Origin of the sequence: Amycolatopsis orientalis DSM 40040 = KCTC 9412, assembly GCF_000478275.1 — a bacterium.
GTDB classification, from domain to species: domain Bacteria; phylum Actinomycetota; class Actinomycetes; order Mycobacteriales; family Pseudonocardiaceae; genus Amycolatopsis; species Amycolatopsis orientalis.
The window spans coordinates 114,353-172,023 of record NZ_ASJB01000069.1; the positions used below are offsets into that span (position 1 = coordinate 114,353).

General features: G+C 68.8%; 52 protein-coding genes (2 of these 52 running past the window's edge). 20 read left to right on the top strand and 32 right to left on the bottom strand.

Annotation, left to right across the window (positions count from 1 at the left end; translation table 11 throughout):
* The 4 genes from L324_RS24815 to L324_RS24830 form a co-directional block, all read left to right on the top strand.
* Window positions 1–418, top strand: the final stretch of a protein-coding gene (locus L324_RS24815; protein ID WP_037313294.1) for a GNAT family N-acetyltransferase. The gene continues 512 nt to the left of window position 1, outside the view; only the last 418 of its 930 coding nucleotides appear in the window; the start codon falls outside the window, past its left edge; the stop codon is at window positions 416–418.
* 156 nt (window positions 419–574) lie between these two features.
* The gene (locus tag L324_RS24820; protein ID WP_037313297.1) at window positions 575–1,282 is read left to right on the top strand and encodes an ABC transporter ATP-binding protein; all 708 of its coding nucleotides are present in this window, start codon (window positions 575–577) and stop codon (window positions 1,280–1,282) included.
* Window positions 1,279–3,174 carry a YhgE/Pip domain-containing protein gene (locus tag L324_RS24825; protein WP_037313300.1) on the top strand — a complete coding sequence of 632 codons (1,896 nt, stop codon included), beginning with the start codon at window positions 1,279–1,281 and terminating at the stop codon, window positions 3,172–3,174. The genes L324_RS24820 and L324_RS24825 overlap by 4 nt, the downstream gene beginning before the upstream one ends.
* A complete protein-coding gene (locus L324_RS24830; protein WP_037313303.1) occupies window positions 3,171–3,749 on the top strand; it encodes a TetR/AcrR family transcriptional regulator in 579 nt (192 codons plus the stop codon). Before L324_RS24825 ends, L324_RS24830 begins: the two co-directional genes overlap by 4 nt.
* A 44-nt stretch (window positions 3,750–3,793) precedes the next feature.
* On the opposite strand, the gene L324_RS24835 is transcribed toward L324_RS24830, so the two are convergent.
* The 7 genes from L324_RS24835 to polA form a co-directional block, all read right to left on the bottom strand.
* Window positions 3,794–4,120: a CU044_2847 family protein gene (locus L324_RS24835; RefSeq protein WP_037313307.1), complete on the bottom strand. Its 327-nt coding sequence runs from the start codon at window positions 4,118–4,120 to the stop codon at window positions 3,794–3,796.
* A 10-nt stretch (window positions 4,121–4,130) separates the two neighbouring features.
* Window positions 4,131–5,420, bottom strand: a complete 1,290-nt coding sequence (locus tag L324_RS24840) for an ABC transporter substrate-binding protein (RefSeq protein ID WP_152546987.1) — start codon at window positions 5,418–5,420, stop codon at window positions 4,131–4,133.
* Window positions 5,417–6,505 carry a GlnX family signal transduction membrane protein gene (locus L324_RS24845; protein ID WP_037313310.1) on the bottom strand — a complete coding sequence of 363 codons (1,089 nt, stop codon included), beginning with the start codon at window positions 6,503–6,505 and terminating at the stop codon, window positions 5,417–5,419. The genes L324_RS24840 and L324_RS24845 overlap by 4 nt, the downstream gene beginning before the upstream one ends.
* The gene (locus tag L324_RS24850; RefSeq protein ID WP_037313312.1) at window positions 6,502–7,926 is read right to left on the bottom strand and encodes a vWA domain-containing protein; all 1,425 of its coding nucleotides are present in this window, start codon (window positions 7,924–7,926) and stop codon (window positions 6,502–6,504) included. Before L324_RS24850 ends, L324_RS24845 begins: the two co-directional genes overlap by 4 nt.
* 12 nt (window positions 7,927–7,938) lie before the next feature.
* Window positions 7,939–10,182 (bottom strand): serine/threonine-protein kinase, encoded by a 2,244-nt coding sequence (locus L324_RS24855; protein WP_037313315.1) that lies wholly within the window; start codon window positions 10,180–10,182, stop codon window positions 7,939–7,941.
* Complete coding sequence (locus L324_RS24860) at window positions 10,179–11,783, bottom strand: S1 family peptidase (RefSeq protein ID WP_037313318.1); 1,605 nt, start codon at window positions 11,781–11,783, stop codon at window positions 10,179–10,181. Before L324_RS24860 ends, L324_RS24855 begins: the two co-directional genes overlap by 4 nt.
* Window positions 11,784–11,847: 64 nt before the next feature.
* Window positions 11,848–14,589: a DNA polymerase I gene (gene polA / locus L324_RS24865; RefSeq protein WP_037313321.1), complete on the bottom strand. Its 2,742-nt coding sequence runs from the start codon at window positions 14,587–14,589 to the stop codon at window positions 11,848–11,850.
* 212 nt (window positions 14,590–14,801) lie between these two features.
* On the opposite strand from polA, the gene L324_RS24870 reads away from it, so the two are divergent.
* Both L324_RS24870 and L324_RS24875 read left to right on the top strand, forming a co-directional pair.
* On the top strand, window positions 14,802–15,230 hold the full coding sequence (locus L324_RS24870; protein WP_037313324.1) for a PaaI family thioesterase: 429 nt from the start codon (window positions 14,802–14,804) through the stop codon (window positions 15,228–15,230).
* 91 nt (window positions 15,231–15,321) lie between these two features.
* A complete protein-coding gene (locus tag L324_RS24875; RefSeq protein ID WP_037313327.1) occupies window positions 15,322–16,290 on the top strand; it encodes a LysR family transcriptional regulator in 969 nt (322 codons plus the stop codon).
* Here the strand turns inward: L324_RS24875 and L324_RS24880 are convergent.
* Window positions 16,256–17,071 (bottom strand): alpha/beta hydrolase family protein, encoded by an 816-nt coding sequence (locus L324_RS24880; RefSeq protein ID WP_037313330.1) that lies wholly within the window; start codon window positions 17,069–17,071, stop codon window positions 16,256–16,258. The two genes, L324_RS24875 and L324_RS24880, sit on opposite strands and share 35 nt — an antisense overlap.
* A gap of 485 nt (window positions 17,072–17,556) precedes the next feature.
* On the opposite strand from L324_RS24880, the gene L324_RS24885 reads away from it, so the two are divergent.
* The 5 genes from L324_RS24885 to L324_RS24905 all read left to right on the top strand — a co-directional run bounded on the left by L324_RS24885 (window position 17,557) and on the right by L324_RS24905 (window position 22,405).
* On the top strand, window positions 17,557–18,711 hold the full coding sequence (locus L324_RS24885; protein WP_037313333.1) for a branched-chain amino acid ABC transporter substrate-binding protein: 1,155 nt from the start codon (window positions 17,557–17,559) through the stop codon (window positions 18,709–18,711).
* 113 nt (window positions 18,712–18,824) lie between these two features.
* Window positions 18,825–19,796: a branched-chain amino acid ABC transporter permease gene (locus tag L324_RS24890; RefSeq protein ID WP_034315979.1), complete on the top strand. Its 972-nt coding sequence runs from the start codon at window positions 18,825–18,827 to the stop codon at window positions 19,794–19,796.
* A complete protein-coding gene (locus L324_RS24895; RefSeq protein WP_037313339.1) occupies window positions 19,793–20,932 on the top strand; it encodes a branched-chain amino acid ABC transporter permease in 1,140 nt (379 codons plus the stop codon). Before L324_RS24890 ends, L324_RS24895 begins: the two co-directional genes overlap by 4 nt.
* Complete coding sequence (locus L324_RS24900; protein WP_037313341.1) at window positions 20,929–21,702, top strand: ABC transporter ATP-binding protein; 774 nt, start codon at window positions 20,929–20,931, stop codon at window positions 21,700–21,702. The genes L324_RS24895 and L324_RS24900 overlap by 4 nt, the downstream gene beginning before the upstream one ends.
* On the top strand, window positions 21,692–22,405 hold the full coding sequence (locus L324_RS24905; RefSeq protein ID WP_037313346.1) for an ABC transporter ATP-binding protein: 714 nt from the start codon (window positions 21,692–21,694) through the stop codon (window positions 22,403–22,405). The genes L324_RS24900 and L324_RS24905 overlap by 11 nt, the downstream gene beginning before the upstream one ends.
* Window positions 22,406–22,449: 44 nt before the next feature.
* Here the strand turns inward: L324_RS24905 and L324_RS24910 are convergent, their stop codons facing one another.
* Both L324_RS24910 and L324_RS24915 read right to left on the bottom strand, forming a co-directional pair.
* Complete coding sequence (locus L324_RS24910) at window positions 22,450–22,983, bottom strand: hypothetical protein (RefSeq protein WP_037313349.1); 534 nt, start codon at window positions 22,981–22,983, stop codon at window positions 22,450–22,452.
* On the bottom strand, window positions 22,980–23,573 hold the full coding sequence (locus tag L324_RS24915) for a hypothetical protein (RefSeq protein ID WP_037313352.1): 594 nt from the start codon (window positions 23,571–23,573) through the stop codon (window positions 22,980–22,982). The genes L324_RS24910 and L324_RS24915 overlap by 4 nt, the downstream gene beginning before the upstream one ends.
* Window positions 23,574–23,605: 32 nt before the next feature.
* Here L324_RS24915 and L324_RS24920 point away from each other — a divergent pair, with 32 nt between their 5' ends.
* The gene (locus L324_RS24920; RefSeq protein WP_081736458.1) at window positions 23,606–24,430 is read left to right on the top strand and encodes a LysR family transcriptional regulator; all 825 of its coding nucleotides are present in this window, start codon (window positions 23,606–23,608) and stop codon (window positions 24,428–24,430) included.
* A 141-nt stretch (window positions 24,431–24,571) separates the two neighbouring features.
* Complete coding sequence (locus L324_RS24925) at window positions 24,572–24,868, top strand: DUF6506 family protein (RefSeq protein WP_037313359.1); 297 nt, start codon at window positions 24,572–24,574, stop codon at window positions 24,866–24,868.
* On the opposite strand, the gene L324_RS24930 is transcribed toward L324_RS24925, so the two are convergent.
* Window positions 24,865–25,344, bottom strand: a complete 480-nt coding sequence (locus tag L324_RS24930) for a MarR family winged helix-turn-helix transcriptional regulator (RefSeq protein ID WP_152546989.1) — start codon at window positions 25,342–25,344, stop codon at window positions 24,865–24,867. The genes L324_RS24925 and L324_RS24930 overlap by 4 nt on opposite strands.
* An 82-nt stretch (window positions 25,345–25,426) precedes the next feature.
* On the opposite strand from L324_RS24930, the gene L324_RS24935 reads away from it, so the two are divergent.
* Entirely contained in the window at window positions 25,427–26,068 is a 642-nt protein-coding gene (locus L324_RS24935; RefSeq protein WP_037313362.1) for an FMN-dependent NADH-azoreductase, read from the top strand.
* A 49-nt stretch (window positions 26,069–26,117) separates the two neighbouring features.
* Here the strand turns inward: L324_RS24935 and L324_RS24940 are convergent, their stop codons facing one another.
* The 10 genes from L324_RS24940 to L324_RS24985 all read right to left on the bottom strand — a co-directional run bounded on the left by L324_RS24940 (window position 26,118) and on the right by L324_RS24985 (window position 39,576).
* The gene (locus tag L324_RS24940; RefSeq protein WP_037313365.1) at window positions 26,118–29,213 is read right to left on the bottom strand and encodes a TIM-barrel domain-containing protein; all 3,096 of its coding nucleotides are present in this window, start codon (window positions 29,211–29,213) and stop codon (window positions 26,118–26,120) included.
* Window positions 29,214–29,693: 480 nt separating this feature from the next.
* Window positions 29,694–30,479: a DeoR/GlpR family DNA-binding transcription regulator gene (locus L324_RS24945; RefSeq protein WP_037313680.1), complete on the bottom strand. Its 786-nt coding sequence runs from the start codon at window positions 30,477–30,479 to the stop codon at window positions 29,694–29,696.
* Between the two features lie 126 nt (window positions 30,480–30,605).
* Window positions 30,606–32,462, bottom strand: coding sequence for a DUF5107 domain-containing protein (locus L324_RS24950; protein ID WP_037313369.1), 1,857 nt, complete (start codon window positions 32,460–32,462; stop codon window positions 30,606–30,608).
* Entirely contained in the window at window positions 32,459–33,526 is a 1,068-nt protein-coding gene (locus L324_RS24955) for an ABC transporter ATP-binding protein (protein ID WP_037313373.1), read from the bottom strand. The genes L324_RS24950 and L324_RS24955 overlap by 4 nt, the downstream gene beginning before the upstream one ends.
* Window positions 33,527–33,532: 6 nt before the next feature.
* The gene (locus L324_RS24960) at window positions 33,533–34,462 is read right to left on the bottom strand and encodes a carbohydrate ABC transporter permease (protein WP_037313376.1); all 930 of its coding nucleotides are present in this window, start codon (window positions 34,460–34,462) and stop codon (window positions 33,533–33,535) included.
* A gap of 19 nt (window positions 34,463–34,481) precedes the next feature.
* A complete protein-coding gene (locus L324_RS24965; RefSeq protein ID WP_037313378.1) occupies window positions 34,482–35,432 on the bottom strand; it encodes a carbohydrate ABC transporter permease in 951 nt (316 codons plus the stop codon).
* Window positions 35,432–36,823, bottom strand: a complete 1,392-nt coding sequence (locus L324_RS24970) for an ABC transporter substrate-binding protein (protein WP_037313380.1) — start codon at window positions 36,821–36,823, stop codon at window positions 35,432–35,434. The genes L324_RS24965 and L324_RS24970 overlap by 1 nt, the downstream gene beginning before the upstream one ends.
* A gap of 81 nt (window positions 36,824–36,904) precedes the next feature.
* Window positions 36,905–37,786: a class II fructose-bisphosphate aldolase gene (locus L324_RS24975; RefSeq protein WP_037313382.1), complete on the bottom strand. Its 882-nt coding sequence runs from the start codon at window positions 37,784–37,786 to the stop codon at window positions 36,905–36,907.
* 10 nt (window positions 37,787–37,796) lie between these two features.
* Window positions 37,797–38,687 (bottom strand): 1-phosphofructokinase family hexose kinase, encoded by an 891-nt coding sequence (locus L324_RS24980; RefSeq protein WP_037313384.1) that lies wholly within the window; start codon window positions 38,685–38,687, stop codon window positions 37,797–37,799.
* A 7-nt stretch (window positions 38,688–38,694) separates the two neighbouring features.
* The gene (locus tag L324_RS24985) at window positions 38,695–39,576 is read right to left on the bottom strand and encodes an SIS domain-containing protein (RefSeq protein WP_037313386.1); all 882 of its coding nucleotides are present in this window, start codon (window positions 39,574–39,576) and stop codon (window positions 38,695–38,697) included.
* A gap of 228 nt (window positions 39,577–39,804) precedes the next feature.
* Here L324_RS24985 and L324_RS24990 point away from each other — a divergent pair, with 228 nt between their 5' ends.
* The 3 genes from L324_RS24990 to L324_RS25000 all read left to right on the top strand — a co-directional run bounded on the left by L324_RS24990 (window position 39,805) and on the right by L324_RS25000 (window position 42,185).
* Entirely contained in the window at window positions 39,805–40,278 is a 474-nt protein-coding gene (locus tag L324_RS24990) for a carboxymuconolactone decarboxylase family protein (protein WP_037313391.1), read from the top strand.
* Between the two features lie 99 nt (window positions 40,279–40,377).
* Window positions 40,378–40,827, top strand: coding sequence for a MoaF C-terminal domain-containing protein (locus tag L324_RS24995; protein ID WP_037313393.1), 450 nt, complete (start codon window positions 40,378–40,380; stop codon window positions 40,825–40,827).
* Window positions 40,828–40,886: 59 nt separating this feature from the next.
* The gene (locus tag L324_RS25000) at window positions 40,887–42,185 is read left to right on the top strand and encodes an APC family permease (protein WP_037313398.1); all 1,299 of its coding nucleotides are present in this window, start codon (window positions 40,887–40,889) and stop codon (window positions 42,183–42,185) included.
* Window positions 42,186–42,417: 232 nt separating this feature from the next.
* Here L324_RS25000 and L324_RS25005 read toward each other — a convergent pair whose 3' ends face one another.
* From L324_RS25005 to L324_RS25045, 9 genes are all read right to left on the bottom strand, one after another.
* Complete coding sequence (locus L324_RS25005) at window positions 42,418–42,714, bottom strand: GYD domain-containing protein (protein WP_037313401.1); 297 nt, start codon at window positions 42,712–42,714, stop codon at window positions 42,418–42,420.
* 12 nt (window positions 42,715–42,726) lie between these two features.
* Window positions 42,727–43,392 (bottom strand): thioesterase II family protein, encoded by a 666-nt coding sequence (locus L324_RS25010; protein WP_051174083.1) that lies wholly within the window; start codon window positions 43,390–43,392, stop codon window positions 42,727–42,729.
* A complete protein-coding gene (locus L324_RS25015) occupies window positions 43,389–45,977 on the bottom strand; it encodes an amino acid adenylation domain-containing protein (RefSeq protein ID WP_051174084.1) in 2,589 nt (862 codons plus the stop codon). Before L324_RS25015 ends, L324_RS25010 begins: the two co-directional genes overlap by 4 nt.
* Window positions 45,977–47,158: an acyl-CoA dehydrogenase family protein gene (locus L324_RS25020; protein WP_081736460.1), complete on the bottom strand. Its 1,182-nt coding sequence runs from the start codon at window positions 47,156–47,158 to the stop codon at window positions 45,977–45,979. The genes L324_RS25015 and L324_RS25020 overlap by 1 nt, the downstream gene beginning before the upstream one ends.
* 9 nt (window positions 47,159–47,167) lie before the next feature.
* Entirely contained in the window at window positions 47,168–47,962 is a 795-nt protein-coding gene (locus tag L324_RS25025; protein WP_037313404.1) for a tryptophan synthase subunit alpha, read from the bottom strand.
* Window positions 47,959–48,792, bottom strand: a complete 834-nt coding sequence (locus L324_RS42855; protein ID WP_037313407.1) for a prenyltransferase/squalene oxidase repeat-containing protein — start codon at window positions 48,790–48,792, stop codon at window positions 47,959–47,961. The genes L324_RS25025 and L324_RS42855 overlap by 4 nt, the downstream gene beginning before the upstream one ends.
* A 21-nt stretch (window positions 48,793–48,813) precedes the next feature.
* Window positions 48,814–49,992 (bottom strand): hypothetical protein, encoded by a 1,179-nt coding sequence (locus tag L324_RS25035; protein WP_152546991.1) that lies wholly within the window; start codon window positions 49,990–49,992, stop codon window positions 48,814–48,816.
* Between the two features lie 443 nt (window positions 49,993–50,435).
* Window positions 50,436–51,269: an EamA family transporter gene (locus L324_RS25040; protein ID WP_037313413.1), complete on the bottom strand. Its 834-nt coding sequence runs from the start codon at window positions 51,267–51,269 to the stop codon at window positions 50,436–50,438.
* Window positions 51,270–51,316: 47 nt separating this feature from the next.
* Window positions 51,317–52,306: an AraC family transcriptional regulator gene (locus L324_RS25045; RefSeq protein ID WP_037313415.1), complete on the bottom strand. Its 990-nt coding sequence runs from the start codon at window positions 52,304–52,306 to the stop codon at window positions 51,317–51,319.
* 359 nt (window positions 52,307–52,665) lie between these two features.
* On the opposite strand from L324_RS25045, the gene L324_RS25050 reads away from it, so the two are divergent.
* A complete protein-coding gene (locus L324_RS25050; RefSeq protein ID WP_037313419.1) occupies window positions 52,666–54,123 on the top strand; it encodes an APC family permease in 1,458 nt (485 codons plus the stop codon).
* Here the strand turns inward: L324_RS25050 and L324_RS25055 are convergent.
* The gene (locus tag L324_RS25055; RefSeq protein ID WP_037313423.1) at window positions 54,103–54,852 is read right to left on the bottom strand and encodes a GntR family transcriptional regulator; all 750 of its coding nucleotides are present in this window, start codon (window positions 54,850–54,852) and stop codon (window positions 54,103–54,105) included. The two genes, L324_RS25050 and L324_RS25055, sit on opposite strands and share 21 nt — an antisense overlap.
* Before the next feature lie 116 nt (window positions 54,853–54,968).
* On the opposite strand from L324_RS25055, the gene L324_RS25060 reads away from it, so the two are divergent.
* Together L324_RS25060 and L324_RS25065 are read left to right on the top strand one after the other, a co-directional pair.
* Entirely contained in the window at window positions 54,969–55,838 is an 870-nt protein-coding gene (locus L324_RS25060; protein ID WP_037313427.1) for a Cgl0159 family (beta/alpha)8-fold protein, read from the top strand.
* 26 nt (window positions 55,839–55,864) lie between these two features.
* Complete coding sequence (locus L324_RS25065) at window positions 55,865–57,349, top strand: CoA-acylating methylmalonate-semialdehyde dehydrogenase (RefSeq protein WP_037313430.1); 1,485 nt, start codon at window positions 55,865–55,867, stop codon at window positions 57,347–57,349.
* Window positions 57,350–57,414: 65 nt separating this feature from the next.
* On the opposite strand, the gene L324_RS25070 is transcribed toward L324_RS25065, so the two are convergent.
* On the bottom strand, window positions 57,415–57,671 hold the final stretch of the coding sequence (locus L324_RS25070; RefSeq protein ID WP_037313433.1) for an amino acid permease. The gene runs 1,141 nt beyond the window's last position; the window shows 257 of its 1,398 coding nt (coding positions 1,142–1,398); its start codon lies beyond the right edge, outside the window — the gene reads right to left on this strand; its stop codon occupies window positions 57,415–57,417.

Here is a 57,671-nt window from a genome sequence, read left to right on the forward strand (position 1 = left end):
CGGGCAGGTCGCCACGCGGCACCGCCCGAACGCCGGTGCCCTGCTCGCCCCGGGGCTGGAACGCGCCCTCGACAAGGACGTCCCACTGCTGTGGCTCGCGGAGCGGGACGGCGAGATCGCCGCGTTCGCGCACGCCGCCTGGATCGCCTCGACGCCGGGGTCCGCCGAGGCCGAACTGCTCCCCCACGGCCGCTGGGGTTATGTCAACAACGTCGTCACCGTGCCCGGGCTGCGCGGGAGCGGCCTTGGGCGGGCCCTGATGTCCGTGGTGCACAAGGAGTTCGACGCCGACGGCGCGGACGGCACCTATCTCTACTACAACCCGACCAACCCGCTCTCCTCGGTGTTCTGGCACCGGCAGGGTTATCGTCCACTGTGGACGTCCTGGGAGGTCCATCCGGCTTCGGCACTCCGCTAGCCAAAAGCGGCGGTGTTCCGTCCGGTTTGCGGCGGTTTCGTCACCCGTGGGTGTGACGTAGGCCCCGCGCGGTTGCTCACCTCCCAGGTCAACGTTAACTTTTGAACTGACCAGTCAGTTTAAAAGTTCCGCGAGTCATCGACCTGGGAGTTCTTCGTGCGGGTTCAAGCCGACAGGGTGTCCGTCACCGGGCCCCACGGCACGTTGCTGTCGCCCACCTCGCTCACCGTCTCGGGCGGTGAGCTGGCGATCGTGCACGGCGAGCCCGGAGTCGGTGTCACGGCCTTCGGGCTGGCGCTGGCCGGGCGGCTGAAGCCCGCGACGGGGACCGTGACCGTCGAGGGCGGCGACGCGCGGAAGGTCGTGGCCGTCGTCGACTCCCCCGGCGTCAGCGAGCCGGACGGCGCGCTCACGCTGCAGGTCGTCGTCGGGGAGGAACTGGAACTGGCCAAGCGCCCGGCAGGCAAGGCCGCCGTCGCGAGCTGGCTGGCCGAGCACGACGCCGCCGCGTTCGCCACCACCCGCTTCGAGAACATCGAACCGGTGACGCGCACCCGCCTGCTGACCGCGCTCGCCGCGAGCCGCGAGGGCGTCGGCGTCCTCGTGCTGGACACCCCGGACAGACACACCAGCGACGTCGAAGGCTGGGCGCGGGTCGCCCGTGAGCACGCCGGACGCGGCCTCGCCGTCGTCGTGCTGACCGCGACGACACCCGTTTCGGCCCTGCCGTCGAAACCGGCCCTCCTCGGCGGCCTCGACCAGCCGGACCCCGTGCGCTGCGCGCCGGCCGCGATCCCGGCGGAGACAACGCTGGAAGAGACCGTGCCGGACGAAACCCCAGAGACCTCAGGAGACCAGGAATGAACCCCGTCCGGATCGCCGCCAACGAGCTGCGCCGGCTGAGCAGCGGCGTCCTGCCGAAGCTCGCCATGGTCGCGCTCGTCCTGGTGCCGCTGCTGTACGCGTCCTTCTACCTCTACGCGAACTACGACCCGTACTCGCGGCTGGACAAGCTCCCGGCGGCCGTCTACACCTCCGACGCCGGCGCGAAGGACTCGGCGGGCGCGGAGCGCAACGTCGGCCGCGAAGTGACCGACGAACTGGTCAAGTCCGGCACCTTCCAGTGGCACGACGTCTCCCCCGAGGAGGCGGCCAAGGGCGTCCGCGACGCCACCTACTCGTTCGCCATCGGGATCCCGCGTGACTTCTCCGCGGCGTTGCTGTCGTCCGGCAACTTCCAGCCCCAGCAGGCGACGATCACGCTGACGACCAACGACGCCAACAACTATCTGTCGGGGACCATCGCGAAACAGGTGGCCGAGCAGGTCCGCAAGACGATCGCCGAGAAGGTCGGCAGCGAGGCCGCGGACAAGTTCCTGGTCGGTTTCTCGACGATCTACGGCAAGATCCAGGAAGCCTCGACAGGGGCTTCGCAGCTCGCCGACGGCGCGGGCAAGCTGAAAACCGGTCAGCAGCAACTCGCCGACGGCGCTTCCCAGCTCGCCTCCGGCAGCTCTCAGCTGGCGACCGGGCTCAGCACCCTGAAATCGGGAACCGCCCAGCTGCCGGCCCAGACGCAGAAGCTCGCCGACGGCGCCGGTCAGGTCGCCGACGGGAACCAGAAGGTCGCCGACGCGGCCTCGCTCGCGGCGACGGCGTCCGGGGACATCCAGGCCAAGCTCGACAACTACCGCACCCAGCTCGCCCAGGACCTGCGGAACGCCGGTCTCCCGGAGACCCAGGTGCAGGAGATCCTGAGCCGCCTCGACACGCTCCGCTCGCCGGTGGACCAGGCGAACACGAAGATCCAGACCGCGAACAGCCAGGTCAGCCAGCTCGCCTCCGGCGCGCGCCAGGTGTCCGACGGCGCGCACCAGCTGGCCTCGGCGACCCCGCAGCTCACCAGCGGGATCGCGCAGGCCTCGGACGGGGCGAATCAGCTCCGTGACGGCGCGGCGAAACTGAACGAGGGCGAGCAATCCGCGGTCACCGGCACGAATCAGCTCGCCGACGGCGCGGTGAAGCTGCGTGACGGGCTCGCCGCCGGGCTCAAGGAGATCCCGAACCCCGACGACCCCACCCGCGCGGCCACCGCCAACACCATCGCCGACCCGGTCGCGGTCAACTCCTCCGGTGTCGCGTCGGCGGGGACCTACGGCGCGGGCCTCGCCCCGTTCTTCATCTCACTGGCGACCTGGATCGGCGCTTTCGTGCTGTTCCTGCTGCTCCGCCCGCTCTCGACCCGCGCGCTGACCGCCGGCGCGTCGCCGTTCAAGGTCGCGCTCGGCGGCTGGCTCCCCTCGGCTCTGCTGGGGATCGCGCAGGTGATCGTGCTGTTCGGCGCGGTGACCTGGCTGGTCGGCATCAAGGTCGCGCATCCGCTCGGCGCGATCGGGTTCGCCGTGCTGGTGTCGCTCACCTTCACCGCGGTGGTGCACGCGCTCAACGCCTTCTTCGGCGCCGTCGGGAAGTTCCTCGGCCTGGTGCTCCTGGTGCTGCAGCTGGTCAGCGCGGGCGGCACGTTCCCGTGGCAGACCATCCCGGACGCGCTGTACCCCCTGCACATCGCGCTGCCGATGGGGTACGCGATCGACGGGTTCCGGCACCTGCTCTACAGCGGAGCGTCCATGGAGATCCTCGGCGACATCGGTGTCCTGCTGGGCTACCTCGTCGGCGCGATCCTGGTCTCGACGCTGGCCGCGCGGAAACGCCGTACGTGGACGGTGTCGGCGCTGAAACCCGAGCTGGCGTTGTGACCACCCGGGGTGAGGCGACGAAGCAGAAGTTGTTCGAGGCGACGCTGAGGCTGTCGGCCAGCCGCGGCCTCGTCGGGCTGACGGTGGACGACATCGCGGCCGAGGCGAGGGTCGCCAAGGGCACCGTCTACTACAACTTCGGCAGCAAGGACGGTCTCGTCGACGCGCTGTTGCGCTACGGCGTCGGCGTGCTCGCGGACCGGCTGCGCGCGGCCACCGGCGACGGCGACCCGATGGACGTGATCTCCTCGCAAGTGGACGCCGCGCTGGAGTTCATCGCCGAATACCCCGGTTTCTCCCAGATCCTGGTCAGCGAGATGTGGCGCACGCCCGGCACGTGGCACGAGACGCTGACGTTGCTGCGCGAGGAGATCATCTCGATCGTGCGGGAACAACTGCACCGGCTGGACGCCGCCGGGCGGCTGCCCGACGGCGTCCAGATCCCGACGGCCGCGGCCGGGTTGTTCGGCACGATGCTGGTGGTCGCCCTGGACTGGCAGGTGTTCCAGCCGAAGCGGACGAGGGCCGACGTGCGGGAGTCGGTGATGGTGCTGATCCGGGGTCTCGGACGCTGACCCCGCTCGTGAGTGGTAATGACGGTTCTAACCGTCATTACCACTCACGAGCCCTCCGGCTCCCGGACCCATTTCAGCTTCACCTCGAAGTTGCCTTCCAGGCCGGTCTTCGCGATCACGGCGCCCGCCTGCGCGGTCAGCTTGACGCCGAACTTGATCTCGACCTCGTCCGGTCCCTTGGTCATGGACCGGAAGGTGGCCAGCGCCGACGCGGCAGCGTCCCGCACGTTCGCCATCGCCGCCTCGAACGATTCCTTGGCGTCCTCGATCAGGTCGTCGCGCCGGGAGACCCGGGCGGTGCCGGGCGAGGGATCGATCTCGACGACCACCGAACCGCCGTCTTCGAGCGGGAACCGCGTCAGATCGTGCACCGGTACTCCTTCACTGTCCACATTGGATCTTCAGCCATTCGCCGGGCTGGATGCTCTTCTGGACGTCGTCGAGCTGCTTGAGCAGGGTGTCCAGCCGGTCCCGGTTGCTCAGGTACTCCAGGACGGCGCGGTGGAACGCGCCGGTCATCGCCGCGGGCATCAGGTCGGAGGCGTCGAAGCACAGGGCGGGCGCGGAGGTGAGCGTGTCCACGACCTTCCGGCTCACCTGGTCGGTGTAGACGTCGAGACCGAGTTTCCGGTTCGCGGAGAACGCTCTCGCGTTCGGGATCGACGGCCAGATGCGCTGCGCCTTTTCCGAAGCCAGGTAGTGGATGAGCTTCCGCGCCCGCGGGTTGTCCTGGAACAGGCCGGCGAGGTCGGCGGCGACCTCGGAGACCTCGCGCCCGGGGAAGGGAAGGAAGTCGAAATCGGCCCCGGGCTTCGGAGAAGTCCCGTCAGCGCGCTTCACCGCCTGGTAGCGGCTCATGATGAAGGACGCCTGGTGTTCGAGCACGCAGCCCGGCGGGTCGGTGAACATCGGCTTGCCCGCGTCGCCGAAGTCGGTCAGCAGCGCGGCCGCGGTACCGCCGCGGATCCCGGCGGGGTCGACCAGGGCACCCCAGTCCAGCCATGCCTGTTTGATCTCCGGTGACGTCCACCGCAATCCGCCGGACGCCCATTGCCAGTACTTCTCGGGGCCCGCCGAATGCAGCAGGATGTCCTCGATCCAGTCGGTGCCCGGCCAGCCCGAGGTGGGCGGCGCGCCCATCCCGACACACCACGGGGTGGCGCCCGCGGCCGTCAGCCCGGCGGAGAACGTGCGTAGACCGTCGAACGTCGTCGGGCGAATCCCGGTCAACCGGGCCGGGTTGTACCAGATCGCGCTCTTGAGCTCGGCCTTCACCGCGACCGTGTACAGCTGCTGGGTGCCGATCTTCTGCAGGCTGACCCACTGCGGGCTGAACGCGCCTGCCATTCTCGCGGCGAGCTCGTCGTCGAGGGGCAGCAAATCGCCCGTCTTCTGATATTTCGCCAGCACCCCGGCGCTGGACAGGACCGCGACGTCCGGCGGCGTGCCGCGCTGGACGTCGGCGGCGAGCACCTGGTCTGCCGCGCGGGTGCCCTGATAGAAGTGCTTGATCCCGGTGTCCGCCGTGAAAGCGTCCAGCACCTGCCCGAACGCGTTCGCCTCGTCGCCGGTCCACGGCCCGAGCACCACGACGGACCCGCCGTCGGGCGACGCCGAGCAGCCGCCCGCGACCAGCGAGAGCGCCATCAGCAAAGCCAGCAACCGTTTCACGGGCGATACCGGTATTCGTCGATGCGGGCGTGGAGCCCGAGCAGGACCAGTCCGCCCGCGAGCAGCGTGCCCACCGGGATCAGGAACTCCCGTCCGCCGGATTCGGCCGCTCCCGCCGCGTCGGCCGCCACGGCCTTCACGCCCGCGGTGGCCACCCGCGTGTTGTCCGTGGACACCGTAGTGGCCTGCCGTGCCTTCGCCCGGAATTCGTCGGCGGTCACGCCGCATCCTTGCTCTTGGTCGCAGTACTCGCTCACCAGATCGGCGAGCCGTCGCTGGCCTTCGTCGTCGGCGGCCTGGATCTGCGCGTCCCGTGCGGTGGCGACGTCGTCGAGCCGCTCCCCGACCGAGTCGAGCCTGTCGCGGCTGACCAGGGTGAACACCAGCGCCACTCCGATGGCGGCGATCAGCGCGGTCGCCCCGAGCAGCGGGAGGTTCGCCACGCGGCGGAAGCGTTTCTTCAGGTACAGCTGGGTGAGCACCAGCAGGACCAGCAGCGCCAGTACCGGCAGGAGCCACAGCGGGAGCATCGCGAGGCTCACGCCGGTCGACGACAGTTGCGCGTCCAATGCCGCGCGTTGCTTGCCCTGTAAGGATTTCAGCTCGTCGAGGACACCGCCGGGAGCGTGCAGCAACCGGGAGGCGTGCCAGAGGTCGACCGCGCCGAGCACCGCGGCGTCCGGCTGCCGCAGATGCACGTCGGCCTGCCCGATCGAGCCCGAGTAGGCCGCGACCTGGCTTTCCACCACCTGCAGCGCGTTGCCGCCCGCTTCGCCTGCCTGGTTGAACTCCGCGACCCGCGCGAGACTCTGGCTCGCCAGCGCCAGCTGATTCGAGTATTCCTGGCCCGGCCCGGCCAGTTTCGCCTGCCCGGAGGCGAAACTGGCGATCGCGGCGGCGTCGGCGGCCACCAGCGCCGACCGCGCGGCGGTCACTTCGAGGACCGCCTGGGAGGTCCGGTCGCGGACGTTCTCCGCCGTGTCCTGGACGTTGTTGAACGCCCACAAGGAGACCACGAGGACCGCGAGGGTGAGCGCCAGCAGGCCGGTGCGGAGCCGCACCAGCCGCACCCGGGTCGCCGTCACGAAACCGCCTCGTCGAACGGCCTGCCGCAGCCGACGCAGAAGTTCGCCCCGGCCGGGGACAGCCCGGAGCAGACGGCGCAGACGACCGGTGGCGCCTCGGCGGGTTCGGACACCGGACGATCTTCCTGCGCGGGCGCGATTTCCGAAACCCTCGAAGGGATAACGACATGCAGGGCGTGGCTGCGCGTCGCGTCCGCGCGCAGGCGCACGACACCCTTCTCCGCGTCGAGGATCTCGACGACACCCGTGAGACGGCCGAGAGTGTCCTCGTCCTCGGCTTTGGCTGCCAGGACGGCCGCCCGGCCCCAGTGCCGTTCGGCCCCGGCCTGGTCACCGGCCGCGTAGGCGTCTCCTCCGGCGGTCAGCGCCTCGGCGAGATCGGCCTGAGCCGCGTACTTCGAGATCATCGGGTGGATCAGCGTCGGCGGGACCGGATCGCGGGTCCACCGCCCCTCGATGGCCAGCGCGTCCCCCTCGGTCGTGGCACCGGGGACCGGTACGAGCTCCGTCCACGCCAGCTGGCGGTCCTGCCCGTGACGGGGTTCGAGGTCCGGATCGAGATCCAGGATCACCTGGTAGTCCCGCGTCTCTTCGCTCGCGAACGAGCCGAGCGAGAGTTCCACCTCGCGCACGGCGACCTCCCGGCACCGGTCGGTGAGGTCGTACTCGTCGGGGAAGACCTGTTTGACCGACCGCAGCCTGCTGAACGGCATGGTGCCGACCCGCAGCCGCACCTCGGGCAGCACCTTGGTCATCGCCCTCTCGATGAGCTGACGGAAATCCTCGGCGAGCTTGTCGTCCTCGACGACGGAATCGACGTTGCCGCGCAGGACCCGGCCGATCTGGGTGAGTTCCGACGGCTCCCAGCCGTCGCCGATCCCCCTGGCGTCGCAGACGAACCGGCCTTCGCAGCTGGTGAGCACGTTCATCAGCTCGGACCTGGTCTGCGAATCGTTACGGCCGTCGGTGAGGAGGATGGCGTGGCGGACCGCGCCGGGTACGCGTTCGAAGAGGTCACGCGCCTTGGCCAGCCAGGCGCCCATCGCGGTGCCGCCGACCGCCGCGAGGTGCTCGACGGCGGCGTGCGCCTCCGCCCTGGTCCGCGCGGAGGCGGTCACCAAGCCGTCCTCGGCCGGGTAGATCATCTTCGCGCGATCGGTGCCCTGGATGACCGCGAAGCGCACGCCGTCGGGGAGGACGTCGATGGCGGCCGCGGCCGCCCGCCTCGCCTCGCCGATCTTGGTGCTGGGAAAGCGCATCGAGCTGGAGCAGTCGATCATCAGCACCTCGGCGGCCTCCCTGGCGACGGCCGCTTCACCACCGCGCGAGACGACCCGCACGATCGCGGTCATCGCCCGGTCCCCCTCGGCCAGGAACTTGTTCTGGTGCACTTCGAGGCCCAGACTCGGCTCCCCGCTCATCATTCCCCTCTCTCACACCAGGGTCACCGGTCTCACCGAGTTGGCGAGATCGATCAGCACGTCGTGCGGTCCAGGTCCGGGCGCGTGGTGGGCGAGCCGCCGGTACGACTTGTCCAGCACCATGCGGGCGCCCGTCTCGTCCGCGCGCAGGATCACGCCGTCGGTGATGCCGTCCTGTCCGAGGAGCACTCCCGCCAGCCCGGTCTCCCGCACGGCCGTCACCAGCCGGTCGAAGGCGTCGCCGTCGAGGTCCAAGGCGGACAGCCGCTCCACGGCGTCGTCGAGTTCGGCCGACACCGGGAGGTCCCCGGTGCCCGGCATCGGCGCGGACAGCACCCGCACCCCGGCGATCCGCGCCGCCTCGTCGTAGCGTGAGAATTCCGGGACCTGGTCGAGGACCTCGACCGCGGCGGCGCGGTTGCCGCGCGAAAGCCGGACTCGCGCGAGCCCGAACGCCGCGCTGACCTGAGTCCGGTCCCGCGCCCACAAGGCGTCGTAGTAGCGCTCGGCGGCGGCAGCGCCGTTGAGGTGCTCCTCGCAGAGGCCGAGCGCGAGCTTCGGCGGCTCCTCGCCGGGGATGTCGCGGTACACCGCGTCGAAGTTCTCCTTGGCCGCGGCGAAATCACCCGCCCCGAGCGCGAGCAGCGCCCGGTGCCACGCCACCCGCCAGTCATCCGAGGCGCGCTCACCGAGCAGACGTTCGGCCTCGGCCACCGCCCGCGCGGCTTCGACGGTCGCCCCGAGTTCCAGCCGCGCCCGGCACCGGCGGAACTCGACCTCGACCGAACCGGGCACCTTGTCGAGTTTCTTCAGCAGCCGCGCCGCGTCGGGGGCGCGGACGGTGCGCAGGAAGGACGCCCGCGGATCGTCCGGATCTTCGCGCGGCACCGGCAGGCCGAGGGCGATCTCCGCGGCCGACGGCCGTTCGCCGAGCGACACGGGTGTCCCCCGCGTCCAGTGCTCCAGCGGTGGTGCCTGGCCGAGTCCCGCGTCGAGCAGTACCGCCCCTTCGGTGAACAGCGTCGATCCGGCGGGCCGGGATTGCCTGTCCCGCAAGGAGAGGATCTCGGCGAGCACACCGTCGAGCTGGACCAGCATCTCGTGCGCGGTGGCGAACCGCCGTTCGAACGGCGCGGTCGCGCGGTCGAGGACGCGGATGAACGATTCGATGCCGAACCGCACGCCGCGCGCGTCGGGGGTCACCGACCAGCCGTCGCTGGCCTGGAAGAGTTCCCGCAGGGTCATGCCGACGGTGTGGATGTCGGACCGGACGGTGAGGCCGTGTTTCGCCCGTTCCCGCGGCGGCACCTGGTAGTGCTCGGTTCCGACGGCCGGGCTTTCGTCGTCGGCGATCTTGCGGATGGCGCCGAAATCGATGACCTTGATCCGTTTTTCGCCGTGGATCACGTTGTCCGGCTTCATGTCGCAGTAGAGCAGGCCCTCACCGTGCAGGTAGTCGAGCGCGGTCAGGATCTCGCGCCCGTAGGCCACGACGTGCTCGACCAGCAGCCGTCCCTCGCTGGAGTCCAGCCCCGCCCGGCCGCGGTTCTTGATCTCCCGCAGGGAAAGGCCGTCGACGAACTCCATGACGATGTAGCGGAAGCCGTCGTGTTCGACCACGTTGAGGATCCGGACGATGTTCGGATGATCCAGTGAGGTGAGCACCTGGCTCTCGGTCTCCGCGATCCGCACGGCGGCGGTGTTGTTCGTGTTGATCAGGCCCTTGAGCGCGACATGCCTGCCACCGAGCCGGGAATCCGTTGCCAGGTAGACGAAACCGAGTCCGCCGCGCGCGACACAGCCGAGCACGTGGTACCGGCCGTCGACCACGTCGCCCGCCGCGAGCTTGGGCGAGAAGGAGAACGGCGTCCGGCAGACCGGGCAGAACCCCTCGGTGGGCGCGGGCCCGCCGCCGATCGAGCGGCCGACCGGCGTGCCGGTGCACCCGAGTTTGCCGCAGAACCGTTCCTCCTCCGGGACATGCGGTTCGGCCAGCAGACGGCCCGCGAGGTCGGGGAGTTCGACGAGCGGCAACGGGACCCGGTCGTCCGCGGTCGCGTGACCCGCCATCTGCTGGGAGCGGGTGACCACGGTGCTCGTGATCCTGGTCGGCGTCTCCCCCGGCCCGGGGATCACCAACGTGGGTTTGTCCTGCCGCACGGGCTCTTCCGGCGTTCCGGGCCGTAGCCCGCAGACCTTGCAGAAACCCGTCTTGCCGAGTTCACCGTGGCAGCCGTCCCGTGCGCAGGCCGTCATCCGTCGATCCGTTTCCGTACGATGTTCGCGAACTGTTCGACCGCGTCCGCCGCGGCCCCGAGGTCGCAGGGTCCTTCGAAGAGCATCCGCCAGGCCGGTGCGTAGGCGGCGTCCAGTTCGACGTCTTCGACGAGGCCGTTGTTACGGGCCATCTCGCCGTACGCGTCGAGCCGGGCGCGAAGTTCCGCGCGCCGGGCGAGGTTCTCGTCGAGGAGGCGGCGCAGGTCGCGGGCGCGTTCCGCGGCCCTGGCCACGGTCCGCTCGCAGGCGGGCAGATGCCGTTTCACCCACTCGGCATCCCCGTCCCGCTCCGCCGAACGCAACTGCGTCAACGCGCCTTTCAGCCGTCGCGCCCTGGCTTGGGCGGGTGGGGCGCCGCTGAAGCGAGGAGCGTCGTTGAGATTGTCCTTCTCCAGCTCGGCGAGTTCGGCCAGCCGCGTTTCCAGCAGGCTCAAGCGGCCCTCGATGTCGTCCTCGTCGGCGGGCAGGACGTCGGTGCTCGATCGGACCACGTTCACCCCCGGCGAGGTCTCCTCGCGGAAGGCCAGCGCGAGCCGCAGGCCGAGTTCGTGCGCGCGCTGGGCCAGCGGCACGAGCACCTCGCCGACGAGCTCGTCGGGTTCGGCCGACTCGTCGATCCCGTACACGACGACGGTCCGGCCGGTCCCGTGGCGGCCGGCGGGCGAATCCGCCGCGACGTCGAGCCGTTCGGAGATGCGGCGGCGGACCTCGTCGGCGGTCTTGCCGACCGCGTCGACGGCGAGGACGACACTGCCCACCGGCGGCACCGTGGGCCCGGTCGCGCTCCGTCCCGCGCCGTGTTCACGGTCGGCGAGGACGACCGCGCGGCGCAAGGAGGCCGCGACGCCGGAATCGTCCGCGCCCATGATGATCACCCAGACGTCCGACCGGCCGTGTCCGCCGAGCCATTGGGCGAACTCGCGGGCGAACAGCACGTCTATCGCGGGCGGTTCCGGGTAGTGCACGAAACTCGGGTCGATCGCCGGGCTGCCTTCGGCCCAGCGGCGGAGTTCCGGCAGGTACCCGAGCATGGTCTCGACCGGGATCATCCAGGACACGCGGGCGGCCTCGGTCGCGTAGCGGGTCGCGACCATGCCGACGACGTGCCCGGTCTTGTCGGCGATCACCGCGGCGCCGCTGAATCCGTGCGTGATCGGCTCGGCGTCGGAGGTCCGGTGCAGCTGGACGCGTTCGAGGCCGTGCCCGCCGTCGCCGACGACGGTCGCCAACGACCACATGCCGTCCGAACCTTGCGGGAAGCCGTACGCACGGACGCGCTGGTTGTCTTCGAGGGCCATCCGGTGGAGCGGGGCGCCGGTGATCTGCTCCTCGGGGTGACGCAACCGGAGCAACGCGACGTCGCCGCCGTCGTCGCCGATGGGTGCCGCCTGCGCGACGATCGTGGCGGATCCGGGCTCCACACCGGGAAGCGCCACGAAATCCACGATGACTTCGTCGTGGCCTTCGATCACGTGAGCGCAGGTGAGGAGGTGCTCCCCGTCGAGCATGGTCCCGGCACCCAGGATCCGCCCACGGTGATCGCGCAACCGCACCCGCCAGCGTCTTCGCTCGGAACCCACCCGGAAGACCCTACCGATCGTGAGTGGTAATGAGGGTTAGAACCATCATTACCACTCACGAGGCCTAATGCGCGGCGTCGTTCCAGGACCGCCCGTAGCCGACGGACACCTCGAGCGGGACGGCCAGTTCGTAGGCGGAGCCCATTCCCTGCCGCACCAACGCTTCCAGCTGCTCGCGCTCACCTTCGGCGACTTCGAGGACGAGTTCGTCGTGGACCTGCAGCAATACGCGGCTCTTCAACTTCGCCTCGGTCAGCGCACGATGCACATTCAGCATGGCGACCTTGATGATGTCGGCCGCGCTGCCCTGAATGGGTGCGTTGAGCGCCATCCGCTCCGCCATTTCCCGGCGCTGGCGATTGTCGCTGTTGAGGTCCGGCAAATAACGGCGGCGACCGAAGATCGTTTCCGTGTAACCGACCTTCGCCGCGTCACCGACGACCGAATGGAGGTAATCGCGTACTCCGCCGAACCGGGAGAAGTACGCCTCCATCTGTTCCTTGGCTTCTTCGGTCGAGATCCGCAGCTGCTGCGAAAGCCCGTACGCCGACAGCCCGTACGCCAGGCCGTACGACATCGCCTTGACCCGGAAGCGCAGTTCCGGCGTGATCTCCTCCGGCGGCAGGGAGAACGCGCGCGACGCCACGAAGGTGTGCAGGTCCTCGCCGCTGTTGAATGCCTGGATCAGTCCTTCGTCCTGCGAGAGGTGCGCCATGATCCGCATTTCGATCTGGCTGTAGTCCGCCGTCATCAGCTCGGCGTATCCGTCGCCGACGACGAACGCGTCGCGGATGCGGCGGCCTTCCTCGGTGCGGATCGGGATGTTCTGCAGGTTCGGGTCGACCGAGGAGAGCCGTCCGGTGGCGGCGATCGTCTGCAGCAGGGTGGTGTGGATGCGGCCGTCGTCGGCGACCGACTTGATCAGTCCCTCGACCGTGGTGCGCAGCCGGGTCGCGTCCCGGTGCTCCAGCAGATGCTGCAGGAACGGGTGCTCGGTCTTCTCGAACAGGCTCTGCAGCGCCTCGGCGTCGGTGGTGTAGCCGGTCTTGGTGCGCTTGGTCTTCGGCATGCCGAGTTCGTCGAACAGGATCACCTGCAGCTGCTTCGGCGAACCGAGGTTGACCTGCTTGCCGATGACCGCGTACGCCTCGTCCGCGGCCTGGGTGACCCGGCTGAGGTAGTGCGCTTCCAGATCCGTCAGATGCTCGATGTCGACGGCGATACCCGCCGCTTCGAGACCGGTGATCACCTGCAGGAGCGGCAGTTCCAGCTCGACGAGCAGCTGCGCGCCGCCGAGTTCCTCCAGCTCCTTGGTCAGCGCGCCGGCCAGTTCGGCGACCGCGCGGGCCTTGACCAGCTCGGCCTGGATCTCCTTCTGCTCCATGTCCTCGGCGCCACCGTCGAGCAGCGACAGCTGCCCGTCGCCGGTGTCGGCCTCGGAGCGCAGCTCGCGGTGCAGGTAACGCAGGACCAGGTCGTCGAGTTCGAACGTGCGCTGGCCAGGCCGGACCAGGTACGCCGCGAGCGCCGTGTCCATGACGAGCCCCGCGAACGCCCAGCCGCGCGCGCGGACGGCGTGCAACGGGACCTTGAGCTCGTGGCCGATCTTCTGGATCTTCTCGTCGGCGAGCCAGGCGGTGAGCGCCTTGTCGTCCTCGGCATCCATCGCGGTGACGTCGACATACGCGCCTTCGCCGTCCGGCGCCGCGAAGGTGATGGCCTTCAGGTCGGAGCGGACCGAGGCCCCGGTGGTACGGAACGCCAGGCCGACCGGCGCGTCCTGGCCGGTGTGCGCGGCGAGCCAGGCGGTGAGCGCGCCCGGGGCGAGCTTCGCGCCGCTGACCTCGAAGCCCTCTTCGGCCTCGGGTTCGGCGCTCTGCAGGGTGGCGAAGAGGCGGTCACGCAGGACACGGAACTCGAGTTCGTCGAACAGCGCGTGGACGGCCTCGCGGTCCCAGGGCCGCAGTTCGAGACCGGACGGGCCGAGCTCCAGCTCGACGTCGCGGATCAGCTCGGTGAGCTGGCGGTTCAGCATCACCGCGCCGAGGTGCTCGCGCAGCGCGTCGCCGACCTTGCCCTTGACCTCGTCGACCCGGTCGATCAGCTCGTTGAAGGAGCCGAACTGCCTGATCCACTTCGCGGCCGTCTTCTCGCCGACGCCGGGGATGCTGGGCAGGTTGTCCGAGGGGTCGCCACGCAGGGCGGCGAAGTCCGGGTACTGCGCCGGGGTGAGGCCGTACTTCTCCTCGACCGCCTCCGGGGTGAACCGGGTCATCTCCGAGACCCCGCGCTTCGGGTACAGCACGGTGACGTGCTCGGTCACCAGCTGGAGCGCGTCACGGTCACCCGTACAGATGAGGACGTCGAAGCCTTCGGCGGTCGCCTGTGTCGTGAGCGTGGCGATGATGTCGTCGGCTTCGTAGTTCTCCTTGGTCAGCGCCGGGATCCCGAGGACCTTCAGCACGTCCTCGACCAGCCCGACCTGGCCCTTGAACTCGTCCGGGGTACTGCTGCGGTTGGCCTTGTACTCCGCGAACGTCTCCGAGCGGAACGTCTTGCGGGAGAGATCGAACGCCACTGCGAGATGGGTGGGCGCCTCGTCGCGCAGCAGGTTGATGAGCATCGAGGTGAACCCGAACACCGCGTTCGTCGTCTGCCCGGTCTTGGTCTTGAAGTTCTCCGCCGGCAGCGCGAAGAAGGCGCGATACGCCATCGAATGGCCGTCGATCAGCAGCAGTTTGGGCCGCTCGGCCTGTGCGGTGGCGGGTGTGGCGTTGGCAACGGTCGTGTTCTCACTCGGGCTCACGAGAGCGAGTCTAGGGTGAGGGTCCGACAGTCCTGTCTGTCGTGTCTGTTGCGGCCTGTCGGCGGAGCTGCCCAGCCCCATCGGCGCAGGAAAAAGCCAGGCCGAAGGCCCGCGATCGGGGCGCACTGGAGCCGGACGTGAGAAAAACTCGATAACGTGCGCCCTGGTGACGCGATCACGGTCGCGGGAACATGAATGTTAAGGAGCTTTGCGTGACCGAACAAGCCCTCGAATCCTTCGCCGGGATCGACCCGGCCTTCGCCGGCCAGCAGCTCAACGACAAGCTCGGGCTCGAAATCAGCGAATTCAGCCCCGAACGAGTGGTGGGCAGCATCCCGGTAGAGGGCAACCTCCAGCCCTACGGCCTCCTCCACGGCGGCGCGAACGCCGTCGTCGCCGAGGCGCTCGGCTCGATGGTCGCCGCGCTCAACGCCGGCACCGACAAGGCGACGATGGGTCTCGAACTCTCGTGCACCCACCACCGGGCGGTCCGCTCCGGCCGGGTGACCGGCGTCGCGACCCCGGTGCACGTCGGCCGCGGGACCATCACCGCGGAGATCGTCCTGACCGACGACCAGGGCCGTCGTTCGTGCACCGCGCGGCTGACCTGTGTCGTAAGGGAGCGGCCGCCGGGCGTCTGAGCGCGCCCGGCTCCAGCCTGCCGGAAGTACATGAAGGCCCCCTTCCTTGCGCCTAGGTACATGAAGGGGGCCTTCACGTACGTTGAGGGGCGTGGACCTCGACACGGCACAGGTGCGCGCGTTCGTCGCGACCGCCGACCACGGTCATTTCGGTCGCGCGGCCGAATCCCTGTTCCTCACCCAGCAAGCGCTGTCGAAACGGGTCCGGAAACTCGAGGACGCCCTGGCGGTCCAGCTGTTCCGGCGCACCAACCGCTCCGTCGAGCTGACCCCCGACGGCGACCGCTTCCTCCCGCACGCGCGCGAGCTGATCCGTGCCGCGGACGCCGCCGTCGCCGCGATGGGCCTGCGGGACCGCCCTCCGCGCCTCGACATCATCGACCCGCGCCTCGCCCCCATGTACATGCTCAGGCGCGTCGCCCAGCGCGATCCCGCCCTCGCGGTCGAGCGTATCTCCGGGCAAGGGCTGACCAACGCGCTCGATCCGCTGGTCCGCGGCGAGATCGACCTCGCGTTCGGCCGCGTCGCCGATCTCGGCCGCGAAGTGCCCGCCGAACTCGAGCACCGGCTCGTCCGGCTCGAATCGCTGGTCGCCCTCCTCGCCCCTGAACATCCGCTCGCGGGCAACGAGGTGCTCAAGTTGTCCGATCTCCGGGGCGAAGGTATCTGGCTTCCGCAATTGGCGGGCCCGGTCGAATGGCTTTCTTATTTGCAACGCCTATGCAAGGAATACGGCGTCCCGATCGATGATTCGGGTGTCACCTACGACCTTCGGCACACCCTGGAACAGACCCGGTACGGCAAACCGCGGGTCACCCTCGCCGGTGCCGACATGGACCTCGCCTCCGATCTCAAACTGCGAGTCCTGCCCTTCGAGCCCTCGCCGCTGTTCCCGTGGTCGGTGGTGTGGCGGCGCGGCGAGGGCCCGGCCTTGCAGCGCCTGCTGGCGCTCCTTGGCCGGACCAGCCACGAAGAGGGTTGGTGCGCCTACGATCCCGGGCGGTCTTGGCTGCCGGACGACGACCTCAGACAGCTAGGTGCCGGGCGAACCAGCGCGTGAGTTCGGCGTCGACGAGCTGGGCGTGCACGGTCTGCGGCGCGGGTTCGATTCCCGGCGCCTCGGCGAATTCGTGCGCCATGCCCGGGATGGTGACCAGCTCGGAGCGCCGCTCCCCCAGCGCCTTGTGCAGGGCTTCGGCCGGTTCGGTGATCGAGACGTCGTCCTTCTCGCCGATGACGAGCAGGACAGGCGCGGTCAGTTCCTCCGCCCGCCGCACGTAGTCGTACTCGTCCGCCACCGCGCGCGACCGGTCCGACCAGTGGTAGGTGACGTCGTAGATCCGCTCGTTCGCGGCGATCACCGGCGCCAGCTGGGTCACCGGGTTCACCAGCGCCGCCGCCGCGACCGGGAGCTCGGCGTGGGTCAGCATCTGCAGGGCGACCGCACCGCCCTGCGACCCGCCGACCAGGCCGATCGGGCCGTCCTCAATGGACAAACGCGACCGCAGCTCCGCCAGCGCCGCCGGGAACTCCGCCTCGACCTGTTTGGTGAGCGGTTCGACGACGTTGAGCACGTTGTCCTCGCTCGCGAGGCGGAAGAAACCCTCGAAACCGCCTTCGGGGAAGCGTTTCCCGGTCAGCGGCAACCCGAGGTGCACGCGCCACGCCGGCAGGTCCCGCATCGGCAGCGCCGCCGCCATGGCCGCCTCACTGAAGGGCGCGCCCAGCAGATGCCAGGTGAGCACCATCGGCGCCGTCCGCTCGTTCTCCGACGGAGGCAAGGCCACGAACGGGACTCCCGCCGCCACGCCTTCGATCGCTCCGCTCAGTTCGACGCTCATCGTCGTTTCTCCCAGGTCTTCGGTGTTTCTCGGCTCTGGGCACAGCCAACCGCGAGACCGGGGTGGTGATCCAACAGCCGTTCGGACCCGGATGACAACCATCGGTTGTCATCGGTTGTCATCGAGGCAAGGAGAAGGAGGGCACGGTTGACGCCCTTTGGGGCAGCCTTGCTACGGCGAACGGCCGCCCACGAAGGTGGTGAAAAAGCGCAAGATACGCGGCCGAAACATGATCATTACCCACAAGCATGATCGCTGTGGTAACGGTGAATCCCCAGCGTGACCAGCGAAGACTCGCCAACCGGCAACATTCGCCTTTTCGTGCAATTCGTTCCGGTTTCGACCGTCACGATGTGGACACAGAGTGATGGGCGCCTGTGCAGATCATGGCGTAGGGGGATATCTTCCTGCCCTAACCTAGCCCCTGTGTCGGGGGCAACGCCTACCGGCGGCTGGTTGGTCATGGGAGGTAGTCGGTGTCAGGAGTGCGTTTTGGACGGGTTCTCGCCGTCGCGGCGGCTGCGTCGCTGGCGCTGGCGGGCTGTGCAGGCGGCAGCAGCTCGTCCGGCAGCGGTGACAGCAGCACGCTGAAGATCGGGTTCATGGGTGACCTCACCGGTGAGAACTCCGGGATCGTGATCCCGCCCCGCAACGGCGCCAAGCTCGCTATCGACGAGTACAACAAGACGAATCCGGCGACGAAGCTGGAACTCAAGGAGTACGACAGCCAGGGCAAGCCCGAGCAGGCGACGTCGCTGATCGCGACGGCCGTCGGCCAGGACAAGATCACCGCGCTGATCGGCCCGGCCTTCTCCGGTGAGTCGAAGGCCATCGGCGGACAGCTGGAGCAGAACAAGATCCCGAGCGTCTCGCCCTCGGCCACCAACGCGGGCCTGTCCTCGAACGGGTGGAAGTACTGGCACCGCGTCGTCGCGAGTGACGCCAGCCAGGGCCCGGCCATCGCCAACTTCCTCATCACGGCGAAGTCGCCCAAGAAGGCCTACATCATCTCGGACGACCAGGAATACAGCGTGGGCCTGGCGGACAACTTCGAGAAGACCTTGAAGGAGAAGAACATCCCGTCCGAGCGCGACAAGTTCGCCAAGGACGCGTCGGACTACTCCTCGACCGTGCAGAAGGTCAAGGCCGCGAACCCGGACATCATCCTCTTCGGTGGCTACTACGCCCAGGGTGGCCGTCTGCTCAAGCAGCTGCGTGACAGCCAGGTGACCGCCACCTTCGCGACCGGTGACGGTTCGCTCGACGCCCAGCTGGTCAGCGGTGCGGGTGCCGCGGCCGCCGAGAAGGCCGTCGTCGGCTGCCCGTGCAACATCCCGGACGCCGGCTCCACCGACGAGTTCAGCACCAAGTACAAGGCCGCGTACAACGTCGACCCGGCGATCTACTCGAGCGAGGGCTACGACGCCGCGACCGCCATCATCAACGCGGTCAAGGCGGGCGCCACCACCTCGGAGAAGATCAACGAGGCCCTCAAGACGATCGACTTCAAGGGCGTCTCGAAGCAGATCAAGTTCAAGGAGAACGGCGAACCGTCGACGGACGCGATCAACGTCTACCAGGTCACCGGTGGTGTCCTGAAGAACCTCGGCGTCTCGACCGAAGCCAAGCTCAACGGCTGACGGAGCAGATAGGAACACCTAACGGAAGCGGGGGCGCTGTGCGATCACAGCACCCCCGCTTCCCGCAAATGTGGCGAAGAAATCCTCGCCCCGTCCCGTAAGGCATCCACGTCATGCTTCAAGATCTGCAAGCCCAGTTCCTCGGTAGCACCATCGGCGGACTGGTCGCCGGAAGCATCTACGCCCTCATCGCCCTCGGCTACACAATGGTCTACGGCGTGCTCCGGCTCATCAACTTCGCACATTCCGAGATCTTCATGATCGGGACGGTCACGTCCCTGTTCGTCCTCATCACCATCGCGGGTGGCACCGCCCCGATCACGCTCGGCGTGTTCGGGATGATCGCGGTACTGCTGCTGATCATCATCGCGTCGGCCGCCGTGTCCGGCGGTGCGGCGGTGCTGCTGGAGCAAGTGGCCTACCGGCCGCTCCGCAAGAAGGGCGCGACCCGGCTCGCCGCCCTGATCTCCGCCATCGGCGCCTCGCTGTTCCTCCAGGAGCTGTTCGGCCTCGAGATCATCGAATGGATCACCGACAAATCCGGCCGTGTGCAACAGAACGCGCCACGGTTCATCCCGCACGAGGAGCTTTTCCACATCGGCAACGGTGTCGTGCGCACGGACCACGTCTTCGTCGTCGTCGGCGCCGTGATCATGATGGTCGTCCTCGACCAGCTGGTCAGCCGCACCCGCATCGGCCGCGGTATCCGTGCCACCGCACAGGATCCCGAAGCCGCCGTGCTGATGGGCGTCAGCATCGACAAGATCGTGCGCCTCACGTTCCTGCTCGGTGGCGCGATGGCCGGTGTCGCGGCGGCGCTGTACGTCATGGAGTACGAGAACACCGATTACCGCATCGGCTTCCTCCTCGGTATCAAGGCGTTCACCGCGGCCGTGCTGGGAGGTATCGGCAACCTGCGCGGCGCTCTGCTCGGTGGCATCGTGCTCGGCCTGGTGGAGAACTGGAGTTCGATCTTCTTCGGTTCGGCTTGGAAGGACGTCACCGCCTTCGTGGTACTGGTGCTGGTCCTGATGTTCCGACCCACCGGCATCCTCGGTGAATCGCTGCAGCGGGCACGCGCATGAAGGGCAACGAAGAAGTGGCTGAAAAGTCCCCAGAGAACGGCAAGGCCGGACGCGCCGGCTTTCACCCCGTGGACGGCATGCGGGATTGGTGGGCACGCGCCCCGCATTGGCAACGTTATGGCGTGTACCTCGCTCTGATCATCGGCGCGCTGATCCTTCCCGCGCCCGCGATCGGCTCGTTCATGTCCCCGGAATCGGACTGGACCACGGTCCTGATCTTCCCGGTCGGGGTGTACATCCTGCTGGCGATCGGCCTGAACATCGTCGTCGGTCACGCGGGCATGCTCGACCTCGGGTTCGTCGCGTTCTTCGCGATCGGTGCCTACACGCTCGCCGTGATGGGCACCCAGCACGGCTGGGGATTCTGGGGCACGCTCGTGCTCGGCATCTTCCTGGCGGCGATGTCGGGGGTGATCCTCGGCGCTCCGACGCTCCGGCTTCGCGGTGACTATCTGGCCATCGTGACCCTCGGCTTCGGTGAGATCGTCCGGATCACCGCGACGAACACCGACGCCATCGGCGGCGCCCGCGGTATCACCAACATCCCGCACCCGGAACCCATGTTCGGGACCGAGTTCCTGCTCGACCCGGCGCCGTACTACTACCTGATCGTCGCGGCGATCGTGATCGCGATCGTCTTCTCGGTGCGGCTGCACAAGAGCCGGGTCGGCCGGGCGTGGGCGGCCATCCGCGAGGACGAGGACGCCGCCGAGCTGATGGGCGTCCCGACGTTCAAGTTCAAGCTGCTGGCGTTCGCCATCGGCGCCATGCTCGGCGGTATGGCCGGTGTGGTCTACGCGAGCAAGGCCGTCTTCATCGAGCCGAACAACTTCCCGTTCATCCTGTCCGCGACCATCCTCGCGGCCGTGGTGCTCGGTGGTGCGGGCAACCTGCCCGGTGTCATGCTCGGCGCGTTCCTGGTCGCCTGGCTTCCGGAGCGGTTCCGGTTCCTGTCCGAATACCGCATCCTGATCTTCGGTGGTGTGCTGGTGCTGATGATGGCGCTGCGACCGGAGGGCCTGCTGCCGTCGCGGCAGCGGAAGGCGGAACTACACGAAGGAACGGGCGGGATGGGTGCCATGGGCGCCGAGGTCGCGGGTCCGGATTCCGAGGCTTCGGCGGAGGTGACGAAATGAGCGCACTGCTCGAATTCGACAACGTGACGATGCGCTTCGGCGGCGTCACGGCCTTGAAGGAAGTCGACCTCACCATCAACCAGGGTGAGATCTTCGCCCTGATCGGCCCGAACGGCGCGGGCAAGACCACGGTCTTCAACGTGGTCACCGGTGTCTACCGGCCGACCGAAGGCCAGGTGCGCTTCGGCGACACCCGGGTCGACGGGATGAAGCGGTTCAAGATCAACCAGGCCGGGATCGCCCGTACGTTCCAGAACATCCGGCTGTTCCACAACATGTCGGCGCTCGAGAACGTGATGGTCGGTGCGGACTCGCACCACAAGACCGGCGCGATCTCGGCGACGCTGGGCCTGCCCGTGCACCGCAAGGAAGAGAAGCGGGGCCGCGAGCTGGCGAGGGATCTGCTGGACTTCGTCGGCATCGGCCGGGTCGAGCACAACACCGCGAAGAACCTCTCCTACGGCGACCAGCGCCGTCTGGAGATCGCGCGTGCGCTCGCCACCGACCCGAAGCTGCTGCTGCTCGACGAGCCCGCCGCCGGCATGAACCCGGCGGAGAAGAACTCGCTGCAGCAACTGATCCGCAAGATCCGTGACGACGGCCGCACCGTGCTGCTCATCGAGCACGACATGGGCCTGGTCATGCAGATCGCCGACCGGCTGGCCGTGCTCGACTTCGGCCAGAAGATCGCAGAAGGGCTCCCCCACGAGGTGCAGAACAACCAAAAGGTGATCGAGGCTTACCTGGGGGTGGCGGAAGATGCTTCTTGAGGTTCAGGACATCAACGTCCACTACGGGAAGATCGCCGCGCTCAAGGGTATGACCATCGAGGTCGACGAAGGCGAGATCGTTTCGCTCATCGGGGCCAACGGCGCCGGCAAGACCACGACGCTGAAGACGATCTCGGGCCTGCGTCCGCTGACCAGCGGCCGGATCCTCTTCGACGGCAAGGACATCTCGAAGACACCCGGCCACAAACGGGTCGAGCTCGGGATCGGCCAGTCACCGGAAGGCCGGGGCGTGTTCCCCGGGATGACGGTGCAGGAGAACCTCCTGATGGGTGCCTACACCCGCAAGGACGACCTGAAGGCCGACCTCGACGAGGTCTACGAGCTGTTCCCGCGGCTGAACGAACGCAAGACCCAGTTCGGCGGCACGATGTCCGGTGGCGAGCAGCAGATGATCGCCATCGGCCGCGCGCTGATGACCAAACCCAAGGTGCTGCTGCTCGACGAGCCGTCCATGGGCCTGGCGCCGATGCTGATCGCGCAGATCTTCGACATCATCCGCGAGATCAACAAGCGCGGGACCACGGTCCTGCTGGTGGAGCAGAACGCGCAGCAGGCGCTGAAGCTCTCCGACCGCGCGTACGTGCTGGAGACCGGTCAAGTGGTCAAGAGCGCCCGCGGTGCCGAGCTGCTGGACGACCCGCAGGTGCGGGCCGCCTACCTCGGTGGCGACCTGGGCGTCTGACGCCTTTCGAAAAGGGCCCCGTCGCTTTCGCGGCGGGGCCCTTTTCAGGCCAGTTTGATGTCGGTGCCGTTGAGGTTCTTCATGTCCGTCAGCGTCGGACCGCCGAAAGCCCGCAGCACCACAGGTTTCGCCTCCTTCGGGAGGTCGAAGTAGAGGTCGAACTCGACCCGTACCCCGCGCCCCAGCTCGAACTTGTCCGGCTGGCGCTTGATCGTCATGGCCTGGTTGTCGACCGCGATCACCGCACCGGAATCGGTGACGAGTTGCTGGCGCCGCGTGTCGAAGAGGATCCCGGAGAGGCCCTTTCCCGTCACCACCAGCCGGAGCCGGACGAACTGTCCCTTCGCCTCGAATTCGGCGTGGCTGCCGGTGAGGCTGGGCAGTCCGGCGGCCAGCCCGATGAGGGAGAACTCGGTCTCCCCGTTGAGCGCCGGCGGCAGGTGCAACGCGATCTCGTCCGGCCGGACCTCACGCGCGGGCAGGTCGTACACGGGTTTGGCGGGCGGCGGTTCCTGCCCGGCCGAGCACCCCGCGAGCAGGGCCAGGATCGAAGCCGTCGCGGTCAGGCACCTTCTCATCGGACGACCTCCACACTCAAGTACGGCCACCCGTCGACATCCGGCAGCCGAACAGGGCCTACTTCCGCGCCCGGGGAGAAGTGCACCGTCGTTCCCGTCGTACCGTCGTCGGCGATCGGCGTCAGATCGGTGACCGGGACGCCGCGTTCGTAACGCTGGGTCCAAGAGCCGTTGTGACGCCGGTTGGTGTGCACGAGCCAGTCGCTCAGGCCCGCCACGACCGACACCCCGCGACGCGGATGACCGTCCGGAAGCCATTGTTTTCCCGGGAAATCGAAGAAGCGCAGATCCTTGGTCGACATGACCGGTTTCTTCACGAAGCCGCCATGCCCGTCCGCGCGGGTGTCGGTGCCCCGCCCGTCGTCCGCCACCGAGACCGAGCCGTCGGGGTGGACCGTGACGACGGCCTTCCCGTGGCCGGTGCTTTCGGCTTCCTCCGCCGCGTAGGCGAGCACTTCGAGGATCAGGTGCGCGACTCCGCCGGGGGCCAACTCCCCGGGGTTCCGGCGGACATACCTCAGATGCCCGGCGTCCACGGACCCGGCCCAGTCGTGCGTGGTGGTGCGCCATCGGGCTTCTCCGTCAGTCACTCCGCCATTCTCCTACGGGTTAGTGTGCGGCTGTGGAGTTACGACGTCTTCGATATCTGTGCGCCGTGGCGGACGAAGGGCATCTCACCCGCGCGGCGGAGCGTCTCGGCCTCCGCGCGTCGTCGCTCAGCCAGCAGATCATCGCGCTGGAACGGGAACTGGACGCGACCTTGTTCGTCCGGACCCAGTCGGGGATGACGCCCACCGCCGCCGCCCTGGCGCTGCTCCCCCACGCCCGGCGGATACTGGAGGAGGCCGAACTCGGCGCACGGGCCGTCCGCGACACCACCATGGGCCGGCCGCTCCGCGTCGGCGTGACGCCGGGTGCGCCACCTGCCGTCCTGTCGACCTTGTACGCCGAAGCGGCGGAGATCGACGACCTGTCCGCCGCGCGGCAGCTCGACCTCCTCCGCCGCGGCGCGCTCGACGCCGGACTGCTCGCCTTGCCGGAGGACGTGGACGGCCTGCGCGTCGCTGTCGTGAGCGAGAGGCCGTTGGGTGTGCTCGTCTCCGACGCCCACTCCCTGGCCCGGCTCGACGAAGTGGGATGGGACGATCTCACCGGCCTGGACCTCCTTCTGTACGAAAGAAAGCTGGCTCCCGGCTACCACGACAGGCTGCTCGCGGACTGCGCGGCGGCGGGCTGGCGGCCGGCTCACGTCCGCGCCGGACCGCCTCGGCGGTCGCTGTTCGTCGCCGAACTGCGGCACGGTGGCGACGTCGTCGCCTTGCGTCCCCGAGAGGAACCGGCCGAAGGTCTGCGCTGGTTGCCGCTGCGGGAGGCCCCGGTCGTCCGGCACGCCCTCGTGTGGGACCCGGCGCACGAGTCTTCGGAGCGGATCGCGGCGCTGGTATGACGGCGCCCACAGCGGATCTTCGCGCCGTCCGCCCGACCTCTGCTCTTCGGTCCTCCCGGACGGCCGTACGGATCCGCCTCGTGGACGGGACCCCGCGTTCCGCGATTACCTCACGGTGATCGAGAACGAAGGAGAATCGTCATGCGACAGTGGGGTTTCGTGTACTTGGCCGAGGGCTGCGACCCGGCGCGGGACGTGTCCCGTGTGGACACTGGGCGGTGCCTGACGGTGCTGATCGGGGTCGGCCGCGTGGACCAGGTCGTCGCCGCGGCCCGGCGGTTGGTCGATGAAGGGGCACAGCTGATCGAGTTGTGCGGCGCGTTCGGTCCCGTGTGGACGGCCCGGGTGATCGACGCGGTGGGAAGCGAGGTCCCGGTCGGAAGCGTCATGTACGGCGCCGAAGCCACAAAACAGCTTCACGACCTGTTCGGGGCCTAGCAGTCGTCGATGTGCACGGATTCGACACAAGCGGCGACCTCGGCGTGTCCCGCCGCCTGGAACAGCAGGTTGTACAGCGTTTCGCGCTGATCCTTGTCGAGCCCGCCGAGCACTTCGTCCTCGACTCCGGCGAGGGCGAACTCGGCCTTGACGAGCTGCTTCATCCCGACGTCGGTGAGTTCGACGATATGCCGCCGCCGGTCCTCCGGTGACCTCCTGCGTTCGACGAGGTTCGCGGATTCGAGATCGTTCAGCAGCCCGACGACGTTCGTGCCGTCCATCTCCAGCGTTTTCGCGAGGTCCTGCTGCGAACAGCCGCCGAGGTCGCGCAGCACGGTGAGCGCGACCAGATGCCGGGGGCGCAGGCCGAGCGGGGCCAGGACGGACTCGCTGCGCAGCCGGATGCGGCGGGTGACGTGGTCGAGGAGCGCGCCGCAGCGGTGCGGGGGCTGGTTCACGACCGGGAGTTCGGGCACTCGTCGAGTGTACGTCCCGCATGATGGTCGCTACAGCATCAATGGTTTGCGTTACACAAACTATCTGTGCAAGATAGTAGGCATGACGAACCTGCTGCACATCGACTCCAGCATCACGGGCGAGCACTCGACCAGCCGTCGCCTCACCGCGCGGGCGGCCGCGGCCTGGCGCGCCGCGCATCCGGAAGGCACCGTCACCTACCGCGACCTGGGCGCCGACCCGCTGCCGCATCTGGACGCGGTCGCCAACGCGGCCAAGATGACCCCGCCGGAGCAGCACACCCCGGAGCAGGCCGCGGCCTGGCGGCTCATCAAGGAGCTCGTCGACGAGGTGAAGGCGGCCGACACGATCCTGCTGGGCCTGCCGCTGTACAACTTCGGCCCGCCGAGCACGGTCAAGGCCTGGGTCGACCACCTGATCGCGCCCGGGCTGTCGCTCGACGCCGAGACCAGGGAAGGCCTGCTCGGCGGCCGTGACTTCATCGTCGTGACCGCACGCGGCGGCGGCTACGGCGAAGGCACCCCGCGCGAGGGCTGGGACCACGCACAGGCGTGGATCCCGCACGGTATCTCGCTGACCGGCCTCGAGCCGCGGTTCGTCACCGCCGAGCTGACCCTGGCGAAGGTCAACCCGGCGATGGCGGACCTCATCCCGCTGGCCGAGGCCAGCCAGGCCGAGGCCGAACGGGCCATCGACGCGCTGTGGACGCCCGTCGCGGCTTGACTCGTGAGTGGTAATGACGGTTAGAACCGTCATTACCACTCACGAGGACTCAGCCGATGCCCGCGGCGAAGACGTGCATCGCGGTGTTGGACGGAAGGGTCACCGCGACGACCTCCTTACCCGCGGCCAGCGGGACGGAGTTCGCGAAGACCCGGTACGGCACGGTCGGGTACGCGGCCCCGGCGCGGGTGTTCTTGCCCATCACGGTCGCCACCGTGGTCGCGCCGTACTGGGCGGGATCGGCGCAGCACCAGTTGGGGAAGCCGAGTTCGGCCTGGCTCGTGCTGCCGTCGGCGTACCGGACGACGACGGTGCCCTTCGCCGTGCCGGTGCCGGTTCCCGCCAGCACCAGCTTGGCACCCGTCCCGCGCACCGCGATCGTCTGACCGGACGCCAGGACGTTGTCCTGCTGCCCGGTACCGGTTTCCGGCCACGTCAGCTTCGCGCCCAACGCCGTGAAGCCCGCCCCGGGCCGAAGTCCGGCCTCGGCGAGACCTTCGGCCCGGAAGCTGCTGCCGCCGCCATCCAGATCGCCCACCGCGACGTGGGCCGCGTCGGTGACCCCGACGTTGCCGTAGGCCGCGGCCAGTGAACCGTGCGGCACGGTGACCGTCACCGAGTCGGTGACCCGGTTCTCCCCGAGCCGCGCCTTGTACGACGCGGTCGCGGTGAGCTGGTAATCGTCCGGCTTGATCCCCGCGTCCGGCGTGACCTTCACCGGGACCCGGACGGTCTGGCCGGGCATCACCAGCCGCGGCCCGGCGGGTACCTCGACCCGGAAACCGTTGGCGGGCAGGGAGAACGCGACGTCGCGGACCGGCAGCGGCGTGCCGTTGGTGAAGCTCAGCGAGCCTGTCGCGGTCTGCCCGGGGCCGGCGACGGACGGCACGGACAGCGTCACCGCTCCGTCGTGGTCCTCGGGGAAGAACCCGCCGACCGCGCTGGTCCCGAACAGCCGGATGTCCTGGCGGTCACCGGCGCCGATCTTCCCGGTCTTGACCCGCACGACCCCGCCCGTGGCCGGGTCGAACCACCAGCCCGACGGCGCCGCGTCCAGTTCGGCCTTGCTGCTGTACTGCCGGAGGGCCGTCATCCCGGCCAGCACACTGCCGGGCCTGCTTCCCGTGTGGACGGTCAGCTGGTAGTTCCGCGACGCGGGCTTCCCGGCGTAGGAACCGGAAGCGGCACCGATCCCGACGGTCACCGTGCCGGGGCCGGACGTCGGCGCGTCCACCGTGAACGTCTGCTTCGCCTGGTCACCGTTCTTGTACGCCCTGGTCACGCCGTCGTCTTCGGTGAGCGTGAACGAGCCCTTGCCCTGCGGGTAGACGTCGAGGTCGAGCACGCCCTTGTCCCGGGTCTGCCACGACTTCGTACCTTCGGCCCACATCGGGACCACGGCCCCGGCGCGGACGAACAACGGCAGCGTGTCGAGCGGCGCGTCGTAACCGTCCACAGTGGTCGGTCCGGTGTAGGTCTTGCCGCTCCAGTAGTCGACCCAAGTCCCCTTCGGCAGGTAGATACCGTTGCGGACGGTGGAGTTCTCGTACACCGGCGCGACGAGGAAGTCCTTGCCGGACAGGAACTCGTACTTCGCCTTCTCACCCCAGACGTTCGGGTCGTCGGGATATTCGAGTGCCAGCGGCCGGACCTGGCCGACGCCGGTCTTGTGCGCCTCCACCGAATGACTGTAGGTGTAGGGCAGCAGTCGTTCCTTGAGCAGCAGGTACTTCCGGTTGATCGAGGTGTACGGCTCGCCGTACCGCCACGGCTGCTTGTCCGACGCGGCCCAGCCGTCCATGGTCATCGAGACCGGCAGGAAGGCCTTCCACTGCAGGTCGCGAACGTAGGTCTGCGGGCTGCCGCCGAAGATTCCGTCGATGTCACCGGTGTTGTACGCGATCCCCGACGTCGTGGCGCCCGCGTAGGTCGGGATCTGCCACTTGATGTAGTCGTAGGAACCGGCCTGGTCGCCGCTCCACAGCACGCCGCACCGCTGCGCGCCCGCCCAGCTGACCGGCGTCCAGACGAATCCGCGCGCGTCGCTGTTGTCCTCGATGCCCTTGTGCGCGGTGTCGCAGGCGTCCAGCGCGAACTGGTAGCCCGGGCCGACCCACGCGACGTCGAGCTTGCGGACCCGGACCCCGGCCTTGACCTCCTCGACCTGGTTCGGCACCCCGTTCTCGGTCCACAGGCCGAGTTGCATGTTGTTCTTGCGCAGGCCCTCGCCCGTCTGCTGGAGGTTTTCGTACCCGCAGCCGTACCCGTCGTTGACCAGCATCCAGCCGTTCGGCATCCCGTGCTGGGTGTACCCCTCGGCGATCTTCACCGCGTCCAGCGTATGCCGCTCGCCGCGGTTGGCGTTGTGCAGATAGCAGTCGGCGTCACCGTGCTCAAGCCCGTAGAGCGGTGGCAGGAAAGGCTTTCCGACCAGGTCGGTATAGCCGGTGATGACGTCCTTGAGTCCCGCGCCGACGACGTACGTCGCGTCGAAACGGCGCTCGTCGTGCGTCGTGCGCACCGGCTCGGTGAAGGCGTACGTACCTTGCGAGAAGGTGTTGCGGAGCACGCCGTATCCCGCCGTGGAGGCGTAGAACGGCTGCGAATTCGGTGCCCCGCCGTCGTTCCAGTTGTAGTCGGCGAAGATGCGGATCTTCTGGTCGCGGTGGCTGAACCGGCCGTTCTGCTCACCGCCGCCGACGAACTGCTCGGTCGCCGTCCGCGCCAGGGTCTGCGTGGTCTGCTTGTCGGTCCAGGACAGCGGCGCCGACTCCTCCCACAGCCGCTTGCTGTCCGCGCCGTCGTACAAGGCGAGCCGCATGGGGTGCTTGTACGCCCGCAAGGTCGCCTTGGCCGTGGAAACCGCCCAGTAGTCCCCCTTGTCGGTCTTCTTCGGCGTGACCGGGTCGCCCGTGCGCGGCAGCACGATCTTGCTCCCGGCCGGATCGGTGAACGTGCCGTCCGGCGCCAGCCAGACGCGGACGGCGCCTTCGGCCGGGAAGCTGACGCGCACCGCGGCGCTGCCCGATTTCAGGGTGACCGTGGGGCCGTCACCGGAGATGCCGGTGAGATCGCCCAGCTTGCCGGACGGCGCCGCGGCCGGATCGGCGTGGGCGGCGACCGGGGAAAGCCCGAGAAGGGCCACTGCGGCCAAACAACTCAGGGATTGCGCAACTCTGCTCATTCGAGACACCTTTCGCGCATGAACACGCAATATGGTCTCTGTATAGCGCACGTTTCGCGCGAAGTCACCCGCCGAAGAGGTGCTGCCGACTTTCGTCGGGTCGGCCGAAGATCCTTATGTCACAAGGAGTGCTCGAAAGCCGCGAAGGCACCTCTTCGTCATGGTGCAGCCCGTCCATGAAGGAATCGGGACGTTGAGTGTCCCAATTCCTTCATGGACGCGGGGTCACACTCACCGCAGCCGGGAGTCCGTGAAGGCACTCGCTGTGACTGGCGGCGCGCAAGTGTTACCGCTAGTGAGAGGTGTGTGGATATAGGGACGTTGAACGTCCCTATATCCACACACCCCCCTCGCGCCGGTCGCCGTGCCGGGAGCAGCAGCTCCGCGACTTTGCCGGGCCCCTGACCCTCAAGGTAGGCAAGGAGGCCTTCACGGACTCGGTCAGACGGCTTGGACCTCGACCCCCGCGGCCTCGAACGCGCGCAGCGCCTTCGGGTCCGCCTGGGAATCCGTGACCAGGGCGTGCACCTGCGACGTCGCACAGATCCGGGCGAACGCGCGGCGGCCGAGTTTCGAACCGTCGGCGACCGCGACGACACGTTCGGCCCGTTCGACCATCAGCCGGTTGATACTCGCCTCACCCTCGTGGTGGGCGAAGGCGCCCGCCTCGGGGTCGAACGCGTCGACCCCGAGGAACAGCAGGTCGATCGTCAGCTCACTGAGCACGCGTGTGGCCAGCGGGCCGCTGAGTTCGAACGACTGCGGGCGCGCGACCCCACCGGTCACCACGATCTTCACATGCGGCCGCACGGCCAGTTCGTGCGCGATGTTCAGCGCGTTGGTGACCACCGTCAGCCCCGGCGAATCACGCAGGCTCGCGAGATCCGAGCGCGTGGCCAGCGACCGCGCGACCCCGGCCGTGGTCGTCCCGCCGTTGAGACCGACCACCATGCCCTGTGCCACCATCGCCGCGGCGGCGACACTGATCCGCTGTTTCTCCGGCACATGTCGCGCGGTCTTGTACCGCAACGGCAGGTCGTAGGCGAGATCGTTGGCGACCGCGCCACCCCGGGTGCGGGTGAGCAACTGCTGTTCCGCGAGGTGGTCGAGGTCGCGCCGGATCGTGGCCGCGGAGACGTTCAACTCCTCGGCCACGTCCTCGACGTCGATCTTTTCCCGCTGCCCCAACAGGTCCAGCAGGGTGCTCAGCCGTTCGTGCCGGGCCATCCGCGCCACTCCTAGCTCCCTGCGGCCTATCGCGCATGGCATTGCGCTGTCGGCCACTGTTTCGAGCAGTATGCTGCATCGCGGTTGTCCGCCGCGAGCGGCACGCCGGTCAGGTGGCCCGGCCGGTCACTTCATCCGGAAGTCGTGGTGTTCCGGCAACGGTTCCTCGGAAACCGCCGCCCAAGTGTCCGAAAGAGAGGTTTCCCCTTCCCTGAGGTTCGCGACCTCGAAGCCGTCGTCATAAATGGCCTTGGCGCCCGCGAGATCGCCTCGCGCCAGGCAGGTACGAGCGGCCAGCAAGGCGATCCGGCCCTCCCGGGGAAGTCCGTCCAGCAACGCGGCCGCTTCTCCCGGCAGCCCGGCGGCGAGTTGCGCCGCGATCGCCTCGATGACCAACGGGCGCAGTGAAGGCGCGAGGGCGACAGCCCGCCGGTACAGCCAAGCGGCCTCGGGCCCTGCCGTGGCGACCCCGAGATTCCGCAGTGCCCAAGGGTTCTCGGCCGCCGAGACCGACTCGCGCCAGGCACGGACGGCGTCCGAGTGCCGTCCGGCCGCCCACTGCGCGACACCGCGGTGGTACCAGGTCAGCCAGTTCTTGGGGGCGTACTCCATGAGATCCGCCCAGTACCGGTTCACCAGCGTGGCCGGGGGCACGGCGAGCGGATCCCCGTCCGGCGGCGTTCCGTCGAGCAACGCGAGCCACGGTTCCTGGTCGGGCCCGAGCGATGCGTCCGGGAACGGCGTACCGGGCAGGCACATCGGCGCCCGCCGGTTCTCCAGCGCACCCCAGCCGGAACCGGTGGCCAGGAAGGATTCCGGGGTCACGTCGGCGATCTTCCGCCAGGCGTCGTGGTATTCGTCCAGGGTTTCCGCCGACGGCAGACCGCCGGCGACGGCCTCGCGAGCCGCCGCCCAGTCGTCTCCGTGCACCAGCGCGGGATCCGCGGTGACGGGACCGTATGCCTCCAGCCAGTCCCAGCCCTCCCCCGGCGGCAACCGCAGATGTTCCAGTTGCGTACGGGCAAGCCCCGCTTGGATCTCCAGATAGCCGCCCGCGCCGGGAGCCAGCCACTCCTGCCAGCGACGTCCGCCCGCCGACTCGCCCCACAGGAACAACTTCCGCCCGCGCAGCCGTCCGGTGGACAGCTGCGCCAGCCCCGTCCCGTCGCTCTCGACGGCGGCCACCCACGGTCTTCCGGTCACCTCGAAGAAATAGTCCGCCGCGGCTTCGGCACGGGCCGGGTAGGTCAGCTCACCGGGGACGTCGACCAGGTCGAGCCGCCCGGAATAGCCGTAATGCCAAGCCTGTGTCGCGGGAGCCAGCACCCGCGTGCCGTCGTTTTGCGGGACCGCGATATTCGACCACCAGTAAACCGGGACGTCGTACGGATGTGGATTCCGCACCCGCACCGCCACCAGCAGGTGGTCCGAACCTTCGGGCAGCCAGAAATCGATCTGGTACGGCAGGTCGCGGGTGCGTTCCCATTCCCACAGCCGCAGCACCGGCGTGCCGTCCGGGCCCTCGATCTCCGCGGCGAACATCGGCTCACAGGTCAGTGTGGTGTGCCCGGTGCTCCCGAGATTCCACTCGACGCCACCGGCGAACCACGCGTCCCGCAGGGCGAGGTTCGCGGGCTGGAACACCGGGTTGCGGTAGAGCAGTTCGCGTCCGGACGGCTTGTGGACCAGCGAGTACAACCGCCCGCCCAGTGAAGGCAGCACGGTGGCGCGGAGCCGGTCGTTCTCCAGCACCAGCGCCGGAAGCTCGCGTTCCTGACGCTCACGGGTGTAGCCGTCCTGCAGCAGGCACGGCAACGAGGTGTCCAGCCTCCCGTATCCGATGCCCTCGGCCAGCTCCGGCGGCAGCTCGTCCACATTGGACACCTTGGCCACCGCCTCGGGTTTCCGCAGCGGCGGCAACGGGTTCTCCGGACCCAGCTCGGCGGCCGGGAGCACCAGCCCGGTGCGGTACAGGCGGGTCATGCGTCCGGAAGCCTGTCGCCGGTCGCGGCGTCGAACAGGTGCACCGCGCCCGGTTGCGGCGTCAGCGAGATCGGCTCACCGCGCTGCCACGGGGCCATCCCGGGGGTGCGGACGGTGAGCACGCGGTCGCCGTCCCGGCAGTACAGGTACTGATCGCTGCCCAGTTCCTCGACGACCTCCACGACGGCCTCGTAGCCACCGTCCCCGATCGTCCAGCCCTCGGGCCGGACACCGACGACGATGCCGGGACCGGTCAGCGCCGACCGCTGCGCCGGGGTCAAGGGCAGCCGCGTACCGCCGACGACGGCACCGCCGGTGTCCACAGTGGTCTCCAGCAGGTTCATCGCCGGCGAGCCGATGAACCCGGCGACGAACACGTTGACCGGCCGCGCGAACAGGCCGACCGGGGTGTCGCACTGCTGCAGGATCCCGTCCTTCAGCACGGCGACCCGGTCCCCCATGGTCATCGCCTCGACCTGGTCGTGCGTGACGTAGAGCGTCGTGATGCCCAGCCGCCGCTGCAGTGACGCGATCTGGGTGCGGGTCTGCACCCGGAGTTTGGCGTCCAGATTGGACAGTGGTTCGTCCATCAGGAACACGCTCGGCTCGCGGACGATCGCCCGGCCCATCGCGACCCGCTGCCGCTGCCCGCCGGACAGCTTCGCGGGTTTGCGGTCGAGGTACTCGGTCAGATCGAGCACGGCGGCGGCCTCGCGCACCTTGCGTTCGCGTTCGGCCTTGCCCAGTTTGGCCAGCTTGAGGTGGAAGCCGATGTTCTCCCCCACCGTCATATGCGGGTAGAGCGCGTAGTTCTGGAACACCATCGCGATGTCCCGGTCCTTCGGCGGCAGTTCGGTGACGTCGCGGTCGCCGATGTGGATGGAGCCGTCGTCGACGCCTTCCAGGCCGGCGAGCATCCGCAGCGTCGTCGACTTCCCGCAGCCGGAAGGGCCGACCAGCACCAGGAATTCGCCGTCGGCGACCTCGAGGTCGAGGCCGTCGACCGCGGGGCGGTCCACCCCGGCGTAGAACCGGGTGGTGTCGGAGAAGGTCACGGTGGCCATCAGGTCCTACTTTCCGGCGCCGAGGGTCAGGCCGGTGATGATCCGGCGGGCGAGCACGAGATAGAGCACGAGCATCGGGAGCACGACGATCGCCACCCCGGCGATCAGACCGCCGTACTCCGACTGGTAGCTCGCGGCCCCGTAGAAGGTGAACAGCGCACGGGACAGGGTGAAATGCGCCTGGTCCTTGAGGAACACGATCGCCAGCAGCGTCTCGTTCCACAGGCCGATGGCGTTCAGCGTGAGCGCGGTGATCATGCCGCCGCGGGTCAACGGCAGCATCACCGAGAAGAACGTCCGCATCGGCGAGGCCCCGTCGAGCGCGGCCGCCTCCTCCAGTTCGTCCGGCAGCGACCGGAAGAAGCCGGTCATCAGGAACACGGTGAACGGGATGGACAGGGCCACGTACAGCACGAACAGGCCGTATTCGTTGTCCAGGTGCACTTTGCTGAGCACCACGAACAGCGGGATGATCACGGTCTGGAACGGCACACCCATCCCGATCGCGACGACGTTGGTCATCGGCCCGGCGCCGCGGACACCGAGGCGGGTCAGCGCGTACGCGCAGGGCGCCGAGACGGCGACCGTCACGACCGTCGCCAGCCCGACCAGGACCACGGTGGTCAGCACGGCGTCGCCGAAACCGGCGTTGTTCCAGGCGTAGACGAAGTTCCGGAACGGCTTGCCGTTCTTGAACCACTGGTACGGCAGGTCGAACGGCTTGGTGAAGATCTCCACCGGGGTCTTGAACGACGCCGTGAGCAGCCAGTACAGCACCAGGATGTTGCCGGCGGTGAACAGCCACACGACGGTGGAACCCAGTACCCGCAACGGGCTGAACCGTTTCGAGCCGGGCGCCGGGCGTGGTTTGCGCGGTGGCTTGCGCGCCGGTTTCGCCGATGGGCGCGGAGGCGCCTCGACGTCGGTGACGGACATTTCGTCTCCCATGGACAACTCAGAACTGGATCGCGTCACGGCGCATCAACCGGCGCAACAGCACGACGAGCACGGACACCAGCGCGATCATCGCCACCGCGCAGGCACACGCGGCACCGAAGTCCGGGGTGCCGTTCGAGCCGAAGGTCCGGTCGAACACGTAGATCCCCAGCGTCCAGGCCTCGTTGGGCGGGGCGTAGGTACCCGGCCCGGCCAGTACGAACACCAGCTCGAAGATCTTGAGCGCGTTGATCGTCCACAGCACCCCGGCGACACCGACGACGTCCCACGTCATCGGCAGCGTGATGTTGCGGAACTTCTGCCACGGCGAGGCACCGCCCAGTTCGGCGTCCTCGTAGAGATACGGCGGGATCCGGTCGACCGCGGCCATCAGGATGGTGATGTAAAACCCCGAGCTGGCCCAGATCAGCGACGCCGTCACCACACCGGTCACATTGGACGGTGCCAGGAACTTCGCCGCGTCCGCGCCGAGGCTCTCCATCACGTAATTCGCCAGCCCCTGCTTCCCCGGCTGGTACTTGAACACGAAGCCGAGGAACATCCCGAGCGCCACCGGCGCCACGATGTTGGGGAAGAACAGGATCGCGCGGACGGTCTTCCCGCCCTTCATGTCCCGCAGCACCATGGTGAACAGGAACGCCAGCGCGAACGTGCCGATCCCGCCGAGGAACACGTAGACCAGTGTGTTGCGGAAGGCGTACTGGAACGAGTCGCTCGACCACATCTGCGTGTAGTTGGTGACGCCGTTGGGTTCCGGCGTGTCCCCGGCGCCCGCCCAGCTGGTGAAGCTCAGCACCACGGTCGCGATCGTCGGCAGCACCAGGAAGGCCAGGTACAGCGCCAGCGCCGGCGCGGCGAACGGCCAGAACAGCCGTTTCTTGCGGCTCAGGTGCGCCCCGGCCTTCACCGCCCGCGCCGGAGGCGTCGTCGGCGTCGTGACCGTGGCCATCAACCCTGGTTCTTCCAGAACTCGGCGCCCTTGGTGGCGAGCTGGTCCACGAACTGCTCCGGGGTGATCTGCCCCTTCAGCAACGCGATGTCGGCCGGGTCGAAGACGTCGGTCTGCCATTTGCCACCGGCGATGCCGTCGATCCCGTCGTACTGCAGGACGTGTTCCTTCTTCGGGTCGTCCATCGCGGCCTTGACCTGCTTGAGGTCGTCCGGCACGGCGAGGTCGGCGCGCGGCACGAGGTTGTCGGCCACCGCGGGGATCCCGGACAGCAGGTCCTTGTTGAGGAAGTAGGCGATGAACGCCTTGGCCGCCTCGGCGTGCTTGGCCTTCTTGGTCACTGAGAAGCCGATCGACATCTGCTCGACGGTGTCGTGCGTGGCACCGGCGGGCATCGGGAACTGGAACGAACCGTAGTTGATCTTCGTCCCGGCGCCCTGCTTGTCCAGGTATTCACGGGTCTCGCTCGGCGCCCAGCTGCCGACGTAGAGGAAGCGGGAGTCGCCGTCGGCCCAGCGCTGCTGCACCTGCGGGAACTTCGCCGCGTCCCAGCCGTCGATGAAGTACTTCGGCAGCTTCGCGGTTTCGGTGGCGGCCTTGAGGAAACCGGGGTCGGTCTTCCACGTCTGGCCGGTCTTGTCGGTCGCCGCCTTGTACAGTCCGCCCGCGCCGACGTACCGCTCGGCGAGCTGGGTGTAGAAGTACATGTTGTAGAACGGGATGTCGCCGTCGAGGCTGATCGCGGCCTTGCCGTCGGCCTTCGCCTTGTCGAACAGCCCGATCAGCTCGTCCATCGTCTTCGGCTGCTGGATGTCACCGGCGGTGTCCTTGTTGAACCACCAGGCGCTCGACTGGATCGTGTACGGGACCATGAAGTTGTGGCCCTCGCGGTCCTTGTTCTGCGGGAAGTCGTACGAGCTGGGCGAAAGCACGTCCTTGACGGTCTTGTCGCCTTCACCGACCTTCATCGCGAACACGTCGTCGACGCTCTGCGTCCCGCCCGGCGTCATGATGGCCGCGCCGACCTTGCTGACGTCCTGGTCGAACAGATCCGGCACGGCGTCGGTGTTCAGCGCGGGCACCAGGTTCTGGGTGTAGGCCTTGCGGCCCAGCCACTGCACGTCGACCTTGACGCCGGTCTTCTCCTGGAAGCATTTGAAGGCCTTCTGCAGGACCTTGCCCTGCGGTTCGTCGGCCGTCCACATGGACCAGTACGTGAACTCCTTGTCCGTGGCGGGTTTCACCGCCGCCTCCGGACAAGGCGCGTTGAGGAACTGATCGACTCCCGGGAGCGCGTTCTCGCCGGTGCCACCGGCCGTGTCCCCGCCGCCGCATCCCGCGAGCAGGAGCGCCGCCCCTGCCGTCAATGCCGTGAGCTTGCCTACCCGCATCCGCCACCACCTGGATCGAAGATCACACAAGTTCTGCTTGTTGTTGCGCAGTTTTGTGAGGTTTCACGCACATGTCAACACTCAATCGCGCAAAGTCTGCTCAATCGTCACCTTTTCCGGTTCAGTACGCCCCAGCTTGAGCACACCGAGCAGACGCCGCACCTCGACAGCGACCGCGGCCCGCCCGGCACCGAGGTACTTGCGCGGATCGACCCGCTCCGGATGCGCCCGCCAGTCGCCCGCGACGGCCGCGGTGAACACCTTGTTGAGCTGGGTGGCGATATTGATCTTCGTCATCCCGGCCCGCACCGCCTCGGCCAGGCCGTCGTCGGGCACCCCCGAGGAACCGTGCAGCACCAGCGGCACGGGCACGTGCCCCCGGAGCCGCGAGATCAGCTCGAAGTCCAGCGCGGCGTCACGGGTGAGCATGGCGTGCGAACTGCCCACCGCCACCGCCAGCGCGTCCACCCCGGTGGAGGCGACGAACTCCGCCGCCTCGTCCGGATCGGTACGCGCGCCGGGCGCGTGGACGCCGTCCTTGCCGCCGACCTCGCCCAGTTCCGCCTCGACCCACACGCCGTGATCGTGGCAGTACGCGGCGACTTCACGGGTGGCGCGCACGTTGTCCGTGTAGTCCAGTTTGGACGCGTCGAACATGACCGACCCGAAGCCGAGCGCCACCGCCTCGCGGACGAGGTCGGCCGATTCGGCGTGGTCGAGATGCACCGCGACCGGGGTGGTCGCGGCCCTGGCGGCGGCCAGCGCCGCGGTACCGACCGGCGCCAGCGAGCCGTGGTATTTCACGGCGTTCTGGCTCAGCTGCACGATCACCGGCGCTTCCGCCGCGGCCGCGCCGTCGACGATCGCCGTGATGTGTTCGAGCTGGATCGCGTTGAACGCGCCACAGCCGTGCCGGGCCGCCGCGGCGGCTCCGACGATTTCCCCGGTTCCCACCAGAGGCATGAGGGTTCTCCTAATCCGGGTGGGCGCGCACGGCGACCAGCCCCTGTTCGGCTTGGTAGTGCGCGAGGTCGACGTCGCCGGCGAGCGGGCCGAGCACGGCCGCCCCGGACAGTGCGACGGCCCGGCGCAGGATGTCCGGCCACGAGTCGGCGCGGCTCAGTCCCAGCGCCAGCGCCGCGACGACGGCGTCACCGGCGCCGGTGGTGTTGCCAGTGAGCACAGTGGACGGTGCCGCGTGCCAGGTGCCGGATCCGGTCACCGCCAGCAACCCCTCGGCACCCAGCGAAACGACGACGGCGCCCGCTCCGGCCTTGCGCAGTTCGACCGCGGCGGCCACCGGATCCCGCAGGCCGGTGACCTCGCGCAGTTCGTCGGCGTTCGGTTTGACCACGGACGGGCGCCCGGCCAGCCCGGCGAGCAGCGCGTCACCGGAAGTGTCCAGAATGGACCTTGAGGTGCCGAGCAGTGCGGCGTAGCTCCCGGCTCCCGGCGGCAGGCTCCCCGAGCAGACCAGGACGTCCGCGTTCCGGGCCCGGACGGCCGACGCAAGCGCTTGCCATTCCTCGTCCGCGAGCCACGGTCCCGGCTCGTTGAGCAAGGTGACCGAGCCGTCCGCCGCGAGGACGGTGGTGGTGCGCCGCGTTTCGCCGCCGATCGGGACGACATCCGCGGCGACCCCCACCGCCGTGAGGTCGTCCACGACGGCGGTCCCCGTCGCACCACCCGCCGTGAGGATCGCGCGGACGTCGGCGCCGAGCGCGTGCAACACGCGGGCGACGTTGACCCCCTTGCCGCCCGCCCGGGACCGCACGTCGCTCACCCGGTGGACGTCACCGGCCCGCAGACCGTCCACTGTGTACGTGACGTCCAGCGCGGCGTTCGGCGTGACGGTGACGATCACGGCTGCCTCAGGTCAGGACGACGGAACGGGTGAGGCTGCGGGGGTTGTCCGGGTCGAGCCCCTTGCGGGCGGCGATCGCCCCGGCCACCCGCTGCGCGCGGACCAGGTCGGCGAGCGGGTCCAGGCCGCTCTCGACGAACAGGCCGCCCGCGCGGGCGACGTCGTCGGCCAGCCCATCCGGCGCCTGGCCGAACATCCAGGTGACGCGGCCGGGTTCGCTGATGCTGATCGGGCCGTGCCGGTAGTCCCACGCCGGGTACGACTCCGTCCACAGCAGGCAGGCCTCGCGGAACTTGAGCGCGGCCTCGTTCGCGATGCCCACGGACCAGCCGGTGCCGAGGAAGCTGAACTGGTCCGCGCCGACGAGTTCGTCGGGCAGGGGCTCGGCGAGCACACGTTCGGCCTGGTCGGCGACCGCGCCCAGATCCTCGCCGAGGTGCGCGCGCAGCATCGCCAGCGCCGTGGTGGCGAAGCGGGTCTGCACGACCGAGCGCTCGTCCACGACGGACAGGTCGACGATGGTGTCCGCGGCGCCCTCGATCTCGCCGGGGACGCCGGTGATCGCGATGGTCGGCGTCTTGCCCCGCAGTTTCGCCAGCAGGGCGTGGACCTCGGTCGTCGTACCCGACCGGGTCAGCGCCACGACGTGGTCGTAGCCGCGGCCGACCGGGAACTCGGACGCGGCGAAAGCGTCGGTTTCCCCGACTCCGGCGGACTCGCGGAGGACGGCGTACGCCTGGCCGATGAACCACGAGGTGCCGCAGCCGACGATCGCGACCCGCGCGCCCGGCGGCGGCAGCAGATCACCGTTGGCCGAGGCCAGCGCCCCCGCGTTCCGCCAGCAGCCGGGCTGGCTCGCGATCTCCGCCGCCATGAAGGTCCCGCTCATGAACTCCCCATCCGTGCCAGTTGTGCGCAGTAGCCGTCACGTTAGGTGCAGTTTTGTGCAACGTCAATGCTCTGTTAGCGCAGTTTCACGCATTTGCTTCGCGCACATGTGCAGGATGCGCTGGTCGGCCGCCATGGACCAGAGCCGTGACCGGCGTCACTCCGAAAGCTGTCACAACCTTCCCGGCTGCCCCGTCATATGTGCAGCAACCGACGGAGAGGAAAGATCATGGAACCCCGCGTGAACCTGTTCGAGAACGAAGTCGTCCTCAAGTACGTCAAGCGTCTCGGCGCCGCGAACCGTCCGATCGAGGAGTCCTCGCTGCCGCACGCGACCCAGGAACTGGTGAAGCTGCGCGCCAGCCAGATCAACGGCTGCGGCTTCTGCACCGACATGCACAGCAAGGACGCCGCGCACGCCGGCGAGACGTCGGTGCGGCTCAACCTGGTCGCCGCCTGGCGGGAGGCGAACGTGTTCACCGAGGCCGAGCGCGCGGCCTTGGCGCTCACCGAAGAGGGCACCCGTATCGCCGACGCGCACGAGGGCGTCAGCGACGAGACCTGGGCCCAGGTGCGCAAGCACTACGACGACGAGCAGATCGGCGCGCTGATCTCGCTGGTCGCCACGATCAACGCGTACAACCGGCTCAACGTCATCGCCAGGACCCCGGCGGGCGACTACCAGCCCGGCATGTTCGCCTGATCCTCGCGTTCACCGACAACAAGATCGCTTCACCGGACAATGATCGAGGCGCGCCGGGCTGCTAAACCTGCGGATACCAGCGATCCGGAGGTTCAGCCCGTGCGACTCGACGTCCGCTTCTTCCCCGTGACCGGGACCCATCCGCTCAGCACCGACCTCGTCGGACTCCGCGCGAACTTCCACTACGGCTCGGGGAACGTGCTGGAGCAGCACTACGCGGACAGGACGACGATGATCTGGACCGGCGTGTCCGGCGACTTCGCCGGTGTCCGGCAGAAGGAGGCGACCTTACGCGTCTTCGAAACCGGCCCGGCGCAGTATTTCGTCACCTGGTACGAAACCGGGACCGTCGCGACGGCGGCGCACGGCGAGATCTTCGACGGCGGCTATCCCATCGCGGTGATGGCCGACTTCGGCCGCTCGATCGCGACGGCTGCGTATACGAATCCACGCGAAGACGGCGGGCAATACTTTCTGGTGGACCAGGCGACGATCGAGATCCTGGACAAACCGCACGGGTGGCCGTCCTTTCCCGGGCCACGATCGTGACCGCGACAAAGTTCCCCGCCGAAAGTTAACCCGGAGCACTCGCCGGGTATCAGACGGATATGAGTCGATCAACGGTCGAGCATCCGTCACGATCGAAGAGCCGGCATCTGACGGTGCCGCAGGGCGTCGCGCTGTACGTCGGCGCCGTCCTCGGCACCGGGTTGCTGGTCCTGCCGTCACTGGCCGCCAAAGCGGCGGGCCCGGCGTCCCTCCTCGCGTTCCTGGTCCTGGTGCTGGTCTCCGCGCCGGTCGCGGCGACCTTCGGCGCACTGGCCGGACGACATCCGGACGCCGGCGGCCCCGCGACCTTCGCGTTGCGGGCGTTCGGGCCGAAGACCTCGGCGGTGACCGGCTGGTGGTTCTATTTCGGCACGCTGGCGGGAATGCCCGCGGCCAGCGCTTTCGGGGCCACGTATGTCACCGAACTGGTCGGCGGCGGCCGGACGATGACGATGGTCTTGGCGGCCGTGCTGATCCTGATCGCCATCGGCGTGAATCTGTTCGGGGTGCAACTGTCCGGCCGGGTCCAATTGGTGCTCACCGGCTTCCTGGCCCTTCTCCTGGTCGGTGCCGTAGTGCTCGCGGCGCCGAAAGCGGACACCGCCAATCTCCAGCCTTTCGCGCCGCACGGATTCGCCGGGGTCGCCACCGCGATCAGCCTGCTGGTGTGGTCCTTCACCGGCTGGGAAACCGTCACTCATCTCGCTCCCGATTTCCGGAAACCGAAGCGGGACATGCCGCTCGCGACGGGGATCTCCATTCTCATCATCGGCGTGCTCTATCTCGCCGTCGGCGGGATGACGATCCTCGTGCTCGGACCGCGGGCCGGGGAGACCCAGGCACCGCTGGCCGCGATGCTCGGGGAAGGGCTCGGGACCTCCGTCCGCGCGGTCGCCGCGGTGATCGCGGTCGTGGTCACCCTCGGGGTGCTCAACGTCTTCGTGGCGAGCATGGCGAAACTCGGCGCCGCGATGGGCCGTGACGGCGCGCTGCCGAAGTGGCTGGCCAAGGGCAGCCAGGCCGGTGACGTGCCCAGGCGCAGCCTGCTGGTGGTGACCGTGGGAACCGCGATCAGCTTCCTCGTCGCGATCGTCACCGGTTTCGAACTGGAACAGGCGCTGCGCGCGGAGAACGCCTGCCTGCTCGGGATCTATCTGGTGGCGATGGCCGCCGGGGTCCGGCTCCTGCCGTCGGGCGGGAAGCAACGGTGGCTCGCCGTGCTCGCGACGGTCCTGATGTTCGGGGTCCTCGTCCTGGCGGGCTGGTACCTGCTGTTCGCCGCGGCGCTGGCGCTGGGGGCGTTGATGTACCTGAAGTTCTCGAAGCGCGCCGGTGCGTCGGTACCTGAGGAGCGTTAGCCGCTGGTGCTCCGCTCGCTGCCGTGAAGGACTCCTTCGCTCGCGAGCCTGTGTCTCCAATGTGGCATTGGAGACGCTCAGTGTCCCCAATGCCACATTGGGGACACTGGCCGACACGCGATGTGCTCAACAGCGCCCAGGCGCACCAGTGCTCGCAGCGTTTGCGCGTGAAGGCCCCCTTCTTCCCTCGGCTGAGCCGAGGGAAGGGGGCCTTCACGCGCTGGGCGAGCCCTCAGGCGGCGACGGATTTCGCCAGGTCGAAGTACTCCTCAAGCGGCATGGCCACCATGCTCTCGGTGCGCATCGAGCCCGACTGGGCGATGAGCGACATCGCGCCGAACGCGGCGCGCGGGTCGTCGGCCAGCTCCAGGATGATCAGGTAGTCGTACTTCCCGAGCAGGTTCCACGCGGTGACGATGCGGACGCCCTGTTCCTCCAGACGTCCGGTCAGCTCGGTGAACCTGGCCAGTTCCTCCGCTTCGGTCTTGCAGGCTTCATCGGTCGCGTTGGCGAGGACGACGGTGTGCACGCTGTACTCCTTTCAGGCGGCGAGGTCCTTGCGGATCGCGCGGTGCAGGAAGGTCACCGACGTCCGCAGCGGGAAGTGGTCGCCGGGTACTTCGCGAGCGGTGACGCCCGCGGTGGTGAACTCGCCCCAGCGGTTCAGGCCCTCCTTGTCGACATGGCCGTCGGACAGACCGCGGAACGCCGATACGGGGCAAGGAATCGGGGGCCCGTCTTGGTATTCGTAGGTCTCCGCAAGCGTGTAGTCGGCACGCAGTCCGGGCAGGAACTCCTCGCGCAGCTCGGCGTCGGCGTGGATCTCCGGCGGCAGCCCACCGAGCCGCGCGACCTCCCGCAGGAACTCGCGATCCGGGAGTGAGCGCAGGTCGCGGCCACGCGATGCTTCGACCGGCGGCACGGCGCTGCCGCAGACGAACAGGCGGCGGGGTGAGCCGGACAGCGCGCGCACGGCTTCGAACGCGATGACTGCGCCCAGGCTGTGCCCGAAGAAGGCGAAGTCCCCTTCGGTCTCACACTGCTCGACGACCGACTCCGCCGCGTCCTGCAGACTCAACGGCTCGTCGGCGGACGGCCGCGGATGCTGGAGGGGCACCACCTCGATCTCCGGCGCGAGGGCCTTGATCCAGGTGCGGTAACCGGCCGGGGTGCCGCCGGCGTGCGGAAGACAGTAGAGCTTGGTCATGATGCCTCCGATCGGGTTCGGGCGAGGATCCCGTCGCAGGTCGGGTCCTGGATGAACTGGCCGAGGCTGAGCTCCAGCGACGTCGAGTTGCGCACCCGGGCGACGAACCGGGCGGCCTGCAGCGAGGTCCCGCCGAGGTCGAAGAAATCCGCGCCGGGATCGACGGAGCCCTGGTTGAGCACGTCGGCCATGATCCGCCGCACGGCGCCGCGCGGGCCGTCTTCGTCTTGTGGTTCCCCGGCGCTTTCGACGTCGCGGGTGAGCGCGGAGCGGTCGATCTTCCCGTTGGGCATCAACGGGAACGCGTCCAGCACCTCGATCCGGCTCGGCACCAGATGCTCGGGCAGTCGGGTGCGCAGTTCGCCCAGGAGGTCGTCAGCGTCGGGCGGGTCGCCGAAACAGGTGACGAACGCGTCGAGCCGGATGTTCTCGACCGGTTTGACCACCGCCTGCCGGACGACGTCCAGGTTTTCCAGCGCCGTTTCGACTTCGCCGGGTTCGATGCGGAAGCCGCGGATCTTGACCTGCTCGTCGATCCGGCCGAGGAACTCGATGACGCCGTCGTCGCGATACCGGGCGAGATCCCCGCTGCGGTAGACCCTGGCCGCCGGATCCGGCGAGAACGGGTCGGGGAGGAACCGTTCGGCGGTCAGTTCCGGACGGAACCGGTAACCGCGGGCGAGACCGGCACCGCCGACCAGCAGTTCCCCGGCGGCGCCCCGCGGCACGGGCATGCCGGTGTCGTCGACGAGGTACACGGTGACGTTGTCCAGCGGCACCCCGATCGGGACGCCGTCGCCGACGTTCTCCGGTGTGCAGTGCCAGGACGTCACGTCGACGCTGGCCTCGCTGGGACCGTAGAAGTTGTGCAGCTCGGCCGACGGCACGGTGTCGAACACGCGGCGGCACAGCTCGGGCGAGAGTGCCTCGCCGCCGGAGAACAGGTAGCGCAACGCGGTGGCTTCCTTGAGCCCCGGGCGTTCTTCGAGCAGAACGTCCAAAAGGGACGGTACGAGCGGGACGGCGGTGATCCGCTCGTCGACGATCGTGCGGGCGAGGGTCGCGGTGTCGCGTTCGGACCCCAGCGGCGCGAGGACGACGCGCGCACCGTTGACCAGTGCGCCGAAGATCTCCATCTCGGCGATGTCGAACGACAGGGAAGTGTGCTGGAGGACGGAATCCCCGGGCCCCAGCGGGAACGCCCTGGTATCCCAGGAGAGCCGGTTGACGAGGCCGCGGTGCTCGATCTCGACCCCTTTCGGTTCGCCTGTCGACCCGGAGGTGTAGATCACGTAGGCGAGATCGTCGGCGGTGGCCCGCTCCTCGGGCGGATCGTCCGGCCCTTCCCGGACGGCGGGGTCGGTGTCGAGACGGATCACCGTCGCCTCCGATCCGGGAAGCCATTCGGTGAACCAGTCCTGGGTGAGCACTATCCCGGCACGGCTGTCGGTGAGCATGAATCCCAGCCGCTCCTCGGGATACTCGGGATCCAGCGGCAGATACGCGGCGCCACTCTTGAGCACGCCCAGCAGCGCGACGACGAGGTCGGCACACCGCGGCAGGCAGACCGCGACGAGCGACCCCGGTCCCGCCCCGTGTTCGCGCAACAGACGGGCGAGCCGGTTGGCGCGGCTCTCCAATTCGGCGTAGGTCAGGTCTGGTTCACCGGCCATCGTGACGGCGACCTGATCGCCGTGCTTCGCGGCCGCCGCGCCGACCAGGTCGTGGACGCGGTCGAATTCCAGCGGCACGCGGGCGCCACGTTGCCAAGCCGCGGGAACCCGGCGTTCGAGTGCCGTGCGCCGGTACGGGGTGGCCGTGGGCGTCGGCATGTCGCGAACGGAGTCGACGTCGGCGAGCAGTCTGGTGCCGGTGTCGAGCATCCGCTGATGGCAGGCGCTCACGGGCTGCGGGTTCGTGAGGCCGGACGCGCCGAAGACGTGCACAGCCTGCACGACGGCGTCGTAGGCGTGCCCGCGGACCGACCGCGCGAAGAGCGCGATCTCACGTACGTCGGCGACTCCCCGGTCGGCCTCGCCGGCGAGCTGGTAGAGCCGCAGACGCAGTCCGTCGATCGTCACCGACCGCGCGGCCAGTGGCAGGGAAACCCCTTGGAACCGGGAGATCGGGCCGCCGAACTGCGTTCGTTCCCTGGCCCGGGCGGCGGCGAGCCGCAGTGCCCGGCGGCTGAGCCCCAGCAGATGGGCGCTGAGCCGCAGCCACCACGAAGGACGTTCGGTCCGGCCGGACGGGACGGCGGGGAGATCGAGCCGGAGCCTGCGCCGTCCGGCGATCGCGTCGTCGATCAGGCCGTCGGTAACCGCGTTCTGTTGTTCCGCGAGGATTTCCGCGGTCGTGATGTGCTCGGCCACCGCGATGTCGCGGATCGCGAAGCCGAGTTCTTCCGCGGCCAGGACGGCTTCGGTCTCCCCGAGGCCGAGACCGCCACGGCCGACGTCCTGCGTCAGGCCGAGCACACCGTGCCGCGCGCAACCGCTCCAGAGGTCGTCTTCCGCCGACGGCGCGAAAGCCGCCGCCAGCCTCCCTCGGAGTTCTTCCTGTGCGTTGGACAGTCCCGTGCGCATCACGCCACCTCCAGCGCTTCGTCGAAGAGCGCGGCCGACACGGTGGCCAGCATCATCTCCGAGGTTCCGCCCGCGACCGTGAGGCCGGGCGCCTCGCTCAGGGCGGTGGTGAGTTCGACGTCGTCCGTCGGCAGGCCGTCCACCCGGTCTGCGGCGGCCGGACGGCGGGCGACGACCTGTTCGTGCCCGGTGAAAGCCTCCCTGACCGACCACACGAGTGCGGCGACCCGGCTGGTGAGTTCGCTGGTCCACCATTTCGCCGCGGCGGCGGCCGCGGCGGCGTCCTCGCCACGGGACAGCAGATCGACGGCGTGCCAGGTCAGCAGCCGTGCGGCGGGCAGGTCGGCCCGCAAGGCTCGCACGTCGGAGACGGCACGCGCGGGCAGTTCGAACCGCGTCAGCAGATCGAGCCACCGCTGGGCGTGCCCGTAGAAGTAGACACCGGTCCGCTCGACCGCCAGTACCTCGTTCACCAGCTGCCAGGCCTCGCCCTCGGCACCGACGAGGGCGTCCGCAGGCAGCCGGACGTCGTCGAAGACGATGTGGTCGAACGCCTCCGGGTTGAACCCCGGGATCTCGCCGATCCGCACGCCGTCGACGTGCAGCGGCACCAGGAAGAGGCTGAGCCCGGCGTATTTGCTCTTGCCCTCGCCGGTGCGGGCCAGGCAGATGCCGTACTCCGCCTTGTTCGCGCCGACGTTCCAGATCTTCTCGCCGGACAGGCGCCAGCCGTCGCCTTCGCGTTCGGCGTGCGTGGCGAGGCCACCCAGATCCGAGCCGGCGTCCGGTTCGCTGTAGAGGACGACGAAAAGCCGCTCCGCGGCGGCCATCGCCGGGAGGAACCGGGCCTTCTGCTCGTCGGTGCCCGCTTCGAGCAGCGTCGATCCGGCGTTGTCCACGGTGTTGACGCGCGCGCTGTCCGGCACCCCCGCCAGCGCCATCTCCTCGGCCACGATCGCGGACTCCACAATGGACAATCCGAGTCCGCCGTACTCGGTCGGCCAGTCCGGCGCGAGCCAGCCGCGCTCCCCCAGCCTGCGGTAGGTCAGATCCGGATGCCGCCAGGGCCGGGCCCGACGGGCACGGACGAGATCTTCGCGGCATTGCACGCGCAAGAGCTCGCGGACCTCCTGCCGGAACCGCTCCTGCTCGGGAGTGAAAGTGAAGGGTGGAGTGAACATCGAGTCTCCTCAAGTACGTACGCGCATCGGTTGGGACCGCGCGGCGGCCATCCCGGAGAACCAGCGGCCGAACGCCGCCGTCCCGCCGTCGCGGAGGACGGTGAGCGCGTGGCTGCCGACGATGAACCCGTCGGCGCCTTGCCGGGCGACAGCGGCGACATCGCCGGGATCGCGGATGCCGAAAGCGGTGTAGACGGGCAGATCCGGGCGAACCCCGCGGATGTCGTCGATCCGGCGGCCGAGTCCACTGTCGACGGTGCCCGCCCGTCCGGTCTCCGAACTGAGCGCGAGGTACACGAACCCGTCGCCGCTTCCGAGCGTGTCCCGCTCCTCGTCGGTGACGGGGCCCGCGGTCACGCGCAGCGGCGGCACCAGGGCGATACCGTGCCGGCGCGCCCGTACCGCGTATTCGGGGAACGGCCGGGCATCGTGCTCGCAGAGCATCCCCGCGCACCCCGCCAGGATCTCGTCACCGGCACGCCACTCGTCCACGGACGGCCAGGCCGACCGGTAGACGATGCCGACCCGCACCGGTGCTTCGGCGAGCCATTCACGGAGGCGGGGTGAGCGTGGGTCCAGATTGTCCGGCCCGGCCTTCGCCAGCGCCTCGGCGACGACGCCGCCGGTACTGGCGGAGAAGTCCGCGTCGAGCAGGATCGGGAATTCGACGAAGTCCGCTCCTCCGGCGACGGCGGCGCGGACGGCGGCGAGACTGGTTTCCCAGTCGGGGAAACCCGGGATGAGATAGATCCCGAAGCCGAGCCTCCCGGGAACGGCGGCCTGTTCGCGAAGCGGCGCGGTCATACCGGCTGCTCCTGACGGGAGGCCGCGATGTCCATCACCCGCAGCGCGCAGTAGGTCTCCCACAGCGTCGAACCGGGATTCGTGCTGAACCCGCCGTCGGGCTGCGCGCACCGCCGGACGGCGGCGTCCAGCTCCGCCCAGGGCCAGGCCAGATTCAGCAACTCGACGGTGCGCGCGCCCCAATAAGCGCTGGCGAGCGACCATTCCGCTTCGGACGGCCGCATCCGGATGTGCCCGAACCCGTCGTCGCACGAGACGACGAACGGACCGCTAGCCTGCGCGTCGGCGTGGTCCTGCTCGGTGCCGAGCCACTGCCGGATCGCGACCGAGCAGTAGGTCCGCTCGATGTCGGACGGGCGATCGGGCAGGAGCGCGCAGCCGTGGTCGTCCTTGGTGCATTCGCCGAGGAACGCGCGGATCGCACGGGCGGCGGACGGCTCCGGCCGGGCGCCGAGGATGATCAGGCACCGCACCCCGTAGAACAGGTCGTCCATGTCCACGACGGTCTTGTCCCCGGAGCAGAGCGCCTCGCCCACCCAGCGGACGACCGCGGCGGAATCGGGCACGGTGACCCCGGCGAGCTGATACAGCCGCAAGGCGTAATACGTCGCACCGAGGGAAGGCGCTCCACCGCTGAACATGGCGTAGGCGCCGCCCGTCCTCGCGCCGGAGGCGAATTCGAGCTCCTGTCGCGTGAGGCCGTGTCCTCGCATGGCGCGGATCTCGGCGCCGAACCGGGTGGCTTCGAGACTGGGGGCGCTCTCGTCGGTCTCGACGAGAAGCCCGTCCTTCGCACGGCAGTTCTCGACGAAGGTCATGGCGTCGGTCATCGTGATCGTTCCTTTCCTTCCTCAGCCGGGCGCGGATCCGAAGATCTCGTTCTGCGGCGGGAAACTCTGGAAGTCGAGTGCTTCGAACCCGTAGTGGGAGGGCAGTTGCTGCGGGGCCGGGGTGTGGAACAGCAGCGAATCGGCGTGCAGCCGGTTCGCCGACGCGTGGGAGTAGGCGGTGAACAGATCCAGCGCCCGGCGTTGTGCCTGCGGGACCGAGACCAGCGGCCCGGCGTCGACGAAGTCGCCGACCTCCTTCAGCACGGCCATCCCGAGGCAGAAGGTCAGCAGGTCCTGCGGTTCGGTGACCAGTCCGGCTCCGGTGCGGACCACGCGATACGGCTTCGGCATGGCTTCGAGGAGGTCACCGGCGTAGATGACGAAGTCGGCGACGTCCGTCCCGGCGATGTCCAGCTCGAGGATGCTGGGGCTGAGCAGGTAGTTGAGGTAACCGAAGATCTTGGGGTTACGGCTGAAGTAGAACAGGCAGGCGGCTTCCTCCTCCGCCCGTGTCTCGGCGTCCACCTGCCCGGCAAGCCGGGACATCACGGTGCCGTAGCAACCGGAATCGACCAGCGCGACCCTCTCGGGCTCGAACCGCTCGCCGTCCCGCAGCCCCAGCACGTCTTCGAGCGTGCCGTGATCGGCGCGGGAGGCGTGAGCGAGCCGGATGTCCAGCCCGGCGGCCGGATCGAGCCGTCGCGCCGTGAGGTAGGTCGTCAGCATGTCGCGGGCGAGGAACAGGACATGGCGGCGATCCCGGTGCACACACCACCGGACGACCCAGTCCGCGAAGGACACCCAAAGCGGGATCCAGGAGCGGATCCGCCAAAGGAACCGTTCGATCGCCGCGCCGACGCCGTCCGCGACGGAGTGACCACGGCCGGGATCGACGGCGTGGCACACCTGCGCCATCTGGACCTCGGAGAGATCGCCTTCCCCGCGCATGGTTCCGACGAAGTCGTGGATCGCCTCGTCCATACCGGGCGCGGCGGAACCCGTGATGGCGCACCAATGGTGAGTCCAGTACTCCCCCATCCGCGCCCATTCGGCCGACGCGCTGACCGCGTCGTGGCCCGGACAGTCGACGAGCAGGCCGGTCAGCCACTCCGGGACGTCACCGGCAGGCACCCGGGAGCCGCCGGCCAGCACGGCCGCGGCACCTCCTCTTCGGGATTTCGTTTCACGCTCCTGGGACATACATCTGGCCCTTCGGTCGGTGGTACCGGGGCGCCACGCCGCGAATCCGGTGTGGAGGGGAGGAACGGGTACCGGTGGGTGACGCCGTCGTTCGCTACTGATTCGACCGTATGAGCCGGAAGGGACCGTGGCGATCACTTCGGCGCACGGTCCTGTCCATGATCCGTACCCAGGTCATGGAGACCCAAGGCCAAGTCGGAGGCGGGTACGGACCGTTCGGTACACGCTCCGGGCCCTTCACGCGGTCGAGGTCCGCGAGGGCCGCCTTCACCCTCGGCTGAAACGCAATGCCAGGAACTCAAGGGGCGGCTGCGCTTGGTAGTCCGGTTGTGACATCGCTGGTGCCTGCGGGCTTCGAGTGTGGAGGATTCAGGGCATTGAACGTCCCGAATCCTCCACACAAGGAGGCCTTCACGGACCGCCGTCCAGTGCGACTGGTGGTGCTAACCGGCCAGGAGTACGACGGCGGCGGCCGCGCCGACGAGCCCGAGGACCTGTGGCCGATTCAGACGTTCTTTGAGGACGGCGATGCCGAGGAGCACCGGGATGGCGGGATACAACGAGGACAGCACCACCGAGATGGCGAGCAACTGCCGTTGGGTCGCCAAGGTGTACAACACGATCGCCGCCGCCCCCAGCACCCCGGTGAACACGGCCGGGAGCACCAGTTTCGGCCGCAGACCGGCACCGGGCGTCCCCGACCGGATCATGGGGAGCAGGGCGAGTGCCGAAATCACGCGGCTGGCCACGATCGGCCACAGCCCGGCCGACGGATCGACCTGTCCGAGCCCGATGTTCTGCAGCGCGAACCCGGCGCCGGCGATCAGTCCGTCGACGGCGCCGTGCGCGGTGCCGCCGTCACCGCCGTTCCCGCCGCGCGCGATGAGCCACAGCGCCGGGAAGGCGACCACGATCCCGCACCAGGCGAGCGGATCCGGGCGATCGCCCAAGAGGACGACGCCCGCGAGTACCGGTACCGCGACTCCGCCGACGACGCTGAGCGGCACGACGACGCTCATCCGGCCGCGGCTCATGCCCCGGTAGAGGAAGAGCACGCCGATCCCGGTACCCAGCCCGGAAAGTCCGCCCCATGACAGATCCGCCACCCCGACGGAGGGAGCCCGGACGAAGAAGGCGGCGGCCGCCGTGACGATCAGGCCGCCGACCTGGCCGATCAGCGCGACAAGTTCGGGTTTGGCGTGCCGCGAGAGGAGTCCGGCGGCGAAGTCGGCGAGCCCGAAGCACAGGGCGGAGAACAACGCGAGTGTCTCACCCATGCGTTCCTGCCTAGTGCATGATCACCGGCCCCGCAACTTATCCGGCGTCAGCGAAAAGGGACGACAAGGCGGCGCAGTGTATGGGAGGGAGCCTCGCCGAACCGGTCGCGATAGGTGGCCGCGAAGCGTCCGAAATGGAAGAAGCCGTGCCGCTGCGCGACTTGCGCCACGGTGACCACGTCGGGTTCGCCCGACGCCAGATCGGCATGGGCGCGCTGCAACCGGACATCGCGGAGATAGGCGTTGGGCGTGGTCGCCAGATGCCGTTTGAAACCCTTCTCCAGCGCGCGGACGCTCACTCCCAGTTCACGGGCGAGACTCGCCACCGAATGGTTCCGGTGTGGCTGCCCTTCGATCAGCCTGGTGGCCTCCCGAATGGTTCGGGAGGAAACGAGTTTCGCCTCACCGGTCACGACATCCCAATAATTGTGCTTCTGCGATGCCAAAAACGTTGTCATCAATCCCTGTTCGACGGAATCCGCGACGACGTCGATTTCCAGCGCACTGTCCGTGTCGTCCAGTGACCCCAGGTAGGCGGCCAGCGCGTCGTACCAGCCTTTGGCGGGCTGGCGACCGAGGTTGAGCACCTCTTCGAAGCGCAGGGGCTGCGGCAGGGCACGGCCCAGCATCGCGCTCAGCCGCATTTCCAGGACCCCGCGGTCGATGACGACCATCAGCTGGGCGAACTCCTGCGTCCAGCGCAGCTCCATCGCGGCCCCGGGATTGGCGACGTATCCCCGCCGTTCCCGGATGTGCAGCTTTCGCTTGCCACCACTGACGGCGGCGCGGCCGGTCACCGGGATCGAAATCAGGAACCGGCGCCGGGGACATTCCACCCGCAGTCCGGACGCGGCCGGATACTCGATGTAGGCGACGGTGAAGTTCTTCGTCTGGCGGGCATGCACCCGGCCCGGCGAGCCTTCCGGCGCGGAATTCGGGTGCAACCGGGATTCGCCGAGCAGACCGGCGAGTGTCTTCTCCATCTCGTCAGGGTCTTCCGAAACCAGCAGCGTGTAGTTTCCGAGCGGCCTGTCCACCCGAGTGCCCCCTTTTCGGACAGCGACGAATGGGGCACTTGCCGTGAGGTACCCCCAATTAACGGAACACCGGGCCACCTGTCGGGCTGGTGGCCCATTATCACGGGTACCCAATTCGATCGGGTGACGTGAACGTAGTGGGTGAATCCGTTCGAATAGCCTAATCGCGCCACGGAGAAGCTCCTCGGTAACCACTCACGCGAACTTCAAACGCGTCGATTCCGGTCAATCCGCGCACGCTCGGGTACCGCTCGCCGTCACCCAGCGCTGACGGGCAAGCGATACGCGCGCAGCGACAAACGACCCGGCGGGACGCGCTCCCATACTGGCTCCTCCAGGGCCGGATGAGGAGTCAGTGAATGAGCCGAGACGACACATCGCTCGCCAAGAACGTCCTGGGCGTACCGGGCATCGTCTTCCTCGTGCTCGCCGCCGTCGCGCCACTGACCGGGATGGTCGTGATCGCGGCCATCGGCATCGCGGTCGGGAACGGCGGCGGCATGGTCGCGGCCTTCCTGCTGGCCACCGTGGTCCTGCTGCTGTTCGCGGTCGGCTACGCGCAGATGTCGCGGGTACTCACGAGCGCGGGTGGCTTCTACGCCTTCGTGGTCAAGGGGCTGGGCAGGACGCCGGGGCTCGTCGCCGGGTTCATCGCGATGCTCGGCTACAACTGTTTCGTCGCGGGCGCGATCGGTACGAGCGGGTTCTTCACCTCCACCGCGATCGACGACGTCTTCGGCCTGAAACTCGATTGGCTGTTCTGGAGCGCGCTTTCGGTCGTGCTGGTCCTTCTGCTCAGCCGCCGGGGCATCGCGGTCAGCGCGAAAGTACTGGGCGTCTCCCTGATCCTCGAAGTGTCGATCCTGCTGGTGATGGACTTCAGCGTGCTGTTCCGGCACGGCTTCTCGTTCGCCGCGTTCAGCCCGTCCGTCCTGTTCCAGGGCGCCGGCGGACTGGCGTTGTTGTTCGCCGCCAACGCCTTCATCGGGTTCGAGGCGACGGCACTGTTCGGCGAGGAGGCCAAGGATCCGAAGCGGACGATCCCGCGGGCGACCTACATCGCCATCGGCTTCATCGGCGTGTTCGCCGCGTTCACCACCTGGGCGGTGGTCAGCGCGATCGGCGCCGAACAGGCGCAGGACGTGGCCGCGGCGCATCTGTCGAGCGGGGATCTCGTGCTCTCGGTCGCCCAGGAGTACCTCGGCGGCCCGCTGACCAAGGTGATGCTGCTGCTCCTGGTGGTCAGCCTGTTCGCGGCCCTGCTGGCGCTGCACAATTCGGCGACCCGCTACCTGTACGCGCTGGGCCGGGCCGGTGTGCTGCCGCGTCTGCTGGGCAGGACCGATCCGCGCAACGGCGCGCCGCGTCACGCCTCGATCGTCCAACTGGCCTTCGGATCGTTGGTGGCACTGGGGTTCCGGCTCGCCGGGCTCGACCCGGTCGCCGATCTCACGGCGAGCATGACCGGTTTCGGCACCCTCGGGATTCTCACCCTGCAACTGTTCGCGGCGGTCGCGATCCTGGTCTACTTCCGCCGGACCCGCGACCGCCGGATCGTGAAGACCCTGCTCGCTCCCGGACTGGGCGCGGCGGGGCTCGGGCTCATCGTGACGCTGGCGATCCTCAACTTCCCGACCCTCGCCGGGTCGAGCAACGGCGTCGTCCCGCTGCTGCCGTGGCTGCTCCTGCTGGTCGCGCTGGCCGGGATCGCCCTCGCCGGCTGGCTGCGCCGGTTCCGCCCGGCGGTGTACGCGGCACTGGAGACCGACCTGGAACGCGATCCCGCGCCGAGGGCGTCAGACGTTGTTGGTCAGTGAGAGGTTGAACGAGTAGCGCGAGGCGCGGTAGAGATGCCAGCCGTACTCGACGACCCGCCCGGTGTCGTCGTAGGTGGTGCGCCGCATGGTGAGCAGTGCCGCCCCCGGCCTCTCCCCCAGCAGTTCGGCGTCCTCCTCGGTCGCCTCGCGGGCGCCGACGTTCTGCTGGGCGGCGTGCAACCGGACGCCCGCGGATCGCAGTAGCTGATAGAGACCCTTGTCCCGCAGTTCGTCGTCGTCCGGGTCGATGACGCCGTCGGGCAGGTAGTTGTTCATGACCGCCAGCGGTTCGCCGCCGGTCGAGCGCACCCGCTTGAGCCGCCGGACCCGGGTCAGTCCGGGCGTTTCGAGCCGCTCGGCGGCGTCCTCACCGGCGGGCTCGACCTGGTTGACCAGGACGACGGTCTCCGGCTTGTCCCCGAGTTCGCTGAGATCGTCGAAGAGGCTGCTCAAGCGGAGCGGGCGGGCGACCTTGGTACGCACGACCTGTGTGCCGACACCGCGTTTGCGGACGAGCAGCCCCTGGTTCACCAGCGACTGGATCGCCTGGCGGATGGTCGGCCGCGACAGATACAGCCGCGCGGCCAGATCGACCTCGTTGTCGAGCCTCGCGCCGTTCGGCAGCCTGCCGTCCTCGATCGCGGCCCGGAGCTGCCGGGCGACCTGGGCGTACAGCGGCTCGGGGCTGTTCGGATCCACCACGATCTCGCCGGGTGCCCAGGGAATCATGCGCGGAGCCTACCGCGACGAGCAGTGTGGTCGTTATGACCTTATGTCCATATGTCTTGACAAAGTTCAGGGCAGTTGCGAACGTCGAGTTACCACGCGAGCCAGGAGGATCAAGGGTGTCGGACACAGTACGCCGGGTAGTCGCCGCACGGGTCCGCGATCCGGAGGCCATCGCGGCGGCCGCGGCCGCCCGGGTCCGGGCGAAGTCGCCGTTCAACGACAAAGGCGCCGCGATGATCATCGCGGCCGATCATCCGGCGCGCGGCGCGAACGGCGTCGGCTCCGACCCGCTCGCGATGGCCGACCGCGGCGAACTGCTGGACCGCCTCTGCCTGGCGCTGGAGCGGCCCGGGGTCACCGGGGTGCTGGCGACCCCGGACGTCATCGACGATCTGCTGATCCTCGGCGTCCTCGAGGGCAAGACCGTCCTCGGCTCCATGAACCGCACCGGCCTCGCCGGATCGAGTTTCGAGATCGACGACCGGTTCGCCTGCTACGACGCCGAGGCGATCGAACGGATGCGGTTCGACGGCGGCAAGACGCTCACCAGGATCTGCCTGACCGACCCGGCGACCCCTGGCGCCCTCGAGAACACCGCGAACGCGATCAACGACCTGGCGGACCGGAAACTGATCGCGCTGGTCGAACCGTTCCTCGCGGACTGGGTCGACGGACGGCTCCGCAACGACCTCTCCCCCGACGCCGTGATCCGCTCCATCACCATCGCCTCCGGCCTCGGCCGCTCGTCGGCCTACACCTGGCTGAAACTCCCGGTGGTCGAGGACATGGAGCGTGTGCTGGCCGCCTCGACCCTGCCCACCGTCCTGCTGGGCGGGGAGGTCAAGGATCCCGACGCCGCGTTCGCCGCCTGGCAGCGCGCGCTCGCGCTCCCGACCGTGCAGGGCCTCGTGGTCGGCCGGTCCCTGCTCTACCCACACGACGGCGACGTCGCCAAGGCCGTCGACACCGCCGTCGGGCTGCTGTGAATCCACTACCGGTGAAAGGCTGTCCCGTGAAGACCATCGAGCATTGGATCAACGGCACCGCGACCACCGCGGGCTCGACCCGCACCGCTCCCGTGTACGACCCGGCGGCGGGACGCCCGCGGTCGGAGGTGCTGCTCGCGGAACCGTCCGATGTGGACACCGCGGTGGCGGCCGCGGGCAAGGCGTTCGAGACGTGGGACGATTCGTCGTTGTCCCAGCGGACGAAGGTGATGTTCGCCTTCCGCGAGCTGCTGGTGCGGCACGAGGACGAACTCGCCGGGATCATCTCCTCCGAGCACGGCAAGGTGCTCGACGACGCGCGCGGCGAGATCGTCCGCGGCCGGGAGATCGTCGAATACGCCTGCGGGATCGCCGACGCGCTGAAGGGCGGCTTCTCCGACCAGGTCTCGCGGGACGTCGACGTCCACAGTTTCCGGCAGCCGCTCGGTGTGGTCGCCGGGATCACGCCGTTCAACTTCCCGATCATGGTCCCGTTGTGGATGCACCCGATCGCCATCGCGACCGGGAACACGTTCGTGCTCAAGCCCAGCGAACGGGTCCCGTCCGCCTCCCGGCTGGTCGCCGAGCTGTACGCGGAGGCGGGGCTTCCCGACGGCGTGTTCAACGTCGTCAACGGGGACAAGGTCGCGGTCGACGCCATCCTCGACCATCCCGGCATCGCCGCCGTGTCCTTCGTCGGCTCCACCCCGATCGCCAAGTACGTCCACGAACGCGCGACGGCCACCGGCAAACGCGTGCAGGCCTTGGGCGGGGCCAAGAACCACGCCGTCGTCCTGCCCGACGCCGATCTCGAGTACGCCGCGAACCACCTCACGGCCGCCGCGTTCGGTTCCGCCGGACAGCGCTGCATGGCGATCTCGATCGGCGTCGCCGTCGGCTCGGCGGGCGACGAACTGGTCGAGATCCTCAAGCGCAAGGCCACCGAGATCAAGGTCGGACCCGGTCACGAGGACGGGAACGACATGGGCCCGGTCGTCACCCAGGCCGCGCGGGAACGCGTGATCGGCTCGGTCGCCCTCGGCGCGGAGCAGGGCGCGACCGTGGTCGTCGACGGCCGGGAGCTGCGGGTCGACGGACATCCGGAGGGGTTCTTCGTCGGACCGTCCCTTTTGGACCACGTCACGCCGGAGATGTCCGCCTACCGCGAGGAGATCTTCGGGCCGGTACTCGGGATCGTGCGCGTGTCCACTGTGGACGAGGCCATCGCCCTGATCAACGCGAACCCTTACGGCAACGGGACGGCCATCTTCACCGGTGGCGGCGAGGCGGCGCGGAGGTTCCAGCGCGAGGTGAAGGTGGGGATGATCGGGGTGAACGTGCCCATCCCGGTGCCGATGTCCTACTACTCCTTCGGCGGCTGGAAGGACTCACTCATCGGGGACAGCCCGATCCACGGCCCGGAAGGCGTCCGGTTCTACACACGGGCGAAGGTCGTGACCACGCGGTGGCCGCACAGCGCCGCCGGCTTCAACTTCCCGACGTCGAGCTGACTCCCGCGTTTAGTCCTCTGGATGCGTTTCCCCCACGCATTCAGAGGACTGAACGCGGGTCACGATCAGCGCATTTGGCGCTGCATTCGCCGCTGCCGGTTCCCGACGAAACGCCAGCCGACCGCCAGGACGACGACGAGTACGGGAATGGAGTAGAACGCGATCTTTTCGGCGCCGTCGGAGAAGCCCATCAGGACGACGACCAGCGCGAGGAAGCCCAGCGTCGCCCAGCCGCTGTAGGGCGCCCACGGCATCCGGTAGGACGGCCGTTCCAGCTCCCCGCGCAGCGCCGCCTGACGCAGCCGCATCTGGCAGAAGATCA

Coding starts and splice junctions, on each gene's coding strand:
- L324_RS24905 (WP_037313346.1), top strand. CDS start 21,692: ATGCTTCTTGAGGTTCAGGACATCAACGTCCACTACGGGAAGATCGCC.
- L324_RS24910 (WP_037313349.1), bottom strand. CDS start 22,983: ATGAGAAGGTGCCTGACCGCGACGGCTTCGATCCTGGCCCTGCTCGCG.
- L324_RS42855 (WP_037313407.1), bottom strand. CDS start 48,792: ATGACCGACGCCATGACCTTCGTCGAGAACTGCCGTGCGAAGGACGGG.
- L324_RS24925 (WP_037313359.1), top strand. CDS start 24,572: ATGCGACAGTGGGGTTTCGTGTACTTGGCCGAGGGCTGCGACCCGGCG.
- L324_RS25035 (WP_152546991.1), bottom strand. CDS start 49,992: ATGTCCCAGGAGCGTGAAACGAAATCCCGAAGAGGAGGTGCCGCGGCC.
- L324_RS24955 (WP_037313373.1), bottom strand. CDS start 33,526: ATGGCCACCGTGACCTTCTCCGACACCACCCGGTTCTACGCCGGGGTG.
- L324_RS24990 (WP_037313391.1), top strand. CDS start 39,805: ATGGAACCCCGCGTGAACCTGTTCGAGAACGAAGTCGTCCTCAAGTAC.
- L324_RS24965 (WP_037313378.1), bottom strand. CDS start 35,432: ATGGCCACGGTCACGACGCCGACGACGCCTCCGGCGCGGGCGGTGAAG.
- L324_RS24850 (WP_037313312.1), bottom strand. CDS start 7,926: ATGAGCGGGGAGCCGAGTCTGGGCCTCGAAGTGCACCAGAACAAGTTC.
- L324_RS24895 (WP_037313339.1), top strand. CDS start 19,793: ATGAAGGGCAACGAAGAAGTGGCTGAAAAGTCCCCAGAGAACGGCAAG.
- L324_RS25020 (WP_081736460.1), bottom strand. CDS start 47,158: ATGTTCACTCCACCCTTCACTTTCACTCCCGAGCAGGAGCGGTTCCGG.
- L324_RS25000 (WP_037313398.1), top strand. CDS start 40,887: ATGAGTCGATCAACGGTCGAGCATCCGTCACGATCGAAGAGCCGGCAT.
- L324_RS25040 (WP_037313413.1), bottom strand. CDS start 51,269: ATGGGTGAGACACTCGCGTTGTTCTCCGCCCTGTGCTTCGGGCTCGCC.
- L324_RS25025 (WP_037313404.1), bottom strand. CDS start 47,962: ATGACCGCGCCGCTTCGCGAACAGGCCGCCGTTCCCGGGAGGCTCGGC.
- L324_RS24960 (WP_037313376.1), bottom strand. CDS start 34,462: ATGTCCGTCACCGACGTCGAGGCGCCTCCGCGCCCATCGGCGAAACCG.
- L324_RS24985 (WP_037313386.1), bottom strand. CDS start 39,576: ATGAGCGGGACCTTCATGGCGGCGGAGATCGCGAGCCAGCCCGGCTGC.
- L324_RS24950 (WP_037313369.1), bottom strand. CDS start 32,462: ATGACCCGCCTGTACCGCACCGGGCTGGTGCTCCCGGCCGCCGAGCTG.
- L324_RS25055 (WP_037313423.1), bottom strand. CDS start 54,852: ATGATTCCCTGGGCACCCGGCGAGATCGTGGTGGATCCGAACAGCCCC.
- L324_RS24825 (WP_037313300.1), top strand. CDS start 1,279: ATGAACCCCGTCCGGATCGCCGCCAACGAGCTGCGCCGGCTGAGCAGC.
- L324_RS25015 (WP_051174084.1), bottom strand. CDS start 45,977: ATGCGCACGGGACTGTCCAACGCACAGGAAGAACTCCGAGGGAGGCTG.
- L324_RS24970 (WP_037313380.1), bottom strand. CDS start 36,823: ATGCGGGTAGGCAAGCTCACGGCATTGACGGCAGGGGCGGCGCTCCTG.
- L324_RS24935 (WP_037313362.1), top strand. CDS start 25,427: ATGACGAACCTGCTGCACATCGACTCCAGCATCACGGGCGAGCACTCG.
- L324_RS24945 (WP_037313680.1), bottom strand. CDS start 30,479: ATGGCCCGGCACGAACGGCTGAGCACCCTGCTGGACCTGTTGGGGCAG.
- L324_RS24855 (WP_037313315.1), bottom strand. CDS start 10,182: ATGACGGCCTGCGCACGGGACGGCTGCCACGGTGAACTCGGCAAGACG.
- L324_RS25010 (WP_051174083.1), bottom strand. CDS start 43,392: ATGACCAAGCTCTACTGTCTTCCGCACGCCGGCGGCACCCCGGCCGGT.
- L324_RS24890 (WP_034315979.1), top strand. CDS start 18,825: ATGCTTCAAGATCTGCAAGCCCAGTTCCTCGGTAGCACCATCGGCGGA.
- L324_RS24880 (WP_037313330.1), bottom strand. CDS start 17,071: ATGAGCGTCGAACTGAGCGGAGCGATCGAAGGCGTGGCGGCGGGAGTC.
- L324_RS24900 (WP_037313341.1), top strand. CDS start 20,929: ATGAGCGCACTGCTCGAATTCGACAACGTGACGATGCGCTTCGGCGGC.
- L324_RS24975 (WP_037313382.1), bottom strand. CDS start 37,786: ATGCCTCTGGTGGGAACCGGGGAAATCGTCGGAGCCGCCGCGGCGGCC.
- L324_RS25050 (WP_037313419.1), top strand. CDS start 52,666: ATGAGCCGAGACGACACATCGCTCGCCAAGAACGTCCTGGGCGTACCG.